Annotated in this window: 45 protein-coding genes and 1 tRNA gene (2 of these 46 running past the window's edge); 23 read left to right on the top strand and 23 right to left on the bottom strand. The window is 42.5% G+C overall.

The features are described from left to right. The 5 genes from tsaD to IE164_RS12065 form a co-directional block, all read left to right on the top strand. A protein-coding gene (gene tsaD / locus IE164_RS12045; RefSeq protein ID WP_189630480.1) for a tRNA (adenosine(37)-N6)-threonylcarbamoyltransferase complex transferase subunit TsaD crosses the window boundary here: on the top strand, positions 1–531 show its 3' portion. Its footprint begins 483 nt before the window's first position; the window shows 531 of its 1,014 coding nt (coding positions 484–1,014); the start codon falls outside the window, past its left edge; the stop codon is at positions 529–531. Positions 532–637: 106 nt separating this feature from the next. After that, the gene (locus IE164_RS12050) at positions 638–1,045 is read left to right on the top strand and encodes a thioesterase family protein (RefSeq protein ID WP_189630481.1); all 408 of its coding nucleotides are present in this window, start codon (positions 638–640) and stop codon (positions 1,043–1,045) included. After that, the gene (smpB, locus tag IE164_RS12055) at positions 1,032–1,499 is read left to right on the top strand and encodes an SsrA-binding protein SmpB (RefSeq protein WP_189630482.1); all 468 of its coding nucleotides are present in this window, start codon (positions 1,032–1,034) and stop codon (positions 1,497–1,499) included. The genes IE164_RS12050 and smpB overlap by 14 nt, the downstream gene beginning before the upstream one ends. Then, positions 1,499–2,284 carry a C40 family peptidase gene (locus IE164_RS12060; protein WP_189630483.1) on the top strand — a complete coding sequence of 262 codons (786 nt, stop codon included), beginning with the start codon at positions 1,499–1,501 and terminating at the stop codon, positions 2,282–2,284. The genes smpB and IE164_RS12060 overlap by 1 nt, the downstream gene beginning before the upstream one ends. A 1-nt stretch (position 2,285) precedes the next feature. Continuing rightward, complete coding sequence (locus IE164_RS12065; protein WP_189630484.1) at positions 2,286–2,783, top strand: HNH endonuclease; 498 nt, start codon at positions 2,286–2,288, stop codon at positions 2,781–2,783. Positions 2,784–2,908: 125 nt separating this feature from the next. Here the strand turns inward: IE164_RS12065 and IE164_RS12070 are convergent, their stop codons facing one another. Next, the gene (locus IE164_RS12070) at positions 2,909–4,501 is read right to left on the bottom strand and encodes an amidohydrolase (protein ID WP_189630485.1); all 1,593 of its coding nucleotides are present in this window, start codon (positions 4,499–4,501) and stop codon (positions 2,909–2,911) included. A 106-nt stretch (positions 4,502–4,607) separates the two neighbouring features. Then, complete coding sequence (locus IE164_RS12075) at positions 4,608–6,482, bottom strand: mucoidy inhibitor MuiA family protein (RefSeq protein ID WP_189630486.1); 1,875 nt, start codon at positions 6,480–6,482, stop codon at positions 4,608–4,610. Positions 6,483–6,734: 252 nt separating this feature from the next. Here IE164_RS12075 and IE164_RS12080 point away from each other — a divergent pair, with 252 nt between their 5' ends. Next, entirely contained in the window at positions 6,735–7,043 is a 309-nt protein-coding gene (locus IE164_RS12080; protein ID WP_189630487.1) for a hypothetical protein, read from the top strand. Positions 7,044–7,208: 165 nt separating this feature from the next. Here the strand turns inward: IE164_RS12080 and hutI are convergent, their stop codons facing one another. The 3 genes from hutI to hutH all read right to left on the bottom strand — a co-directional run bounded on the left by hutI (position 7,209) and on the right by hutH (position 12,211). Beyond that, positions 7,209–8,450: an imidazolonepropionase gene (hutI, locus tag IE164_RS12085; protein WP_189630488.1), complete on the bottom strand. Its 1,242-nt coding sequence runs from the start codon at positions 8,448–8,450 to the stop codon at positions 7,209–7,211. A gap of 175 nt (positions 8,451–8,625) precedes the next feature. Continuing rightward, on the bottom strand, positions 8,626–10,644 hold the full coding sequence (gene hutU, locus IE164_RS12090) for a urocanate hydratase (protein ID WP_189630489.1): 2,019 nt from the start codon (positions 10,642–10,644) through the stop codon (positions 8,626–8,628). A gap of 10 nt (positions 10,645–10,654) precedes the next feature. Continuing rightward, complete coding sequence (hutH, locus tag IE164_RS12095; RefSeq protein WP_189630490.1) at positions 10,655–12,211, bottom strand: histidine ammonia-lyase; 1,557 nt, start codon at positions 12,209–12,211, stop codon at positions 10,655–10,657. Positions 12,212–12,450: 239 nt separating this feature from the next. Between hutH and IE164_RS12100 the strand changes: the two genes are divergently transcribed. Both IE164_RS12100 and IE164_RS12105 read left to right on the top strand, forming a co-directional pair. Beyond that, positions 12,451–13,323 (top strand): LysR family transcriptional regulator, encoded by an 873-nt coding sequence (locus IE164_RS12100; RefSeq protein WP_189630491.1) that lies wholly within the window; start codon positions 12,451–12,453, stop codon positions 13,321–13,323. A 181-nt stretch (positions 13,324–13,504) separates the two neighbouring features. Further along, entirely contained in the window at positions 13,505–14,554 is a 1,050-nt protein-coding gene (locus tag IE164_RS12105) for a fatty acid desaturase (RefSeq protein ID WP_189630492.1), read from the top strand. Positions 14,555–14,687: 133 nt separating this feature from the next. On the opposite strand, the gene IE164_RS12110 is transcribed toward IE164_RS12105, so the two are convergent. Then, the gene (locus tag IE164_RS12110; protein ID WP_189630493.1) at positions 14,688–15,143 is read right to left on the bottom strand and encodes a RidA family protein; all 456 of its coding nucleotides are present in this window, start codon (positions 15,141–15,143) and stop codon (positions 14,688–14,690) included. 56 nt (positions 15,144–15,199) lie between these two features. Between IE164_RS12110 and glpK the strand changes: the two genes are divergently transcribed. Both glpK and IE164_RS12120 read left to right on the top strand, forming a co-directional pair. Continuing rightward, positions 15,200–16,687: a glycerol kinase GlpK gene (gene glpK / locus IE164_RS12115; RefSeq protein WP_189630494.1), complete on the top strand. Its 1,488-nt coding sequence runs from the start codon at positions 15,200–15,202 to the stop codon at positions 16,685–16,687. 123 nt (positions 16,688–16,810) lie between these two features. Further along, positions 16,811–18,382, top strand: a complete 1,572-nt coding sequence (locus tag IE164_RS12120) for a glycerol-3-phosphate dehydrogenase/oxidase (protein ID WP_189630495.1) — start codon at positions 16,811–16,813, stop codon at positions 18,380–18,382. A 22-nt stretch (positions 18,383–18,404) separates the two neighbouring features. On the opposite strand, the gene IE164_RS12125 is transcribed toward IE164_RS12120, so the two are convergent. Then, on the bottom strand, positions 18,405–18,857 hold the full coding sequence (locus IE164_RS12125; RefSeq protein WP_189630496.1) for a hypothetical protein: 453 nt from the start codon (positions 18,855–18,857) through the stop codon (positions 18,405–18,407). Between the two features lie 379 nt (positions 18,858–19,236). Between IE164_RS12125 and IE164_RS12130 the strand changes: the two genes are divergently transcribed. From IE164_RS12130 to IE164_RS12150, 5 genes are all read left to right on the top strand, one after another. Then, entirely contained in the window at positions 19,237–19,869 is a 633-nt protein-coding gene (locus IE164_RS12130; RefSeq protein WP_189630497.1) for a TetR/AcrR family transcriptional regulator, read from the top strand. After that, complete coding sequence (locus IE164_RS12135; RefSeq protein WP_189630498.1) at positions 19,853–21,199, top strand: TolC family protein; 1,347 nt, start codon at positions 19,853–19,855, stop codon at positions 21,197–21,199. The genes IE164_RS12130 and IE164_RS12135 overlap by 17 nt, the downstream gene beginning before the upstream one ends. A 24-nt stretch (positions 21,200–21,223) precedes the next feature. Next, complete coding sequence (locus IE164_RS12140) at positions 21,224–22,360, top strand: efflux RND transporter periplasmic adaptor subunit (RefSeq protein WP_189630499.1); 1,137 nt, start codon at positions 21,224–21,226, stop codon at positions 22,358–22,360. A gap of 22 nt (positions 22,361–22,382) precedes the next feature. Beyond that, positions 22,383–25,859 carry an efflux RND transporter permease subunit gene (locus IE164_RS12145; RefSeq protein ID WP_189630500.1) on the top strand — a complete coding sequence of 1,159 codons (3,477 nt, stop codon included), beginning with the start codon at positions 22,383–22,385 and terminating at the stop codon, positions 25,857–25,859. Positions 25,860–26,040: 181 nt separating this feature from the next. After that, positions 26,041–27,291, top strand: coding sequence for a metallophosphoesterase (locus IE164_RS12150; RefSeq protein ID WP_189630501.1), 1,251 nt, complete (start codon positions 26,041–26,043; stop codon positions 27,289–27,291). 338 nt (positions 27,292–27,629) lie between these two features. On the opposite strand, the gene IE164_RS12155 is transcribed toward IE164_RS12150, so the two are convergent. From IE164_RS12155 to purL, 15 genes are all read right to left on the bottom strand, one after another. Next, positions 27,630–28,136, bottom strand: a complete 507-nt coding sequence (locus IE164_RS12155) for a hypothetical protein (protein WP_189630502.1) — start codon at positions 28,134–28,136, stop codon at positions 27,630–27,632. A gap of 60 nt (positions 28,137–28,196) precedes the next feature. Next, entirely contained in the window at positions 28,197–28,763 is a 567-nt protein-coding gene (locus IE164_RS12160) for a hypothetical protein (protein WP_189630503.1), read from the bottom strand. A gap of 220 nt (positions 28,764–28,983) precedes the next feature. Further along, positions 28,984–30,489 carry a serine hydrolase domain-containing protein gene (locus IE164_RS12165; protein ID WP_189630504.1) on the bottom strand — a complete coding sequence of 502 codons (1,506 nt, stop codon included), beginning with the start codon at positions 30,487–30,489 and terminating at the stop codon, positions 28,984–28,986. Between the two features lie 380 nt (positions 30,490–30,869). Next, entirely contained in the window at positions 30,870–31,619 is a 750-nt protein-coding gene (locus tag IE164_RS12170) for a CPBP family intramembrane glutamic endopeptidase (RefSeq protein WP_189630505.1), read from the bottom strand. Between the two features lie 64 nt (positions 31,620–31,683). Next, on the bottom strand, positions 31,684–32,607 hold the full coding sequence (locus IE164_RS12175; RefSeq protein WP_189630506.1) for an alpha/beta fold hydrolase: 924 nt from the start codon (positions 32,605–32,607) through the stop codon (positions 31,684–31,686). 483 nt (positions 32,608–33,090) lie between these two features. Next, positions 33,091–33,897 (bottom strand): helix-turn-helix domain-containing protein, encoded by an 807-nt coding sequence (locus IE164_RS12180; RefSeq protein ID WP_189630507.1) that lies wholly within the window; start codon positions 33,895–33,897, stop codon positions 33,091–33,093. Further along, the gene (locus IE164_RS18575) at positions 33,897–34,031 is read right to left on the bottom strand and encodes a hypothetical protein (protein WP_262891753.1); all 135 of its coding nucleotides are present in this window, start codon (positions 34,029–34,031) and stop codon (positions 33,897–33,899) included. Before IE164_RS18575 ends, IE164_RS12180 begins: the two co-directional genes overlap by 1 nt. After that, positions 34,018–34,425 carry a putative signal transducing protein gene (locus IE164_RS12185; protein WP_189630508.1) on the bottom strand — a complete coding sequence of 136 codons (408 nt, stop codon included), beginning with the start codon at positions 34,423–34,425 and terminating at the stop codon, positions 34,018–34,020. The genes IE164_RS18575 and IE164_RS12185 overlap by 14 nt, the downstream gene beginning before the upstream one ends. A gap of 239 nt (positions 34,426–34,664) precedes the next feature. Further along, the gene (locus IE164_RS12190) at positions 34,665–35,294 is read right to left on the bottom strand and encodes a hypothetical protein (protein ID WP_189630509.1); all 630 of its coding nucleotides are present in this window, start codon (positions 35,292–35,294) and stop codon (positions 34,665–34,667) included. A gap of 93 nt (positions 35,295–35,387) precedes the next feature. After that, entirely contained in the window at positions 35,388–36,269 is an 882-nt protein-coding gene (locus tag IE164_RS12195; protein WP_189630510.1) for an NAD-dependent epimerase/dehydratase family protein, read from the bottom strand. A gap of 250 nt (positions 36,270–36,519) precedes the next feature. After that, positions 36,520–37,143 carry a DUF2290 domain-containing protein gene (locus IE164_RS12200; RefSeq protein WP_189630511.1) on the bottom strand — a complete coding sequence of 208 codons (624 nt, stop codon included), beginning with the start codon at positions 37,141–37,143 and terminating at the stop codon, positions 36,520–36,522. Between the two features lie 35 nt (positions 37,144–37,178). Beyond that, positions 37,179–39,275 carry a DEAD/DEAH box helicase gene (locus tag IE164_RS12205; RefSeq protein WP_189630512.1) on the bottom strand — a complete coding sequence of 699 codons (2,097 nt, stop codon included), beginning with the start codon at positions 39,273–39,275 and terminating at the stop codon, positions 37,179–37,181. A 279-nt stretch (positions 39,276–39,554) separates the two neighbouring features. After that, positions 39,555–40,091, bottom strand: a complete 537-nt coding sequence (locus tag IE164_RS12210; protein WP_189630513.1) for a hypothetical protein — start codon at positions 40,089–40,091, stop codon at positions 39,555–39,557. A 251-nt stretch (positions 40,092–40,342) separates the two neighbouring features. Next, positions 40,343–40,879 carry a hypothetical protein gene (locus IE164_RS12215; RefSeq protein ID WP_189630514.1) on the bottom strand — a complete coding sequence of 179 codons (537 nt, stop codon included), beginning with the start codon at positions 40,877–40,879 and terminating at the stop codon, positions 40,343–40,345. A 1,065-nt stretch (positions 40,880–41,944) separates the two neighbouring features. Further along, positions 41,945–45,640 carry a phosphoribosylformylglycinamidine synthase gene (gene purL / locus IE164_RS12220; protein WP_189630515.1) on the bottom strand — a complete coding sequence of 1,232 codons (3,696 nt, stop codon included), beginning with the start codon at positions 45,638–45,640 and terminating at the stop codon, positions 41,945–41,947. Between the two features lie 801 nt (positions 45,641–46,441). Between purL and IE164_RS12225 the strand changes: the two genes are divergently transcribed. Genes IE164_RS12225 through IE164_RS12240 form a run of 4 tightly spaced genes read left to right on the top strand, consistent with a single transcriptional unit; the run spans position 46,442 to position 49,272 of the window. After that, the gene (locus tag IE164_RS12225; protein ID WP_189630516.1) at positions 46,442–47,167 is read left to right on the top strand and encodes a hypothetical protein; all 726 of its coding nucleotides are present in this window, start codon (positions 46,442–46,444) and stop codon (positions 47,165–47,167) included. Positions 47,168–47,196: 29 nt separating this feature from the next. Beyond that, positions 47,197–47,856: a hypothetical protein gene (locus tag IE164_RS12230; RefSeq protein ID WP_189630517.1), complete on the top strand. Its 660-nt coding sequence runs from the start codon at positions 47,197–47,199 to the stop codon at positions 47,854–47,856. Continuing rightward, positions 47,835–48,620, top strand: a complete 786-nt coding sequence (locus tag IE164_RS12235; protein ID WP_189630518.1) for a sensor histidine kinase — start codon at positions 47,835–47,837, stop codon at positions 48,618–48,620. Before IE164_RS12230 ends, IE164_RS12235 begins: the two co-directional genes overlap by 22 nt. A 4-nt stretch (positions 48,621–48,624) precedes the next feature. Next, on the top strand, positions 48,625–49,272 hold the full coding sequence (locus IE164_RS12240) for a response regulator transcription factor (RefSeq protein ID WP_189630519.1): 648 nt from the start codon (positions 48,625–48,627) through the stop codon (positions 49,270–49,272). A gap of 4 nt (positions 49,273–49,276) precedes the next feature. Here the strand turns inward: IE164_RS12240 and IE164_RS12245 are convergent, their stop codons facing one another. Next, positions 49,277–49,741, bottom strand: coding sequence for a GNAT family N-acetyltransferase (locus IE164_RS12245; RefSeq protein ID WP_189630520.1), 465 nt, complete (start codon positions 49,739–49,741; stop codon positions 49,277–49,279). Between the two features lie 377 nt (positions 49,742–50,118). On the opposite strand from IE164_RS12245, the gene rpsA reads away from it, so the two are divergent. The 4 genes from rpsA to IE164_RS12265 all read left to right on the top strand — a co-directional run. After that, positions 50,119–52,122, top strand: a complete 2,004-nt coding sequence (gene rpsA / locus IE164_RS12250) for a 30S ribosomal protein S1 (RefSeq protein ID WP_189630521.1) — start codon at positions 50,119–50,121, stop codon at positions 52,120–52,122. Between the two features lie 215 nt (positions 52,123–52,337). Next, positions 52,338–52,408, top strand: a tRNA-Cys gene (locus IE164_RS12255). 1,354 nt (positions 52,409–53,762) lie between these two features. Next, the gene (locus IE164_RS12260) at positions 53,763–55,007 is read left to right on the top strand and encodes a cytochrome c3 family protein (protein ID WP_189630522.1); all 1,245 of its coding nucleotides are present in this window, start codon (positions 53,763–53,765) and stop codon (positions 55,005–55,007) included. A 33-nt stretch (positions 55,008–55,040) separates the two neighbouring features. Further along, positions 55,041–57,671: the 5' portion of a TAT-variant-translocated molybdopterin oxidoreductase gene (locus tag IE164_RS12265; protein WP_189630523.1), read on the top strand. 483 nt of this gene lie beyond the right edge of the window; the window shows 2,631 of its 3,114 coding nt (coding positions 1–2,631); it begins with the start codon at positions 55,041–55,043; its stop codon lies beyond the right edge, outside the window.

Consider the following 57,671-nt stretch of genomic DNA (forward strand, 5'->3'; position numbering starts at 1 on the left):
GATGATGCCGTTGGAGAGGCTTTCGATAAGGTGGCCAAGATGCTCGGTCTGGGCTATCCTGGCGGGCCAAAAGTCGATCAGTTGGCGCAGAAAGGGAATCCTAAGGCATTTCAGTTTCCTGAAACCGAAATGCCGGGTCTGGACTATTCATTTAGTGGTATAAAAACGGCTGTGCTTTACTTCTTGAGAGACCAGCTAAAGCAAAACGAAGGTTTTATTGAGGAAAATAAGGCCGATTTAGCAGCTAGCATTCAGAAAACATTGGTGGCTATGCTCTTGCAAAAACTGAGAAAAGCCGCCAGACAATATGGAATTCATCAGATAGCCATAGCCGGAGGCGTATCCGCCAACTCTGGCCTGAGGAATGGCTTGGAGCAAATGGCCGGTAAAGAAGGGTGGGAGGTGTATATTCCTGCTTTTGAGTATTGCACTGATAATGCCGGAATGATAGCTATGGCTGGACATTACAAGTTCCTGGCCAATGAGTTTGTCGACCAAGGTGTTAGTGCTTTACCGCGAATGAAGTTCTGATAGGCGTTTTATCAACCCGAGTTTGGATGATCCAGAGAAGGGTTCGTTTTAGTTTTTACAGTAGTCTATTGCTTGGTTAGGCCAGAATATTGATAAGTGTTGAATCATGAAGAATATTTTCAAACCCGGAGATATCAAAACACACACATACACAGTGAAGCCATCCGATGTGGCCGGTTTTGAATCGGGCGTAGTACATCCGGTTTGCTCTACTTTTGCTCTAGCCAGAGAAATGGAGTGGGTGGGTAGACTTTTTGTACTGGAGTTAAAAGAGGAAGATGAAGAAGGTATTGGTACGATGGTACACATTGAGCACAAAAGTCCGGCTCTTGTAGGGAACCAATTGACCCTTCAGGCAACTATCCATAAATTAGAAAAGAATGAATTGCTCTGTGGTGTTGTGGTAAAGTGTGGTGACAGAGTAATTGCCGAGGGGAGTACCGGACAAAAAGTACTGCCAAAACAAAAGATAAATAAGATTTTCAGTAGTTTAGAAGAGCATGGCAAAAGATAAGAACAGGTTTTCGAACAGTATTAATATAAAAAACAGGAGAGCCAGTTTTGAATATGAACTGATTGATAAATATGTGGCCGGAATGCAACTGATGGGCACGGAAATAAAATCGATCAGAGAGGGAAAGGCAACACTTAGCGATGCCTACTGCTATTTTAAAAAGGGAGAATTGTGGGTAAAGCAGATGCACATTTCGCCTTATGCCCAAGGGTCTCATTATAACCACGACCAAACCCGTGAGAGAAAACTGTTGCTCAATAAACGGGAGTTGGAAAAGCTACTTTCTAAAACGGAAGAGAAAGGGATGTCTATTGTGCCCACCCGACTTTTTATTAGTGAGAGGGGTTTTGCCAAATTAGAAATAGCCTTGGCCAAAGGTAAAAAATTGCACGACAAGCGTGACTCCATTAAGGAGCGCGATGTGAAACGAGATTTACAACGAATGAAATTCTGATGGAAGCATTAGGTTATGGTGTTACCCGGTTGAGTATGGTGCCTGTAAGGGGTGAGCCGGCAGATGCTGCTGAATTGACCTCTCAGTTGCTTTTTGGTGAGCACTATACCGTGTTGGAAGAATCGGAAGACCGCAAATGGCTTAAAGTGGTCAATGCCTTTGATAGTTATGAAGGGTGGATTGACAGAAAGCAGCATCATTCGATTTCCAAAGAATATTACCGTCAGATTAGTGAAACAGAATACAAGATATGCACCGATCTGGTTGCCAAGATTTTGTTCAAACAGCAAATCAATCATATCGTAGCAGGCTCCATTCTACCCCTTTTGAATAATCCTATATTTAAGGAAGAAGAAAATGTGGCGTTCAACGGTACAGCCAAAAGTATGCACCAAAAGTGGGGAGTAGCCACTTTGCTCAACCATGCGGAAAAATATTTAAACAGTCCTTATTTATGGGGAGGAAGGAGTCCGTTTGGTATAGACTGTTCCGGCTTTACTCAAGTGGTATTCAGAACAGCCGGTTACACCTTGCCGCGCGACTCTTCTCAACAGATAGCAAAGGGTAAGGAGGTAGATTTTGCCGATAGAAAAGCGGGCGATTTAGCCTTTTTCACGAATAGCAACGGTAAAATGAACCATGTAGGTTTACTTACCGAACCGGATAGAATCATTCACGCATCAGGAAAGGTTCGCATCGATGTATTCGACCAAAAGGGAATTAAAAACTTAGAACAAAATACTTATACACATCATTTCTTTAAGTTAAAACGGATTATAACCTAGTATGAGGAGAGTATTGGTATTGAATCAGGACTATTCGCCACTCTCAGTCTGTTCGGCCGAACGGGCGTTCCTGCTTCTTTACCTGGAAAAAGCCGAGTTGGTTCATGATGCTCCCGGACATAAGTTTCGCAGTGTCAATGCCGATTTTCCCATGCCATCTGTCATCCGTTTACAACGTTATATCTTTATGCCCTACAAAGGGGTGTTGCTCAACAGGCAGAATATATTTAAGCGCGATGGTCAACAGTGTCAGTATTGTGGAAGGAGCAAAGACCTTACGCTAGACCATGTGCTGCCCAAGTCTAGAGGAGGGAAGTCATCTTGGAGTAATTTGGTAACGGCATGCCAGCGTTGCAATTCGGTTAAAGGTGATAAGACCCCGGAAGAGGCCGGAATGCCCCTTTTTCAAAAGCCATTTAAGCCCTCCTATGTTATGTTTGTGCGCAACTTCAGTGGCTTCACTTCAGAGGAGTGGCTAAAGTATCTTGGGGTGAATTGATCGTGAAAGCTTTTATCTAGAGATGCAAAACTGCATGATTTCCATTGAAGTGTATCGTTTCAAAATGCGAAGCTCTTTAATAAATACATATTAAAGAGCTTCACGGCTTCAGACGATATAAAATCTTAATCCTTTTTTTGAATGGTAGGGTATGTTACCCCCAGTTGTTCGAGATAAGTATTGAATTGCTTTTCGTCATAGTAAAACTTTTCCAGTTGGGGTCTAAATTCATCCATGATTTTCTTGTTCAGATAAACAGGCGGAAGATCATCGGCCCCAATCATGGGTTTGTATTGAGTTTCTTTGCTTTGCACGTTGTTGAAGTAATCCCAGGCCTGATCGACCAGCTCCGGATTTAGCAGAAAGTCAATAATGGTCATGGCCTCTACCTTTGCTCCGGCAGTTGCTCCTTTGTGTGCAATCGGAGTGGCCATTGCTATGGCATTGCTCCAGTGGTGTCCTTGTAGGCCGGGAATATTAGAAGGAAAGCGAAGTGTTACGGTAGGTACTTTCCAGCTTACATCGCCAATATCGTCTGAGCCACCGCTTACGGGAGACTTTACCGGAAGCCCCAAATCAGACAACGTAGTGCTTAGGCCTCGCGGGTTTGAGCCAACCTCTCGCTGTACGGCTCTGGCCAGCGTTTGGTCTTTTTCGTCCCATACAGGAAGTCCCACCTGCTTAATGTTTTCGTACATGGTTTCGGCTATTACTTTGTTGAAGTGTCTAGGCCAGGCTGTTCCCAAGATTCTGGAGCTCATCTCGGTGTCGGTCATCAGTGCAGCTCCTTTGGCAATGTTGTTGGCGGCTTCATACATTTCCATAATACCTTCGTAGGTCACATCGCGAAAGTAGTACCAGATGGATGCTTTCGAGGGTACTACATTGGGCTGATCACCTCCATCGGTTATAATGGAGTGGGATCGTTTTAGAGGGTGTAAGTGCTCACGTTTGTAATTCCAACCTACATTCATTAATTCTACAGCATCGAGGGCCGATCGGCCTCTCCATGGTGCACCGGCTCCATGAGCGGCTTCTCCCTCAAAAGTATATTCTACTGAAATAAGTCCTGTACCAGAGGCTTGTCCGTAAGAAACGGAAAGGTTGCTGCTCACATGAGTGAATATGCACAGGTCGATGTTATCGAAGAGACCATCGCGGGTATACCAGGCTTTTGCGGCTACGAGTTCTTCGGCAATTCCTGGCCACAACACTAATGTTCCTCCAATATTTTCACGTTCCATAACCTGTTTTACAGCCAGAGCAGCAGTAATATTGAGAGGAATACCTGCATTGTGCCCTTCACCATGGCCGGGAGCTCCTTCTACCATGGGTTTGTGATAGGCCACGCCAGGGTATTGAGAGGCTTTGGGAATACAGTCTACATCGCTACCAAGAGCTATGGTAGGGCCTTCCCCGTTGCTCCATGTGGCAAACCAGGCCGTAGGGATTCCTGAAACTGACTCCACAATTTCAAACCCATTTTCTTTAAGAATACCGGTCAGATATCGGGACGATTCGAACTCCTGAAAGCCCAATTCAGCAAAGCTGAAGATTTTATCGATCATGACCTGGGTTTGTTTATGGTTTTGTTCTACCAACTGGGCCACTTCGTTTTTTAGTTTACTAATTTGCTTTGGGCTATATTTCTTTTGGCCAAAGGCTAGTACACTGTAGCAGGTTAGGGCTAGAAGGAGGGTGTATTTTCTTACAGACATTTTTTGTTGTGGTTGATATCAACCAAAATAAGAAAAAAACACTTGTTAAGTTATTGGAATGTGTTGGAGGGTTGTTCGGCTCATTTTTAACCGAACAACCCATTAATCAAAGATCGGTACTGAGCTTAATGTGACTTGGGCAGTCTATTTCGTAGGCAAATTCTATCTCGCGCTTTTCGCCCGGTTGAAGAGTGATCTTCCAACTTACCAAGCCTGTTTTTTCATTGTAAATTCCATCGGTTAAATTGGTAATTCTCACTTTTACTGAGCTTAGGGCAGAAAGCGGAATTTGATCGTAAATGCTAATCGAAACTATGCTTTGCTTAGTGTTAACCACTGTAATGAGATATTTTCTTTCTTCCCGCTTTCTATTTCCAAAGAGCTTGTGTTTTTCGAACTGCTTGAGACGCTGCCTGTTCACAATAATTCCTTCGTCTTTGCCGAGCGAAAGAGACAGGGTGTCAGAGCCAAGGTTGGTGTCAATAATGGATTTGCCAACAAAGCTGTTTTCAAAGTATAGATTTGATTCACCATCCAGCAGTTTAAGGTCTTGCCAATTGGCTACTTGGGCCACCAAATAGGCGTTGGCTCTTATTTTGGGGCTGGTAGAGTAGAGGTACTCTGCATCTATTTCTTTGGTTTGTATTTCTACAGTTTCAGGAATACCTGAAGTAGGTATATCGTATGGAAGTTCTATATCGTAAGCAAAGGTTGTTTCATAATTGATGACATTGATAGGTATGGGGTCCGATTTTTTAGTTAAACTGGAAGCGCCTCTCACTCTTATTCCTGCCACATTACCCTGAAGAGCCGCAGATGCTCCTGTTTTCATTTGTTTTTGTTCTGCCGCATAGCCAGTCACAACCACTTCATTAAGGCTTAATTCTTCCGGGTCCAACAGTATCTTAATTGGTGAATCGGATATTTGTACCTCACGGGTAGTAAAGCCCAAAAGCCTAACTATTAGAGTTGAGGAGCCGTTGGGTACCTGGAGCGAGAAGAAGCCGTTGCTGTCGGTTGTGGTTCCAATGGTTGTGCCCTTTACCATTACCAGAGCTTGAGGTAATGGGAGCCCGTCAGAAGCATCGAATACCTGGCCGGTTATGTCTCCGTTTGCCAAGCCTGATGGCACATGGTTTTGTCCACCAATGTAATAGGGAAAGAGTTGCGGAGCAGTTCCTGTAGACGCTATATCGCCTGAGCTCAGGGTAAGTTTAACGTTCTTCCAGTCTACGCCACTATTCTGAAATACCTTGGCTTTGTAGGTGATTTGGAGTGGGGAGTTTACACTTTTGGCTCGAATGTCATAAGAGGGTATCCAACCAGCCTCAAGTGTCGAATAGCTTATGGAAAGCCATGTTTTTTGAGCTTTTTCAGATTTAATGGTGAGTAGAATTTTGGAGGTAGGGCGCTCCTTAGTGCCACTATTTGCAGCTATTTGGTTGGTAATTGATTCCACTTCTCCGGTTAGGTTTTCAATGGCTTTTTGGGTTGAAAATATATGTTGGGCATTGGTTTTAAGTTTGGTTGAGAAGTATTCTATAGCGCTCTGATAGTCCCGGCCCGAGATGCCTTGACTACCAATGACTTTGGTGTTCTTGTTGAGGATTTCCGCTTCGTTTTTAAGTATTGCCAGTTGCATGTTAAGTACTTCTATAGAGTCGGACAGGCGGTGTCTTTTCTTCCATAAATTTTCTATTGCCTCAGGTGTCTTTTTGTCGAGAAAGTCCATTTCATGCCTCACTGAAAGTATGGTTATGCCTTCGGCTGATATCTGGATGGTGCTTGGGTCTAATTGTCCGCTCAATTGAGTGAGTTCAATTTTTTGCGTGCCTTTTACGAGGTTAACCTGAGCTTTTCTGTAAATCTCTGCTCCCTGAGTAAATACCTTAACCGACTCAATAGTGGAGGTTATTTGGGTTTGTGCCTGAACGGAGCAAGCCAATAGGCCCATGAGGGTTAAAAATGCAATGTGTCTCATAAATTTTGTCTTTAGTTAGGGGTTCCTGATAGTTGAGATGCACAAGCTTTAGTGTTTCCATAACTATCAGTAGAAAAAATATGAGACGGCCGTCTTACCGTTAAGACAATCTATTTGCCATATAACCCCTAATTGAGTCCGATTTTATAATGTAAAATGCTGTCTGGCTTTTGATTTGGGCTGGTTTGGGAAAGCACTAAAGAATACCTTAACTTATGAGAAATTTATGTTCAACGCGAAAACACCACAATTATGGCGATTAAGCAAAGTTTAATAGAAAATAAGAGTTTTATACTTGAAAGCTTACCTACCCAGGAACTGAAAGATGAGTTTTTAAAGAGCCTGGAAAATGCTCCAGATAAGGTTGCCTCCCCAAGTGTAGAAGATCAGTTGAAAGAAGCCCAGGCCCCTGAGCATGTAGGAGAAGAGTTATATGATTCAATTAAAAAGGAGTTGGAGAACTACAAGCCTGCCGCCCCAATGTCTAAAGAAGATGAAAAGAAGGCCATTGAAGAAGAACTCAAGCATGTGTCTAAATCTGATGCCAGCGAGGAGAAGTAGTTTGAGGTATTAAAGCTCTAAATTCCTGATTAGATTATTGGCTGTACCGGGTTTTAGTTATTGTGTACAGCATGGCTAGAAGAAGACCTCTTAAAAGCATTGCTTGCCCCGAACCAAAGTATTGAGTAACCGGGCATGGATTTTTGAGAGGTCTTTTCATTGGTGCTAGATTGTAGGTTTACTAAAAAGCTCCCCGTTAATATATACCCTGTCTATCCAGTCAACACCAAAATTATAGCTGATGGAGTTGAGATTTTTACCCGCTTTGGCCACTATAAAATTGGCTCTTTTTCCTTCAGTAATACTACCAACTTCGTTTTCCAATTCCAGAGCGTAGGCAGCATTGTAGGTTGTGGCATTGAAGGCCTCTTCGGGGAGAAGTCCCATGTTTACTGCGGCCAGGCTATTGGCCAGGCTTAGGTTGAAAGAGGGCGCGGAACCCGGATTAAAATCGGAAGCGATGACAAGTGGCAAACCGCTATCAATAATTTTGCGACCTGGCGTGTAGGGAATTCGGATAAAGAAGGAGCAGCCGGGCAAGGCAACCGGTATGGTGTCTGAATCTTTGAGTAGGTTGATTTCGCTTTCGCTCAAAACCTCCAGATGGTCTACTGTTAAGGCGTTGTATTCTATAGCCTTTTCTATACCTCCGATTGAATTGAATTGGTTGACATGAACCTTGGCTCTAAGGTCAAATTTTTCTCCTGCCTCCAGAATTCTGGACATTTGCTCTACAGTATAGTATCCTTCTTCGCAAAAACAATCAATATAGTCGGCCAATTGCTGGGAGTATATTTCGGGTAACATTTCTTGAATTAGGCTACTCATGTATTTTTCCTTGTCCTTATCGGGAAAGGCATGGGCGCCCAAAAAGGTGGCTTTAATGGGAATAGGGAACTGTTGTGCCAGTTGATTTACTACTTGCAGCATTTTAATTTCTGCTTCCATGCTTAGTCCATAGCCACTTTTTATTTCAATAGCCCCGGTTCCCGAACCAATAGCTTCTTGTAGCCTGAGAGAAGCCCGTTCTGTTAACTCAGAAAGGCTCATTTTCTGCAGTTTTCTGGCCGAGTTGAGTATGCCGCCACCTGCTTCAGCAATCGACTGGTAGTCCATGCCCTTGATTTTCATTACAAATTCTTCATCCCGGTCTTCGGCAAAAACAAGGTGAGTGTGCGAATCTACAAATGTGGGGCAAACCATTCTGCCATTCAGGTCTATGATTTCGGTAGCAGCCGATGCAGCAAAATCATCCATTGAACCGTATGAGGAAATAAGACCGTTTTCTACGGCCATCCAGGCATTTTCTATAGTAGGTACATCGGCCATCATGGCACCCCTTAATATGTTAGTGCCCGATTCTCTTACCTGAATAAGCCGGCCAATATTGATAAAGGTTTTTGTCATAAGCTTGGGTTTGGTTGCATACGAATTGCGTACAACTCAATGATTAGATGAAACCTGATTTTAATTTACAATTAATCGACTCTCTTATCTAAGAATGGCAGCAATTTGTAGTTATACTGCTTAAAGTCTAATGTCGGATTAAGGCGTTTTTCATCATTGACATACATTGCTGCAATTACTCAAAGAGTCCGTTTAGCAACTCCTTGTCTACTAAATTTGGTTGAGTAACTTTTAGTTTCGGTTCGGCCTTCATGGCTCTTTCAATGGTACTCATTGCGTGTGGATTTCTGGCCCAGTTTCTTCTGGCAATTCCGTTGTTTACATCCCAAAAAAGCATGCTTTTTAGTTTGTCATCGGCTTCTGAACTGCCATCGAGTAGCATGCCAAAACCTCCGTTGATTACTTCACCCCAGCCAACGCCACCGCCATTGTGTAGCGAAACCCAGGTGGCTCCTCTAAAGGCATCGCCCACAAAGTTGTGAACGGCCATATCGGCCGTAAACTGCGAGCCGTCATAAATATTGGAAGTCTCGCGGTATGGAGAGTCGGTACCCGATACATCGTGATGATCTCTTCCTAAGACCACAGGTCCAATTTCTCCTTTACGAATGGCCTCATTAAATGCTGAAGCTATGCGCATGCGCCCTTCTGCATCGGCATAGAGAATTCTGGCCTGAGAGCCTACAACGAGCTTATTTTTCTTGGCCTCTTTAACCCAGTGAAGGTTGTCAGAGAGTTGTGGTTTAATTTCTTCTGGTGCTTCATTGAGCATTTGTTGTAGCACCTTAGCGGCAATGGCATCGGTTTTGTCTAAATCTTCCGGTTTGCCAGAAGTACATACCCATCGGAAAGGCCCGAAGCCATAGTCGAAACAGAGCGGTCCCATAATGTCTTGTACATAACTTGGGTATTTATATCCTCCGCCTCCAACTCCTTCTCCGGCCGTTGATGTACTAAACACATCGGCCCCGGCTCTTCCGGCTTCTAGCAAGAAGGCATTGCCATAATCGAAGAAGTAAGTACCATTGGAGGTGTGTTTATTGATGGCAGCGGCATGTCTTCGCAAACTCGCGTATACGGCCTCTTTGAATTGTTCAGGGCCGCTGGCCATTAGGTTGTTGGCTTCTTCATAGTCCATGCCTACGGGATAATAGCCTCCGGCAAAGGGATTGTGCAAAGAGGTTTGATCAGACCCGATATCGATTTTTATACCGGCCTCATGAAATCCCTCCCAAACCTCAACTATGTTGCCCAGATAAGCAAATGAAGTGTTTTGGCCATTCTTTCTAGCTGTTTCTACCTGGGCAATTAGTTGGTCAATTCTATCAATAACCACATCTACCCAGCCTTGTTCCTGCCGTTTGTACGCAGCCTTTGGGTTAACTTCTGCCGTTACTGAAACGAGTCCGGCAATTTTGGCGGCTTTGGGCTGGGCTCCGCTCATTCCTCCTAAACCGGAAGTCACAAACAGTAATCCGCTAAAGTTGCCATCGGGACGTTTCATACGGGCTGCATTGAGCACCGTAATGGTTGTGCCGTGCACAATACCTTGCGGGCCAATGTACATGTACGATCCGGCTGTCATTTGTCCATACTGGGTTACGCCCAGTGCATTGAATTTTTCCCAGTCATCCGGTTTGGAGTAGTTGGGAATCATCATACCATTAGTTACTACCACTCGCGGGGCATTTTGGGAAGAGGGGAAAAGTCCCATGGGGTGACCGGAGTACATAACCAATGTCTGTTCATCGGTCATTTCGGCCAGGTATTGCATAGTGAGCCGGTATTGCGCCCAGTTTTGGAAAACTGCCCCATTGCCGCCATAGGTAATGAGTTCGTAAGGGTGTTGGGCAACCCGATGGTCCAGGTTGTTCTGAATCATGAGCATGATGGCCCGGGCCTGGTCCGATTTGCCCGGATACTCCTTTAGGCTTCTGGCTTTAATCTCATGTTTGGGCATAAACCGGTACATGTAAATACGGCCGAATTGGTTGAGCTCTTGCAGAAACTCAGTGGCCAGAGTTTTGTGCCATGCCTCAGGAAAATAGCGAAGGGCATTTTGCAGTGCCAGCTTTTTCTCCGGAGCGTTCAGTATTTCTTTTCTCTTAGGGGCTCGGTTTACAGAAGCGTCTAATGTCGGATTTTCAGGCAGCTGAGAAGGAATTCCCTGCAATATTTCTTCTTGAAAAGTCATGACGGATGGTTTAATAGTTTTCAAATTCAACATGGAATGGGCTTTCTTTCTGAGCCATTTCAGATTGCGTCAATGCAATTAGCTTGCGTTCTGTAATAATGGTACGAGCCTTCTGAATATCGTCTGCGAAGATGCGGTCTTTGTCGGCATGGTCTATTTTGGTTCTTACATAGGCGTGGCAGGCCTCTAAGGCAGGACCCGACCTGAGTGGTCTTCGGAAGTCGAAGGCCTGAGCGGCACAAAGTAATTCTATGGCCAGTATTTGTTCCAGGTTGCCTATAATCTGTAGTGCTTTTCTTCCACTAATGGAGCCCATGCTCACATGGTCTTCTTGGCCAAGAGAGGTTGGAATGGAGTCGGCACTGGCCGGAAAGCACAGGCTTTTATTTTCTGAAACCAAAGCAGCCGATGTGTATTGCGGAAGCATAAAACCGGAGTTTATGCCTGTGTCGTTCATAAGTAATTGAGGCAAGCCCTCTACTTTACCTTCCAGAGACAGATAAATTCTTCGATCTGAAATGTTGCCAATTTCAGCAGCCGCTAAAGCGGCATAGTCCAGCGGCAGGGCCATTGGCTGACCATGAAAGTTTCCCCCACTAATGGTTTCTTCAGCACTAAGTATAATAGGGTTGTCTGTTACCGCATTGAGTTCTACTTCCAACAGCTCTTTTAGGTGCAGCCAAGCGTTGCGTGAGGAACCATGCACCTGGGGTATACACCGCAAGGAGTAGGGGTCTTGTACACGGCCACAGTTTATATGAGCATTTAGAATTTCCGATCCTTCCAATAGCACTCTTATTCTATGCGCAACGTGCCGGTTGCCCTTAAAAGGTCTTATTTCATGAAGTCTGGGGCTAAACGGTTTTGCACTTCCCATTAGTGCTTCAATCATCATTGCACCTATGATATCGGCATGGCTCAGGCAGTTGTACAGCCGGTCTACCACCATTACGGCATGTGCAGCTATAAATTGGGTACCGTTAATGAGGGCCAAACCTTCTTTGGGACCTAGAGCTACGGGTTGGAGTCCGGTAATCTGAAAAAGACGCTCAGTGCTCATTCTTTCACCCTTAAAATATACCTCGCCCAGTCCAATTAAGGGGAGGAAAAGATGGGCAAGGGGAGCTAGATCGCCCGAAGCTCCTACCGAGCCTTGCTCAGGAACAACCGGGATGGCTTGATTGTCGATGTGCCAAATAATGCGCTCAATAGTGCTTAATTGGATACCTGAAAAGCCTTGAGCCAGGGAGTGGGCCTTAAGAATAAGCATGAGTTGGGCAATGGTGGGGTCAATTGGTTTGCCAACGCCTACACTATGACTTTTCAGAATGTTGTATTGAAGTTCCCTGGTGTCTTTGGCCGATATTTTAGTGGTGCACAGTGGGCCAAAGCCTGTATTGATGCCATACACGGTTCGTTCTCCGGAAACAATATCTTCTACGGCCTGAGCGCTCTTCTCAACCTGTTCGATCGATGATGCCGACAAGGTGCCTTTTGTTTCCCCTTTTGCTATTTGAAGTGCCTTTCCTACAGTGAGAAAGTCAATTCCGTAATTAAAATGTTCCATGTTTTTCCAGATTACTTTCGGTCATTCCGGAAATCTTCTTCTTGAAATTTCAAAAGAAGAAATTGCCCGGAATCTCAGTATCGATTGAGCTACCGTATGAAATAGGCCATTTGAAAAGATATGGTCTGTTTTTCCGGCATGACTTTCTAATACTTTTATCAAGTTTTAATCAAAATTACCTTCTTCACTTAATTCTTAAAAATGATTTATTTTTATGTTTTAATAACTAATAGTGATTAATGGAATTAAGGCATTTAAGGTATTTTCTCACACTGGGTAAGGAGTTGCATTTTGCCAAAGCTGCTGAGAAGCTGTACATCACTCAACCGGCTCTTACCAAGCAAATTCAGCAGTTGGAAGAGGAGTTAAAGGTGAAGCTTTTTGAGCGCACCAAACGAAGGGTTAAGCTTACGGTAGCCGGTGAATATTTACTTACCGAAGCGGAGTACATGCTTAATCATTTAGAGCAGGTAGTAGAGGCTACGCAACGGAAGGCGGAAGGTGAGGAGGGAGAAGTTCGGATTGGCTTTGTGGGGTCGGCTATGCAAAATATTATTCCCAACTTGCTTGAAAAACTTCACCAGAAGCACCCAGGAATTCATACTTCTTTGCAGGAATTGAACAATAGAGACCAGTTGGATGCCCTTAGGCATGATAAGCTCGATATTGCCTTTGTGCGCTTAGTTACTGTGCCGAAAGAGCTGGAAACCCAAGTGGTTTTTGAAGATTCCTTTTCGCTGGTAGTGTCGAAAACACATCCGGTGAGCAGAAGTAATTTTTCCAGCCTGACGCAATTCAGAAAAGAAAATTTCATTCTTTTTTCGAATGACTACAGTCAGGAGTATTACGACAACATCATGAGTATTTTCACCGATCATGGATTTGAGCCCAAGGTCTCCCATCGGTCAGTTCAGGCCAACAGCATTTTCCGTTTGGTAGAAAAGCGATTGGGTGTAGCTATTGTGCCCAGTGCTTTGCAAAGCGGTGTAAACCTGGATATTGAGTTTATTTCATTGGCCCACCTGAGGCAAAGAACGCAACTGATGGCGGTTTGGCATAAACAGAACCGAAATGAAGCTTTAGGCAAGTTTTTGGAGTTATTGTCTGACTAAGGTCTACTTCTTTGAAAGAGAGCACTCTTGGGGCATCGCATGCCATAAGTTATTGATCTAACTACCGTTTTTAGAATGGATAATAACCAGAAATGCATTTTAAACTACTGCATTTAAGGAACGAACTGATTAAATTTGTGTGTTACTAACTCATAGAATAATTTAGAATACCATCTGTTTCATGCAGCATTCACCTTCAGAAAGAATAGTACTAGCCAAAGAGAAGATTCTGGCTTTAAAAAAATACGCACAGGAACATAAAGCCAAGGCTACTATACAAATCATCAATTCGTTTTTACCTTTTCTTGGCCTTTGGACGTTGATGTACATTAGCCTAGATTACAGTTATTGGATTACCCTTGGGCTGGGAGTAGTTAATGCCTTTTTCCTGGTTCGAATTTTCATCATTCAGCACGACTGCGGTCATCAGTCTTTCCTGAGAAACCGAAAGGCTCAGAAAATCATTGGCTACATATGCAGTTATTTCTCCGCTATACCATTCAACTACTGGTCCAAGTCGCACAATGTGCACCACAAGCACAATGGTCAGTTAGAAATGAGAGATATAGGGGATGTGACCACCATGACTGTTGAAGAATTTAAGCAAATGAGTCGATGGGGCCGACTGAAGTACAGAATTTACAGATCGCCCATTGTAATGTTTTTGATTGGCCCGGTGTATTACCTTTTTATTCATAACCGCATTGCTTTTATTAAACTACCCATGTTTCAGAAAGCCAAAAAGTGGTTGGTGCTCAACAACTTTGTAATGCTGGCCATCTTTGTGTTTTTTGGGTTCTTACTGGGCTGGGAAAAATTCCTGCTGGTACACCTGACCATATTGGTGTTGTTTTCCATTATCGCCATCTGGTTTTTTTATGTGCAACATCAACATGAGTATACCTACAAACAGTGGATGAAAAATTGGGACTATGTGACCTCTGCACTCAAAGGCAGTACTTACTATAAGGTTCCCCGATTGTTCAATTGGCTAACGGGAAACATTGGTATACACCATGTGCATCATCTAAACCCGTTTATTCCCAACTACAATCTCAAGAAATGTATTGAGGAGAACCCATGGTTGAATAAGTACACCACCACTATCAACTTTAGGCAAAGTTTAACGCTCATTACCAACAAGCTTTGGGACGAAGCCGAGCAGCGCATGATTAGCTTCCGCGAGTTTTACCGTAAGGAAAAAATGCAGGCTATAAGGGTTAGATCTTAACCTGATTGAAAAGGGGGGCTGTAGTTGTTGACTTTATAGCTCAGCAATTTGGCTTAGGCTAGCGAACTTCTTTTTTTGATACCCCTCACTTTCTCTGCCTTATTGCTCACGTTTCGGGTGGGTTAACGCACAGTTAGTCCACAATGACCGCAATACACTCCACCTCAACAGAAGCGCCTAAGGCCAAACCTTCGGCTCCAAAGGCTGACCGGGCCGGTTTTTTACCGGGAAAGTACTCCACATAAACCTTGTTGAAGTCGCTCCAACGATTAATATCATCTATAAAAACTGTGAACTTAATGGCATGTTCCAGTGAGCTGCCATGTGCTTCCAGCACTTTTTTAATATTCTCCATGGTTTGTCGTGCTTCTGCCTCCAGCCCGCCTTCAACCAACTCCATTTTGCCCGGTTTCATACCAATAACTCCTGAAAGGTAAAGCATGTTATCTACCCGAACAGCATCGCTAAAGGGCAAGCCTAAAGCCGCCATTTCTTCCGACTGATAGTGTTCAATTATTGGGCTGCGACTGGCAGTGTTACAAGACATAAAGAAAATTAATACAAACGATAGGCTGAAGAGTGGTTTCATAGGTTTCTTGAGATCATTTAAAATCATAATTTAGGAATTGATCAATAAAACTTCCCATGTCTGACTATATCATTACCATTGATGCCGGTACAACCAGCGAAAGGGCCATACTTTTCGATAAAAGGGGGCAAGTTGTGAGCACCTCACAGCGTGAATTTCAACAGTTTTACCCAAAGCCCGGTTGGGTAGAACATAGCCCATTGGAGATATGGGAGACACAGAAGTTTACCATCAATGATGTACTGGAAAAACAAGGAGTATCGGCTCAGGATATTGCGGCAATTGGTATTACCAATCAGCGCGAAACCACCCTGGTGTGGGACCGGAAAACAGGCAAATCCATATATAAAGCCATAGTATGGCAAGACAGACGAACCGCAGGGTACTGCGAAGAGCTAAAGGCTGCAGGACATGCCGAGCTCATTCAGCAAAAAACGGGCTTGTTGATTGACGCCTATTTTTCTGCATCTAAAATTCGCTGGATTCTTGATCAGGTGGAGGGTGCCCTGGAACGAGCAGAAAACGGGGAGTTAGCCTTTGGTACGGTAGACTCCTGGTTGCTGTGGAAGTTGACCAACGGAAAGGTGCATGCTACCGATGTTAGTAACGCCAGCCGCACCATGTTGTTTAATATACATAATTTGACATGGGACGATGAACTACTCGACTTATTTGATATTCCTAAGGCCATGTTGCCGGAAGTGAAGCAGAGCAGCGACCTCTATGGGCATACCGCCAAAGAACACTTTGGAGCAGAAATACCCATTGCCGGTATTGCAGGAGACCAACAGTCTGCCCTTTTTGGGCAAATGTGTACTGAGCCGGGCATGGTAAAAAACACTTATGGTACAGGCTGTTTCTTAGTAATGAACACCGGAAAAAAAGCTATAACCTCTAAACATAAACTACTTACCACCATAGCCTGGCAGGTAAATGGAGAGGTAAGTTATGCTTTGGAAGGCAGTATTTTTATTGGAGGTGCCATTGTGCAGTGGCTCCGCGATAATGTGCATTTTGTGGAGTCTTCGGCTGAGATAGAATCTCTGGCGCGCAGTGTAGAAGACAACGGTGGAGTATATTTTGTACCCGGTTTTGTGGGGCTGGGTGCTCCCCATTGGGACCAATATTCTACGGGACTAATGATTGGGTTAACCAGGGGTACTCAAAAAGGGCATATAGCCCGAGCCGCTCTGGAAGCTCTGGCTCTTCAAAGTATGGAGGTGATCACTACAATGGCGCTAGATTCGGGGATTGACTTAAAGGAATTGCGGGTAGACGGAGGGGCATCGGCCAATGATTTATTAATGCAGATCCAGAGCGATGTGACCGGGCTGGATATTGTTAGGCCGGAGATTGTAGAGACCACCGCTCAGGGAGCGGCATTTTTGGCCGGATTGGCCGTTGGCTTTTGGGAGAATATGGATGAGATCAGAGCCATCTGGAAAGCCGATAAGCACTTTAGCCCTTCAGGAAAAGACGTAGAAAAATTAAAACACAACTGGACACGGGCAGTTGAAAGAGCAAAAGCGTGGGTGGAAGAGTGATAGTTGAAATGCCTCGATTTATGGTCAATAGCGGTATTCTTACCACCAGGCCGAATTTGATTAGCGGGGAATTTAATTCTTGACATTAGGTGTTAGATCGCTGGAATATAAAGTAGGGCAATTATGAAACGGGAGAAAATGGTAAAGCGGCTCAAGAAACAAAAGGAGCCCTGGGATATAGTAGTAATTGGCGGTGGAGCTACCGGCTTGGGTGTGGCGGTAGATGCGGCTTCTCGTGGGTATAAAACCCTACTACTGGAACAGCACGACTTCGCCAAGGGTACATCGAGCCGAAGTACAAAGTTGGTGCATGGAGGGGTTCGGTATTTGCAACAAGGTGATATTTCGTTGGTGCTTGAAGCCCTGAAAGAACGAGGACTCATGATCAAAAACGCTCCCCATCTGGTCAAAAATCAGGCGTTTGTTATTCCCAACTATGAGTGGTGGGACGGCCCCTTCTATCAGGTAGGTTTGAAGGTTTACGACCTGATGTCCGGCAAATTAGGCATTGGTTCTTCAAAAAAGCTTTCTAAAGAAGAAACTATAAAATACATACCCACTATTGGGCAGCATGGCCTCAAGGGAGGTGTGGTCTATTACGATGGCCAGTTCGATGATGCCCGAATGGCTCTTTCCCTGGCCAAAACAGCCCGTCAGTTCAATGGTGTAGTACTCAATTACTTTCCCGTGATAGACCTTATTAAAAATGAAGAAGGGATAATTTGCGGTGTAAAAGCCAAAGATCAGGAAACGGGTAAAGTTCACGCCATAAAGGCCCGGGCAGTTATTAATGCTACAGGTGTTTTTGCCGATAAGGTGAAAAAAATGGATGAGCCTGAAGTGAAAGACATGATTCAGCCCAGCCAGGGTATTCATTTGGTGGTGAGTAAGGAATTTTTGCCCGATAAGTATGCCATTATGGTTCCACAAACCAAAGATGGGAGGGTAATGTTTGCCGTGCCCTGGCACGATAAGGTGGTGTTGGGAACTACCGATACCATGCGCGAAAAGCCTGAGTTGGAGCCTAAGGCTCTGGATAGTGAAATAGACTTTATTTTGGAAACCGCAGGGCAGTATTTGTTAAAACAGCCTACCCGTGCCGATGTGTTGAGCGTGTTTTCCGGCCTGCGCCCACTCGCCAAACCCGAAGGGGAGGGCAAGTCGACCAAAGAGATTTCGAGGCATCACAAAGTCATGATTTCGCAGTCGGGGCTTATTACGATTATTGGGGGCAAGTGGACCACCTACAGAAAAATGGCCGAAGACACTGTAGACAATGCCATACTTATTGGAGCCCTGCCCGAGCGTAAATGTATAACCTATAACCTGCCTGTCTATGGTTACGATAAGAACCTGGATATTACCTCAGACCCTCTGGCTGTTTATGGCATAGAAAAATATTCGCTTTTAGAGATGGAGGAAGAAGACCCGACCCTGGCCGAAGTACTCAGTGAAGACTTGCCCCTGAGAAAATCGCAGGTGGTGTGGGCAGTGCGCAACGAAATGGCCAGAACACTGGAAGATATGCTGGCAAGACGAGTGAGAGGACTTTTTCTAAATGCCAGAGAGAGCTTAAGAGTGGCTCCTCAGGTAGCTGCTATTATGGCTGCCGAACTGGGGAAAGACGATGAATGGATTGATGATCAGTTGGAAGAGTTTTCGGAGGTTGCCCGCAACTATATGATCATGAGCTAATGGTTCATTACATAGCAGTGCTTCAATGAATCTCTACCAAGTTGCGCATATCAGTAGTGCCCAGTCGTTTCACAACAATTTCTCCATCTTTAAATTCTAAGAGAACGATGGCCGAAATTTTATCCGATTGACCCTTCCACTTCAGGTTTTCATTCACATTAGCTTCCAGATTCATTTTTTTAAGCTTCATATTGGTGTCGTTTCTAACACTCATTAGGCACGACCCACCCTTGCGGTCTACGAGAATTTGCAAGCCCAGAAAACCTTCTGCTTTTTTAAGCATTTTATAGTCCCAACCGGAGGTAATCACCGATTTGAGTTTTTCATTGTCTATTTCAGCAATTATTCTGGTTTCCTCATACTTAAACTCGTCCAGGTAGCAGTTTTCAAACCGCTCAGGATATACATACTGACCATAAAGGCCGGGAAGACATAAAAATGTAAATAGCATGCCGTAAAAAGCTGATCGTCTCATAAAATAAAGTTCGGAAGTTTCCGGCTTATGGCAAAACCACTTTCCAAATACCAAAAATTACGATCGGTTTTGTCCCCGAAGACGGGCACGCTTCGCTCGTCAAATGAAGATTTGTCCGGATGTCAGAAAAAAAAACATAACCCAATAAAATTTTTACAAAGGGGATTTTGGAGGTTGATGCCTATTGAAAAACTGTATTTGTGTAATCTGAATGACGATTTAGTAACCAGTTAAGAAGAATTTTATTTGGTGTAGTAAATCGTTTGCAAAGAAAAATTTTGAAAAAAAGTGAAAATCCCTTGAACCATTTACTGGTTATGTGCGTCTATCAGGAAGTTGGAAACTTTGGGTAACCTTAAAGTTTCCCTAGTATCAAACCATGGAAGTAAGAGATAAGATTGTAGAAAAGGCCGGAGAACTCATGTTAATGTACGGTATTCGTACGGTAACAATGGACGATATCTCCAGAGATCTCGGCATTTCGAAAAAGACCATTTACCAATATTTTAAGGATAAGAAAGACCTGGTAAATACCATAACAGCCCTGCATCTGGATATTGAGAAGTCTCGGTTCGAATCTACCGAACTAAGAAGCGAGAACAGTGTGCATGAACTTATACTTATTTCTCAATGCCTGCGCGAGTCTATCAAAGACATGCGTATGAACGTGCTCAACGACCTGCAGAAGTTTTATCCGGAAGCCTGGAAAATGTTTGAAAACTTTAAACGCAATACCATGCTTTGTTCCATTACCCGGGTAATTATAAAAGGTCAGGAAGAGGGGTATTTCAGGAAAGAGATAGACCCACACCTAATTTCTATAATGCGCATGGAGCAGGTACACACATTTATTATTAACCAGAATCTTTATCCAAAAGAGAAATACACCCTTGCAGAGGTGCAAATGCAGTTGTTCGATCATTTCGTGCACGGCCTGTTCACCCCTGCAGGTTATCAACTTTTTAACCAGTACACAACAGCAAAACTCAAATCAAATGAAACGCTCAGTTAAGAGAGTAAGCGCTTTACTACTGATGCTTCTTACGGCAGTTTCCGTAAGCGCTCAGGAATCATTTTCTCTTGAAGAGGCCATTCAATATGCGCTGCAAAACAATGAGAATTTGAAAATTGCGATGGTAAATACCAGCGATGCGGAGGCCCAGGTGGGTGAAACACGTGCCGATGGTCTGCCACAAATCAATGCCAATTTTGGCTATACGAACAATACGCAAATTCCGGTAAACATTGTACCGGCCAATGTGTTCGATCCCAATGCTCCTGAAGGTGCCACTGCAGCCATTCGCTTTGGTGTTCAACACCAGGGGCAGTTTGGAGTAAATGCCTCTCAGATGATCTGGGATGGCTCCTTTTTTATCGGCCTCAAAGCTGCTAAAACCCTTCGCGAGAAGGTTGTGGTAGACGAACTCAAGGTTCGGGAAGATGTAATTGAGCAGGTTACAAAAGCCTATTATCTGGTGCTGGTCAATCAGGTTCGAACCAACCTGATTGAAGCCAATATTGCCACGCTCGATTCTACCCTGAGAGAAACCAGAGCTTTGTATGAAAATGGGTTTGCTGAGAAAATTGATGTGAGCAGAATTCAGGTACAGCTCAATAACCTGAAGGCCGAACGCAGCGGAGTAGATCAGGCCATATTGGCAAGCAAAAATCTACTCAAGTTTGCCATGGGAATGCCGGTAGAAACTCCAATTACACTATCGGAAGAGCTCGATAATTTTGATTTTGAGTATTCGGCTTCTGAGGTAGATGCTTTCTCGGTAGGCGATCGGCTGGAACTACAGCAAGTAGAGTTTCTGAAACGTTTGGCAGAGCTAGACATTAAGAATACCTATTCTCAATACATTCCTAAAGTGAGTTTTACAGCCGCCTGGGGAAGAAATACCGGAAACGATCAGTTTGGCAACCTTTGGAACGAAAACCGACAATGGTTTACCAACTCCAATATTGGACTCAATATTAGTATTCCGGTGTTTGACGGACTCAGAAAGAAGTATACGGTGGAGCGCAAGAAGTATCAGCTAGAAACGCTCAACTATCAGCAGTCGCTGCTATCCAATAGTCTTAGACAGCAACTTATAAACTCAAAAATGGCTCTCGATGTAAACCTCGAAAGGCTGGCGGTTCAGGAAGATAATCTGGAACTAGCCCAGGAGGTAGTGGAAGTTACACGTGCAAAATATACTGCAGGTGTTGGTTCTAACCTTGAGCTCATAGATGCAGAACAATCTTACAAAGTGGCCGAGGTCAACTACCTCACCGCCTTATATGACGCCATTGTGGCAAAAATTGATTTAGACAAAGCCCTGGGCAAACTCAACTAACAACAACCAAGAAAAAATTAAGCAATGAAATCGTTAAGAATCTCTACACTTTTTATCATGGCCGCTGTATTAGTAGCGAGCTGTGGGCAGGGTGAAGGCACACTTGAAGATAAAAAAGAACGCCTCAATGCTGCCAAAGAAGAAATTAAGGCCTTACAAAATGAAGTAGCTACACTGGAAAAGGAGATAGCTGCTCAAGACCCTGAGTTTGGTAAGGTAAAAGAAAACGCTACCCTTATTACTACTGTGGTAGCCAACAAAGAAGACTTCAGTCATAAAATTGAAGTTAGAGGCAATGTGCAGTCAAGAACCAATGTGTTCATTAGTGCCGAAACCATGGGACAGCTTACCGCTGTAAATGTGGTTGAAGGACAGTATGTAAACAAAGGCCAGGTTTTGGCAACCATCGATTCTGAAACTCTTGAGAAGAACATTGAGGAGGTAAAGAATCAGTTGGAGTTTGCGACCACCGTTTTCGAAAAAAGAGACCGCTTGTGGAAGCAAAATATTGGTACCGAAATAGACTATTTGCAGGCCAAGAACAACAAAGAGTCGTTGGAGAAGTCTTTGGCTACTTTACAAACTCAGTTGGAAAAGACCAAAATTAAAGCACCGTTTTCAGGCACTATAGAGCAAGTTCCGGCCAGTGCAGGTCAGGTGGTGCAACCGGGCACTCCCATTGCTTTTTTGGTAAGCAACCAGAATATGTACATTACGGCTGAAGTATCTGAGGCCTACATTGGAAAGTTTAAGAGAGGAGATAAGGTCAAAGTAAGCCTTCCGGCTTTAGGAGCAGAGTTCGAAAGCACCATAAGCACAGTAGGTAGTGTAATCAACCAGGCCAGCAGAACTTTTACCGTAGAAGTAAAACTGCCTAACGTGGCCGAATACCTAAAAACTAACCTCGTAGCCATTGTTCAACTCACAGACTATCAAGTAGACGAAGCTGTGGTTATTCCATCCAGAATTATACAAGAAGACTTTGAAGGCAACTTTGTATACAAAGTCAATGGAAAGAAGGCCGAGAAAATTCATGTGACCTTAGGCAAAACCTATGATGGTAAGTCAGAAGTTTTGGCCGGACTAAATGGTGGAGAGACCATCGTAGACAAAGGCAACAGAAGTATTGCCGATGGCACCATTGTTAGTGTTCAAAACTAATCACACTTAAGAAATCACCATTATGGCAGATGATAAACAAAAAATTGTAGATAAAGAGTTTGGGCTCACCTCCCTCTCTCTGCGCAATAAGATCACCGTTTATGTGCTGACCTTACTAATTACTGTAGCAGGTATATATTCCTACATTACCCTACCCAAAGAGAATTTTCCGGAGGTAGAACAGCCAACAGTTTATGTAAGTACCGTACACCCCGGTAACTCTCCCGAAGATATGGAGAGCCTCATTACCCGTGAGTTGGAGAAGGAGATCAACACCATAGAAGGGGTTGATAACATTCAATCTACTTCTGTTCAAGACTACTCAGCTATTGTTATTGAGTTTCAGGTTGGAATAGATGTAGATGAGGCGGTAATTGATGTGAAAGACGCGGTAGACCGTGCCAAATCCGAATTGCCAAGCGATCTGAAAAGCGACCCGGAAGTAATTAAGTTTAGCTTTTCAGAGAACTTCCCCATACTTAATATTAACCTTACCGATCCCAGCAAAACTCTCGATGAGCTGAATGATATTGCTGAGTATCTGGAAGATGAAATCGAGAAATTTCCTGAAGTATCGAAAGTCAATATTGTTGGGGTAGATGAGAAGGAAGTTGAAATAAAAGTAGACCCGTTTAAACTAGAAGCCAGAAAGGTAACTTTTCAAGACATTGAGAATGCTATTTCGGCTGAGAACGTGACCCTTTCGGGAGGAAACGTGATTCAGGATGGCTTAAGAAGAAACGTACGGGTGGTGGGAGAGTTTGATGACCCCAGCCAGCTTGAAGAAGTTATCATTAGCAATGAAGATGGTAACATAGTCTATCTGAAAGATGTAGCCACCGTAGAGTTCGGTTACAAAGACAAGCAGAACTATGCTCGTTTGGATCTGAACCCGGTAGTGAAAATAGACGTGATGAAACGAAGTGGCGAAAACCTATTGGTGGCCACCGACAAAATCATGAACCTGATTCAGGAGAGCCGCGACAAAGGAGCCATACCTGAAAGTGTTAAAGTGACCATTACCAACGATCAGTCTAAAGACACTCGTGAGCAGGTAAGCTCTTTAGGTAACAACATTATTTTTGGAGTAATTCTCGTAGTTACGGTACTGCTGTTCTTCTTGGGTACCAGAAACTCTCTGTTTGTGGGTATGGCCATTCCGTTGTCTATGTTCATGGCGTTAATGATTCTTGGGCTTTCGGGCATCACCATTAACACTATGACTCTTTTTGCCCTCATTATGGCTTTGGGTATGCTCGTAGACAACGGTATTGTGGTGGTTGAAAACGTATACCGTCTGATGGAGGAGGGATTGAGCCCAATGGCTGCGACCAGACGTGGAGTTGGAGAAGTGGCCTTGCCTATTATTTCTTCAACAGCTACTACTCTTGCGGCCTTTGTGCCACTGGCTTTCTGGCCGGGCATAATCGGAGAGTTTATGCTCTACTTGCCGCTAACACTCATGATCACCCTGGGGTCTTCACTATTCGTGGCCCTGGTTATTAACCCTGTGTTCATTGCTTCATTTATGCGGGTGGATGGAACCAGAGTGATCGACAACAAAAAAGTGATTATAAGATCGACCATTGCTATTGTAGTGGGAGCAGTGTTTGCCCTTGGTTTGGAGCTCATAATGTTTGGCAACCTGCTCATGCTCATAGGAGTAATTACACTTCTCAATGTCTATGTGTTGGGGCCATTGTCCAGAAAGTTTCAGGCTACTGTGTTGCCGGCTTTGGAGAATCGCTATGAGAAAATATTGAAATCGGCCGTAAGACATCCGTTCCTCTACCTGGGTGGAGCCTTTGGTTTGCTGTTTCTCTCACTGGGCATTTTTGCCACCAACACGCCCAATGTTATTTTCTTCCCTGAGAACGAGCCGCGCTATGTCAATGTGTTTGTGGAGTTTCCGGTTGGTACTGACATTGAGAAAACCAACACATTTGCCCAAAACATAGAAGAGCAGGTGCTAGAAATTATTAAGCCCTACGAGTCTATTGTAGAGTCAGTTACCACCAACGTGTCGCAAGGAGCGGCCGACCCCAACGACCCAACGGCCGTAGGTCAGTCTGAAGAGCCTCACAAGGCACGGATTACGGTGAACTTTATTGAAAGTAAGCTGCGTGGCGACCTGAATACGAAAGATGTAATGGAGGCCATTCGCGAGCAGGTAAAACTGGAGCCTGGAGTAACCCTAACTGTAGACAAGGATGCTGCCGGTCCTCCAACGGGAAAGCCCATTAACCTGGAGATAATTGGTGAAGATTTGGAAACCCTGATTAGTCTTGGCGAGCGCGTTAAACAGCGCATCGATGAGTCCGGAATTGAGGGGATTGAGCAACTTAAGAGTTCTCTTGAGTTGGGTAAGCCCGAGTTGGTTATTGAAATAGACAGAGACAATGCTCGCAGGTTTGGACTCAGTACCTATTCTGTAGCCAATGAAATCCGTACGGCTCTTTTTGGTAAAGAGGTATCGAAATACAAAGAGGGAGAAGATAGCTACGAGATTAATGTTCGGTTGAATCAGGATTACAGATACGATATAGATGCTCTGCTTAACAAGAACATTACGTTTAGAGACCAGAGCAGTGGTCGTTTGGTGCAGGTGCCTATTTCTGCCGTAGCCGATGTGCGCTACAGCTCAACCTATGGTTCTATTAAGCGAAAAGATCTCGATAGGGTAGTAACGCTTAGTTCCAACGTGTTGGGAGGTTATAACCCCACAGAAATTAACAACCAATTGAAAGAACTCATGGCCGATTTTCCAATGCCCAATGGCTATAGCTATGCCTTTACCGGAGAGCAGGAAGAACAGGCCGAAAACATGGCTTTCCTTTCCAAGGCATTGTTGATTGCCGTGTTTATGATTTTCCTAATCATTGTTTCGCAGTTCAATAAAATTACGGCTCCGTTTATAATCATGATTTCCGTATTGCTAAGTACGGTGGGGGTATTCCTCGGCCTGGTAGCTTTTAATATGGACTTTGTGGTAATTATGACCATGGTGGGTATTATTGCCTTGGCAGGGGTTGTAGTGAACAATGCCATTGTATTGATCGACTTTATTGAGTTGACCAGAAAAAGAAAGAGACGTGAGTTGGGGCTTGATGAAGAAGATGGAAGGCTGCCTATGGAAGAGGTTGTCGACTCCATAATTATTGCCGGTAAAACAAGGCTGCGTCCGGTATTGCTCACGGCCATTACCACCATCTTAGGTCTGGTTCCGTTGGCTATAGGTTTAAACATTGATTTTATTGGCGCATTTGCAAACTACAATGCCGACTTCTACATAGGAGGAGATAACGTAGTCTTCTGGGGCCCAATGTCCTGGACGATTATATTCGGTCTTACGTTTGCTACTTTCTTTACCCTCATTATAGTGCCAACCGCCTACCTCATTGCCGATAAGGTAATGTACAGGATTGCTAAATGGAGGGGAGATGTTTCCGTTTTAGATATGAGTGATCATTCGGGCGATAAAAAAGAAGTTTTGGCCTGATGTTTGTTCTTAAAGATAACGTGGTGATTAGATTCCCAAGTTAGGGAGTCATTCATAGTTAAGGTTGATTTGGTGGCTCCCCCGAGAGGTCGGGGGAGTCTTTTTTTATTCCTTATTTTAATGTTTGATTTGATAGAATTTATCTGAACTATACCACTTCTTTGGCAGTTAGACAAAACGAATGCGACCAAACCCTTTAGCCCTTCTACTTTTAATTGTTTTTTTGGCCTGGCTGGATTTTTATGCCTATCAGGCTACCAAGACCCTTATTGACTCCTGGAAGCCCGCTGCCAAACGTGTGGTACGGTACATCTACCTGGCTCAGGCCATTGTTATGCTGGGGCTGGCGGTGTGTCTTTGGCTCATTCAAACAGGTGCCGTAAGCTTTATGTTCATGCTTTCGATTGTCTTTATGAGCTACATGGCCAAGCTGCTGGCCGTACTCTTTATTTTCTTCGATGACATAAGAAGGGTACTCCGCTGGTTTTTTGAAGGCCGCAAGAAGCGATATGAAAAACGTGTGGCTAGCGGACAAAAAATGCCCCGATCAAAATTTCTTGCTCGTTCGGCCGTGGTGGTGGCCACCCTGCCCGTAGTTACCATGAGTTTTGGCATAGTAAAAGGAGCTTACGACTACCGGGTGAGAAGAAGGAGGGTGTTCCTACCCAATTTACCCAAAGCTTTCGAAGGGATAAAGATTGGCCAGCTTTCTGATATTCATAGCGGAAGTTTCTTTGATAAAACAGCCGTAGAAGGTGGCATTGATTTACTGCTTAAGGAAAAACCCGATGCCATATTTTTTACCGGAGATCTGGTGAACAATGAAACTCGTGAGGTTGCTCAGTATGTAGACTTATTTTCCCGACTAAAAGCCGATTTGGGAGTGTTTTCTACCCTGGGTAATCATGACTATGGTGACTATAAGGCCTGGTCTTCGCCAATGGCTAAAGCCCGAAATTTGCAGGAGATGATTAAGGTACATGAGCGCATGGGGTGGAGGTTGTTAATGAACGAACACGAGGTGTTGAGGATGGGAACTGACCAGCTAGCTGTGATTGGCGTTGAGAACTGGGGAGCCGGCCGATTTGCCAAGTATGGTAACCTTGAAGAAGCTGCCCGCCACGCTGAAGGCGATGTAAAATTACTTCTTTCGCATGATCCAAGCCATTGGGACGCTCAGGTGAGAACTGAGCAACCCGATATTGACCTGATGTTTGCCGGCCATACACATGGCATGCAACTAGGGGTAGAAATAGGAGATTTTCGATGGAGCCCTTCGAAATACATTTATAAACAATGGGCCGATTTATACCAGGAGGGTAACCAATATTTGTATGTGAATCGGGGGTTTGGATTTCTGGGATTTCCCGGCCGAATTGGTATTTACCCTGAGATCACCATTCTTGAGCTTACTTCGCGTCCGTTGGTGTAGCGGTGAAATCTTCGCGAAGCTTTTTGCCGATTTTTGAATGCACTTGCATTTCCTCTCTTCAATGATACCCAACGTTTAAGTATCTAGCTTCAGTCGTTTGGGTGACTCTTAACCAAAGGGAAACAGAATGTCTGTGTCTATGCTCTTTAAATGAGTTATTTGTGAGGATATAAAATGGTGACATAGCGTAGAAGCATTGGCCAGGCGATTTAAGTAAGTAAGCCTTAAACTTTGTAAACTCAATGGCTCGTATAGGATCGGGGAGCTTTTAAAGGCTCTTTTCTGTCCGCCATAATTTGGTGACTCTGAGTTCTTGCTAGCGACTGTTACCCACCGTATTATTTACCATAGATTTCGTAAAGGGTGTTCCAGATTAGCCCGTTTGAATCGTGTTGCTCCCAAAGGTCGTTGATTAGAAAATTTTGTTCGTAGTTCGCCTTATATGGACCAAATTGGTAGTCAGTTAAAAAAAAGACTTTGCTTACGGGTGAGTTCCTTAGTGCAATATTCAGGAGTTGATCAATTTGATCTTTGAATTCAGGCAAGAACTGAAATCGCACCTGCTGGTTTGCTCCACGAAGTTGGTCTTCAACATGGGGTATGACAATATTCTTTGGTTCATAGTCCCAGTTGATCAGCTCACCTGCAAAGAATCCTCCTTTGGAGCCTTCAACAAATTCAGGATTACCCAAGTGTAGAATTGTTCCTTCGTTTTTCAGCAGAAAGTCGTAGAAGAGTCCACGATCACTTTCAAGTTTATGTTCTTCACGAATTGCGAGTTTGAAATTGAACTGATTGATGTTCAGTTGTTTAGAATTGATCGATACAATCTCAATAGTTGGCACAAAATTATCTTTAAACTCTTGTTGTGGACAATGACTAGTAATTGGCTAGTAGGGCATGGCTCAAGTTACCTCTATTCTTGTTGAATTCTCCTTTTTTAGTTTCATCAATAACCACAGTCCTATAACAACTCTTATTGCCGGTTGCAAGTAGCTGTAAACCTGTTGGTACAGCCAATCAACTACTTCGTTAATTTGTGTAAGCCCCAGGTAAAACCGAGCGAAAGAACCAAGGCTTAGAATTCCAATAAAAATCAGAGAGGCAGAAATCAATTTCCCCAAACCACTTTCACTATTGAAAGCAAATCCAAATAACAAGGAACCCAACCCAAAACTGTAAATCACCAAGAAATACTTGCTATCGGAGAGGGCACTGCTTCCTATAATCAATGACCTATACATTTCCTTATCAACAGAAGAAGTTGCTTCAAGATAACCCGGTCTCCAAAATTGATTGAGAGCATCAATTAATAGTGCCTGTTGCGACATTTCAGTATAAGCCCAAACAGATAAGCCCAGAGTTCCTAAAATGACCAATAACTGATGTTTTTTATATAACAAATAGGCCACTCCCAGAAAGGCAATAAAATTCACTTGCGGATGCACAAAAAGTACCCACAATTTTGACAAATAGAGCGTATTTGAATGGAGCATAGCCCCCGCCTCAAGACCTTGAGAATTGACGCTGGGGACAAATATTAGAAATGCAGTTGTCAATGCTCCAAGAAAGGAACAGATTGCTGTAAACGTAATGAATTTGGTAGTGCTTCGTTCCATGGTTGTTTGGTTTTAGTAATGCTCTGATTGGTGTATCTGGTAGGGAATACACCATACACCTTGTTCGTGGTAGTTATTTCTTCGATGCAGATAATTTGATTCCGTTTCCATAGTCGGCTTCATCGATCATCTCGAAGGTAGCGTTATCTCCATCGAAACGAATGGTCATTTGGTATTTGTGTGCATTTGAGAACTCGTTGTAATCTATGACAATGGTATTACTATCAATCCATTGTGCTTTTGCAGCCATAGGTGTTTTAAAACGAGTTGCATTAGAAATTTTATAAGTCCCTTTCAGTCCAATAGGGACTTTTCGGTCTCCAACCTCATTCGACTTTGTTATGTTCAATCCTAAAAGCACATAGGCTGTATCAGGATCTTTTGCACATAACCTAAAATGACTAAACCCAATGTTGTTATTGTCGAATACATAGGTTCTGGCACATAGCTCACTTGCCAAAGGCGGTATATAGACCGTATCGTCTTCTAAAGTAGGTTTTTTAGCCCTTGCCAATTCTTCTTTAAGGAGTTGATATCCCTGCTCATTTGCTGTTATTTGGGCGTCAGACTTTAATGCATTCACAATATATGATCCTAGTTGGCCAGGTTCGAATCCTGTTCCATACATTACAATGACAATTTGTTTTTCAGGTAAAATAATTAAGCGTTGACCACCTCTTCCCTGCGCTTCAATAAGGCCTCCTAAATCTTCTCGCAACCACCATAAATAGCCATAAGACTCCTCATTGCTTAGTGCCACTTTTGGTGTGATTGATTCTTCGATCCATTTCGTGCTGACAATTTGTTTTCCGTTGTAAGATCCCTTATTCAAAACAAGTTGCCCAATTTTTGCCAGATCAACCGCAGTTAAATATATATCTCCCGATGCATTGGTAAAACCACTTAAATCGGTTCCAAACTTGTAATTCTCAATTTCCAGTGGGCTGAATAAGTACTCTTTTGCCAGCTGCTCCATTGTCATTCCCGAAGTTTCTTCGATGATCATCGAAAGTAACTGAACACCTACCGAGCAATAGACAAATTTTTCTCCGGGTGGATTAGTTAGAGTTGATGCAAAAATGTCTTTAAGAGGGAAATCACTTGATTTAATGATGTCACGCATATTTTCACCCTGTGAAAAATTGGAGCAAATACCGGATGTCATTGTTAAAAGATGCGCTATTGTTATTTCCTTTTTGCGTTCTGAATCAAAAAGAGAGGGGTTGTTCGGAAAGAAATCAGCTACTGTTTGTTCAACACTTGTTATAAAGCCTTTGTCAATGGCAATTCCTACCAGTATGGAGGTAATACTTTTGGTAATGGAAGCTACATCATGCAAATATTCCGCTTTTTGAGGGTAGAAATGTGCATCTAAAACCGGGGCATTATTTCTTTGAATGTACACACTATTAACATTGAGATTTTCATCTCTAATGGTTTTCACTAGCTGGCTCAGTATTTCGGAATCAAACCCATAATTCTCAGGGTACTCATTCCGGATGGCTGTTTTATTTTTTTGTGATTGAGAATTTGAGCAGGAAGCCAATAGGATTAAAGCAAAGATTAAGTATTTATTCATTTTGTAAGTCTTTATTTACTTAAGTCGCAAGCAGTATATTTCTGAACCTTGCCTCCATTTGTGTCTTCACAAATGGCTGTTAATAGACGCTGTGAGGACACCGCTTGTGGCTAGTATACTGGATTTAACAAATGCGATCTAAATGAGTAACCCTATTATTCATTTTGTAAGCCCTTAGTACTGCCAATACTCTCGTAGATGGTCAGTAGTGGATTTTAAACCACTAAACTGTGTGTTAGCACCAATCTTTGATTTTTATGATTATGCTCTTATATCTAGTGCTCCTCCCACTATTGCACTTAAACAATGTCGAGTTTTTGTGCGTTTTTTGCCACTACTGGCATAGTTTCTATCCTTTTAAATTCATTTGTACGTCCATTTTATTGTATTCTACAAGTATGTGAGCCGGTAACCTCATGAATACCCACTAAAATTAGAACCAGCGGAACGTAGAAATACAGACTCTTAATGACAAATTCTCCGGGTTGATGAGATCCCAAAACATCAATAATCCCAAGGCTTACATTAAAGGTTAAATGAAGTATGACTATCGCTATAATGGAACCTTGTGAGTGATTATAAATAATGCCCATAAGCATGCTCAACAGGACAACATTTAAGGAAAAAGCCCAAAAAGGAATTTTGGATTGCGGAGAATCAAGAAGCCATAAGGGTGCATGCCATAGCGACCATATTGCTCCTACGATTAAAGCACTTGCCATCCACCCATAGTTGGTTTTGATTTCAGGATAAAGCAAGCCTCTCCAGCCTAATTCCTCTCCTAATGGTCCCAAAAACAAGTTTATAAGCAAGAGAGGAATTAGGAATTTCAGTTCAAAATTCGACCATTGGATGACGTGTCCTCTTTGTAACTCCAAGATTAGAATGGCTCCGGCAATTACAAGAGGAAGCAATGAAACACATTGCCACCATGAAAAATCAGGGATGGAAAAGGACGTTTGCAATTTTGAAAGCAGCTCCTTCTTTACCGACCAGATTATGATAGCAGCGATATTCGGACTCCAAATGGCAATGAGCCAAATGGGCAAACCAATGGAAGATTCAGGTGTGTGGGCACCTGAAACATTTAACATCAACACCAATGATATGAGTGAGATAATAAAGGTCAATAGGAGAAAGCCTGCAATAGGGTTATCTGCCAAAAGGAGATTTATTCTTCCCATAGCTATTACTTTATCTAATTGATGAATTTTTCAACCAGTTGTTTATTGTCTCAATTGTCTCTTCAGTTTTCTCTTCCTGAACAAAATGTCCCGCTTCAAATGCATAGGTCGAATCCTTTGAAAAGAAGCTTTTCCATTTCTCCAGGTTATCCTTTTTAATGAAGTCGTCTTTTTCACCCCAAAGAATTAATACAGGTTTGTCTTTTATTGCATCAGCTTGTTTCCAGAGTTGGCCATACCAATCTGAAGAGCCAATCAACGATTTGCCTATGTTGAGCAAACCATACCGGCTACCTTTATTGGGGAATGGTTTTTTGTATTGCTTATGAATGTTTTTACTCAAATGCTTTTTGTTGTAAAATGCTTTTTTGAGTAAAACTGAGGGTGAAAAGTTGGTATTTAGGTATAGATAATTGCCCAACCAACTGTGAAGAATTTTATTGATCTTTTGAGCGTCTTTATCATTTTCTGTTTCCCAAAGCCATGTATTGAACATCACTATTCTCTTCACATTTTCGGGATTAGCTATGGCGTAAGCCAACCCAATGGGGCCACCAAAATCATGAACGACCAACGTTATGTTCTTTAGGTTTAAATGCTCAATGAGCAGATTTAGGTTTTTAGCGTGTTCTTGTGGTGTGCCAGCAAAGTTTTTGGGCTTGTCTGATAAACCAAATCCAATATGGTCTAGTGCAATGCATCTATAAGTACCAGACAAAGCCTTGATGTAATTTCGGTATAAAAAAGACCAGGTTGGTGTTCCATGAACAAACAGAATGACCTCGCCTTTGCCTTCGTCAATAAAATGTAGTTTACCGTGTTCTGTGGTGAGGTAGTTAGAATGAAAAGGGTATTCTGTAGTATTCAGCCAATTCTGGGCATTTGAAGATTTATACATGACAATAAGAGCTAGTGTTAAGAGTATATGCTTCATTTTTTTATGCAAATCTCCATTCTATTGCCAGAATATAATTGTAGAAATACGACCACTTACCTGCTACACTGCGGTTTGAGCCAGAAATCATCTTCAACCATCTTTAGCAGATATCAGCTCATTAGAATTGTTCCGCCTGAATGACTAATACCGGAGCCGTTTTTCAATTACCGGTAATTTAGAATCGGACGAAATTGAACTCCTTTTGAATATTGACTGCTCCAACGAAACTCGTAAACAAAGGGGGCGTGTTGATTTCAACAGCATTGATGGTATCGAACGGAAGGCAGAAAGCCTACCTATTACCTGCCCAACCGTATTTCTAGGGTAGAAAGGTTATATGAGAATGGTATGGCCAGAAAAAATGCCAAGAACCTTAAACGAGTTTCCTGATGTGGTTGAACTGGAGTAAAGCATAATCGCTTCATTTTTCAGGTAAAAATCCGGCTAGGTTCTTACCTGAAACTGTAGAAATTCGACTTGTCATTCGTTGGTATATCGGTGGTATAATGTATCCCTGTAGCTTTGTAGCTTCTTGGGAGAGAGTTTGGCAATTGATTTTACTTCATTGATGAGGTGGGGCTGATCGTGGTAGTCATACTCAACTACCAATTCCATCCAATTAACCGACTCATCTTTAGACAGTATGAAATCGATGTAGTTGTTTACACGAATAATCTTACAGTAAACTTTTGGGGAAATTCCTATCCGTGTTTTGAATAGCCGTTGCAATTGCCTTTCTGAAACATAAACCTTCTTTGCAATATCACCTATGGTTATTTTGCCTTTTGTCTGATGGATGGCTTTAATAGCTTGTTGAAGGGGAGGGCTATTTAAATTTTGGTTTATGTTGTCCGTTAAGAACTTTTCTGCCACTATCGCTTTTTGAGGAAAGTCTAATCCATCAAGCTCTGAATGTAAGTTTTCATATTTCTGCCTTAGATCTTCCGTCAAGTGGTTTACCAGTTTAGTCATAGGCAGTCTCATTAATTTGTAAAGCCCATCACCTATAAATGAGATGCCAAATAAATCGATCTTACCTTTTTGGTTTATGATTCTACTCGTGGCAAATGCAGGAACAATAATGACCCTCGGGTTCAAATACATAAACTTTGTGGCTTCCATATATTCAATGTCTCTGCCGTAATTAAATATCAGTAAATTCTGTCCTTTGGGAAGGTACCTTGAATTAATACCTACGGCCTCATCAATATCTCCTTTCATTTGCCAGTAGCATAGAATGTCATCTTTTAAAGATTTCTCAGCTACTAGTTTTTCTGTATAGTTCATTACCCTATTTTATCTTCTTTAGCAAGAAGCACAATGGCCCCGGCTGTGCGTAGTACATGATTGATCTGGAGTACCCGGGACAAGCTAGCACGGGTGGTAGCCAAAGCTGTGGTGTAGTATTTACTTAAATTCATTACCGCATTTTTTACATTTATAAACAGTCTTGTAGTAAATCGGAAATACCATAAACAGAAAAGAAATAATTGCAGATAATACTCCCTTTGTCCCTTTCATCGATTTAAATGCGCTATAAATATCTTCTGACTCACATTTAGCACATTTGATCGTTTCATCCTGGTCATTTGTTAGAGCAGATTTTTCGATCTCTTCAATGACTTCTGTTGCTTTTTCGATATCTGATTTACTAATCTTTAATTTAATTCCGCCAACAGTTACATTGTAAAGAGGGTTGAGTCCAACGATGTTTTCGTCAAACAGAAAGCATATTATGTTTTCGCTTTCAAGTTTGGACTTTACCATATGAGCCTCAATCGAATTGTCAAATGTCTTAATAGTGATTAATTCCAAGCTTAATTTTTTATACGTCCCAACATTCTGGCTATTAGCAGTGCATGATTGATCCGGAGTACCCGGGACAAGCTAGCACGGGTGGTAGCCAAAGCTGTGGTTTGCCTGCCTGTTGGCAGAGAGGTGTTTAATTTATTTATTTTTTGAATAAGAAGAGCTCGTTTGGAGCAATAGAAACACAGAAGATTTGGCACCACCGGCCGCATTGCGTGTAGGGTGTGTTGCTGATAGTTCTTTGGTTAATTGATATACTTTGATATGGATATAACCTTTGTAAGTCCATCAACTCTGAATTCTATACCATTATAATAGACATTGTCATTCACATCGTTGTCGGGAATCTCATACCAGATACTTGACCCCTCATTTTTAATTCTGATTAAACGGCCCTCTTGAATCATATTTGAATAGTGATCCATACGATACCTGTTGGCAATTTCACTGGCTCTTGAAATTATTGTCGAAGAATCAGCTAAGGAGAGGTTATCATTATACATCCTTAATTCAACAAGGTAACCAAAATGATTACAGCCGCCTTTCGATATAAATATGGTATCCTTTTCGTTCGGAATTAACGCTCCGTTGAGTTCATCTTTCCAGATGTAATCTGAAATTGATAGATCTTCTAACCATTCAGAGGTAAGGCTTTTATAGTCATCATTAAAAATACAATCGCTGTTAACGAGCTCAGGTCCATCATTATTGGTTTGTTCTTTGCGCCCTGAATTTTCTTCATTTAGGAAGACAGTGTCAATAGCTAAACTTTCAGGTTCTGCTTCTGGAATCGATTCTTTGATTTCTTCAGAGGTATTCTTGCTCAAACTACAACTCAACAGGAATATTGAAAGTAATAAAATGTGGTGTTTCATAAGGATTAATTACTACTAACGGTTCTGCTAAACGCAGTATGGGCGTGTATCTCAAATTGCCGTTTTAGCCATTGTAATACCTCATTTCTTTTTTTATTCTAAATATGGAAGAGTCTCATAATCTTCTTTGTCAAATTGCTCAATTACATCAAGAGCTCCTTTTTTTGATTCCCAACCTATTTCTTTGGCGGAATATGATGAGTCATAAACTCGGTCGATTGATTTAGGAAATTTCCATTTTCTTTTATCGAATTCATTGGCCAGTTGTGGATGTCTTTCCCGAATAACAATTTCAGGATTCCTTGCCAATTCTTCAAGGTCAGATTTTAAGAATGGAGTCTTTCCCGATATCACATAAGTATCTATTTCTTTCGTTTTCTTTGATTCGCTTGCAAGTATATGTGCATCTGCCACATCTCTATAATCTACTCCTCTGTGCAGCCGATAAACTGCCATTTTCTGAACAGGTTCCGGAAAACATCTTGACATCCTAATTATGCTGACCTTTAGTTTGTCACCTGCATATTGATTGAATAATTTTTCAGCCTCTAATTTGGTTTTATGATAGATGGTTTTTGGTTCAGGAATTGTTTGTTCATTGACCCAAACGGCTTTTTCTTTTCCGTGACTCGCATATCCGTATAAAGCTGTGGTACTTGTAAAAATAATTTGTGAAACGCCACAAGCTAAGGCAGCTTTGCAAATATTTTCTGTCGCATGAACATTTATTTCATAGAATTTTTTTTCTGAACTATAGGCTACATGTGGAGCATGTAATGCTGCTGAATGAAAAACAGTTTCTACGTTTTCAAATGATTTTAAGAGATTTTCGTAATCGCAAATATCTCCAATTATTGATGTTGCCGATGAAGGAGATAAGTCAAGTCCTTCTGTTTTATATTTTTGGCTTAACTTCCAATGCAATGCTCTCCCAATTCTTCCACTGCTTCCTGTAATCAAGACTTTTTTTGTCATTGGATTTCGTCTTCTTTTTGATGTGGTATAACGTTCTGGCTGCTCGTAGTGTGTAATTAATCCGGAGTACTCGGGGCAAGCTAGCACCGGGGGTAGAGCTTAATTTTTACTTCTTATTTTTCCATTCTTTGCTTGCGTCCAACTAAAATGAGTATGCGCCCTCGCTGCTAGTTGCTCTGAAATGTCTTATTCGCATTGTCGTATCAAAGGGCTCTGTTCGCATATTCATTTTAGTATTTGTTGTGGAGCGTTATTCAAGATATAGCTCAATTTGATCTTTCTTATTATAGTATTTATTTTCAATCGCGGGCATTGCCGATTTTGCCTTCTCAATTCGTGAAATCTGCTTTGAATCTTGAAGAACTTTCTGCCAATACTCTGGATAGAGTTGACGTACAATAAAATAAATGAAGGCTTCAGGATCAATAAGTTTTTTAATTCCAATTCTTGTCGAGTTATTGATTCCTAAATGTAAGTGAGATACTGGATGGAGGCCTTCGTTATAACTTGTTTCGTCATAATCGTATCTAATTGCAAAAGGAAATTCCTTAATTGCACATTCTGATACATACTGCTCATAGTCTGGGCCGAGCACATATTTATCACTGTCATCCATATAACCATGTTCGTGTAAAAAGTCAGTGAAAGTCATGCAGTCAAATGGATTTCCAAAGTATGAAAACGACTGGCTTTCAACATTAAAGTTTATAAGAGCACCATCTAACAAATGAAAATGATAGCAATTCCCAGCAAAATGGGTTTTCCAAAGTTTTTCAAAACTCAACTTTCGAATCTCGGCTAGATTCAGGCCGAGTTTTTCTGGATTGGGATTAAACTCTTCGAGTAAATCCATTGATTTTAAAAACTTGGCCATATCATGGATTTGAGTTAAATACTTGGCTTTAGATTTCAACTCTTCTTTTTTTCTTCACTTAGTTGATCAACATATCTTTTTATTTCATCAGGTGATAGCGTAGACAAGGCATTTTCAATCATTTTTTTTGATTTACTTTTTCGAATTGCTTGATCCTTTATATCTCTTTTCATAACCTTCAAGTCTTTCGAACTCGGGTATTTGAATTTTAGATAAGGGAAATTATTCTTAGCATCTTTTACTTCATTTATGATAAAATCCATGTTGTCGCCAATACCAGTTATAGCAACCCATGCTTTCGATCGTGTTACTGCTGTGAAAAGTATGTTCCTTTCTTTTATTGTTGGATCTGTTGAGAAGAGAGCTTCTGAACCCACTATGTAAACGGAATATGCTTCATTTCCTTTAGCCTTGTGCACAGTACTAAGTGTGACTTTCCCATCCATCTGAAAATCCTTAACAGCATACTTATCTGCGTGGATGTTATTGGATCCTATTTTGTACTTAGTGCCAAGAATTTCCTGAATATCTCGGAGGTACTTAGATGCATTTCTATCATCCACAGTAATTACTAAAATATCCTCTGGAAGAAGACCTTCTTTTATGTCAGCATCAATCATACTGGCAACACTGTACAACTCCTTAGAATAATCTTTGTATTTATTGACTCTTATAAGTTCATCGATTGAATATCTTTTGGAAACCGATTCAAGAGAGTTTTCACTAGCTCTTTCAATCTCTAATTCTGATCCTTCTTTTAAGCTACCTTTCTTAATATCGTAACCAATGTCATTCCAGTATTCCTCGCTTTCGATCATCTGAACAATTCTTTCCCCATATATGCCAAATCCTAGTGCATGAGCAATGACTAATATTTCTCTTGGATTTCTGTAGCATTTGTAAAGAATTATATCTTCATCAAAATCGATTTTAGGCTCACCTTTTTCATTTTCTCCAAATATGTCACGTGCTGAAGGACTATTCGGTAGAAATATGGTTTGTAGTTCGTCATAAGCCCAAATGATTTTGCTCCCTTCACAAATTGCCAGGCAGAGTTTTAAGAATGAAGGAGGGAAATCTTGTCCTTCATCAATGAATACGTAATCATAAACTTTTTCAAAAGATTCTCGACTTTCAAGAAAGCTCTTACAGACATAGTCAAATGCATTAGAGGACTTTCCTGATGCAATCGAAAAAGACATTGTCGGAATTTCGTTAGCACGACAAGCATTGTAGTAAACCCCTGGATTGTATGAACTACCCCACGCGTGGATAATATCTAAATTGTCCCAATTGGGATCATTATCTTCAAACTGTCGATAAAATCGCGTTATCAACCTTTTTATATGTTGATGGAGGCTTTTGGTATGAAAAGTATAGACAAGCTTAGCATTCGGATGCTTCAAGTGTGTTAGGGCTGCTTTGATCGCTAATACAACGGTTTTTCCAGAGCCAGCCAATCCTCTAACTCTACTTACTCCGGTTATTGGACTTGTATAGGCACTTCTTTGATATTGGTCAAAACTAGAAATTTCTTTTTCTAGCTGATTAGCGGCATCCCCCTTCGAGTTTTCTACAACTTCACCTCGATTTTTGGTTTTTGAGATAGCTTTTGAGCCCTCGATTGTTGACTTAATTTCAGAATATAGTTCTTCATCTATTTGATCGGTAGTGTGACTAGTGAAGAAATTCTGTAAATCTTGTTCGCTAGTGCAAATTGAAAACTCCGAATCTGAATTCTGGTAATTTTCAATTAGCGGTGCGTATACAATGGAATTAATTGGAAAGTTGAGATCTCGTTTTGATTTTCTTAGTTTCTTATTTCTTAACGTTCGCGTAAACAGTATTGAAAAGAGGTTGTCAAGTTCTTCTTCAATTGATGACTCTTTTTCATTAAAATCATCTCGACTGGTAGAGTCATCAACGTGTATCAGAATTACTCCATGGCTTTTTGAAACTATCAGTATCTGAGCGATTACAATCTCTTCATCAAGATCTTTGTAAATCGGGAATTCATTAAAAAGTGATGCATAGTTAAGATTGTAAAGAGCTTCCTTACTCTTTAAATTTTTGATCAATGAGTTTACTAGATTCTCATGACTTAGCTTTTTATCTGTTATTCCTAATTCCATAGATTAAGTTCGCAACTCTATGCTCCACAACGTTAGCTATGCGCCACTGTGATGGCGGTTATATTTAATTTCTGTTGGAATAAGGTTTCGCATTATGCATATTTCACTTAATCGAACAAGTACGATAAAAATAAGAAGAAGTAAAACTTCTTATTTGAACGAATTTCATAAAATTAAGAAAATAGTTTGGCGTGTATACTGTTAGATTGACACCGATTAATCTTTTTGAATTAAGCCCAACGGTTTGGCTAACAAACGTGTCCCGTAGGGCATATTTTGTTAGCCTTTGTTGGCGAGTCGTTTTTTTATTTTTTCTAAATAGTTTTCACACTCAGACTTAAAAGTCTCTTCAATAGAGACTTGGTCGTCCTCAAACCGATTATGACCAAGACTAATTTGGTCGATTAAGTATCCTTCTCGGAAGATGTAAGTTCCATGGAATCCACCGTCAAATCGATCATAATCAAGGGTGCTTGTTTCCTCATTCCATGCGAATTGTTTGAATTTATCATCTATAAAGAATGGTGTTTCCTCTCTCAAGTAAAAGACATATTCCTGTACTCCGTGTGAGATAAATATGGTCACTTCAATTTTCCGAACAGTACCAGTGAAATCATAGAAACCTTTTAATTCGCCTCCGCCATCGGTCATATTTTCCAAAAACTCTTCGTTTTCCAACTTGATAATTTTCAGAGAGTCATTTTGGTCAATTTTCACTTTTGCGGTTTTAATCTCTGGATACTTATCAATCAGTCCTTGTCCCTGAATTTTCAAAGTCATTAGTAGAGTGAAGATGAAAATTGATATTTCTTTCATTTTTTTAGTGCACGCCAACGCCTAGCTAGCAGGAGTGCGCTCCGAGCTTGGCAAGTTCCGATAAAACTAATGAATCTGCCGGTGCTTTTAAAGTATTAGAATGGCACTGCGTCTAGAAAGATGAAAACTCCTGCGAGATGCACCTAGTAGAAAGTATTACACTTTCCCAGCGGCTGATTCATGGTGATGTAGCACTGAAGATAGTAAAATAGCAGTTGGCGCATTCGTGCTAGCGCTTGTTGTAGGGCGTATTAATTCTCTCCGGTCAGGAATGGTTGTTTGTTCAGTTGCTCTTCAAAGGCTGCCTTCGTTTTAAATGGCCAATATTCAAAGTCACCAGATTTCTTCATTCGTTCGTACTCCTGTTCTCTCGTAAGTTTCAATTCTCGATAATGTTCACCAAGAGTTAAAATGCTTTTAAGAATGTCTTTAAAGGAAAATCTAATAAGCGGGTGAGTTAAATCGACATAATCCCAATCGTATTCTTGATCAGATTGAAGGAACATAATGTATCTGGAAATTTCCTTAATTGCATATTCTGTTAGAGAATCTCGCCCATTAAGTTTATGATTTCTTGTGTCATCATAAAGTCCCCACGCCATTTCTAGTATTGGCCGGATAACAAGGTCATCGTTAGTTGACTGCTCAGACCTATAATATTGTTCGGGTAGCCAACCAAATGTCACATCGTTCATGACCGACTCCTCAAAGTCATCGTTGCTTATTTGACCGTTCGACAGTTGTCTCAGGTGATATGCGAGTTTCTTCCTTCGTTCAATGTCAATCATATGCGTTCTAGTAATGCCCTACAACGTTATATATCAGTCATAAATATGACTTTTATTTTTCTATAATGTAAGATTTATGACTTATAGCCATTAAATACAACTGCTATAAGTCACTAACATCATCTTTTAGGTTTAATGTATCGAGAGGTGATATCACTTGATCTATTCCACTATTTAAAATGTGTGTATACGTTTCTGTCGTCAGGCTAGGGCTGTGTCGCAGGAGCTCTTGTATATATCGTAAATTAACCTGAGTTCGATGTACGAAGGAATGTCATGCCGGAAAAACAGGCCTTAAACTCTCAAAAAGGGCTGTTTTGTCCGGTATCTCAACGGAGCCTAAATGAGATTGCGGATATTTTCCTTTGCGTATGTGAAGTTTTGAGAGGAAAATTCCGCAATGACGTCCTAAGAGGGGATATTTTACTACTTACATCGAACTCAGGTTAAATTAGTACCTCTATCCATAAGGTGAGTGGCAAAGCTATGTCTTAAGGAGTGTAGCGTAACCTTTTTTTCTGACCCCAGAATGAATTAAGGCACTTTCGTTTGCTCTTTAATTTGAGTATTTCTGATTATACATGTTCAATTTCTGGCTACTGGAATTTAAAAGAAAGAGAAGGTGTCAGAGATCATAGATTCTGTCATTCTTTACTAAAACCGCAGGGCCAGACACCTTGATAAGGTGACTTTTCGCTTAAGTCGCCAAGTGTAGATTTCTATGCCTTGCTAGCATTTGTGTCTTCACAAATGGCTCTTATAAAGGGTTGTTGAAGACACAGCTTGTGGAGAAAACGGAATATTTGCTCTTATATGACAGGGGTAAGCAATCCTAAACCATAGTTTAGGAATTATCGATTTGTTTCTCCTGGGAGTAGCGCTTGGAGAAGCCTTCATAAAAAAAAAGCTGTCTCAAAAGCTACTATTTTCGTCATTCCCAGCTTGACTGGGAATCTCTTTCGGCCTACAGAGTTAGTTTGGGGAGATTCCCGATCGCTGTCGGGAATGACAGTTAGCTTTTGAGACAGCCTCTTCTTTATATTTTTTTGATTTATTGTCTAAAATCTAAACTCTCTCGGCTACCCAATGCTTAGCATTGATAAATGCCTGAATCCATGGGCTTAGCACATCTGCTTTTTGCTCTGCCGGATAGTTTGCCCAGTTCCAGGGGAAGATGGAGCGTTCAAAGTGAGGCATAATGGCTAAGTGCCTGCCGTCTTTGCTGGCCAAACCAGCCACATGGTAATCGGAGCCATTGGGTGAAGCCGGGTAGGCCTCGTAGCTGTATTTAGCAATGACGTGGTATTCATTTTCTGCTTCAGGTAGTTTGAAACGACCTTCACCATGTGCTACCCAAATGCCCAGCCTTGTTCCGGCCAATGAGCCTAACATCACGGAGTTGTTTTCCGGAATGGTTACGTTTACAAAGCCCGATTCGAATTTGTGGGCTATGTTATGGTCCAATTTCGGATGAATTTTGTGCTCAGGATAAAGCAGTCCAAGTTCACCCATCAACTGGCAACCATTGCAGATGCCGAGTGAGATAGTGTCTTCTCTGGCATAGAAGTTATCGAGAGCAGCTTTGGCCTTTTCGTTATAGAGGAAGGCCCCGGCCCACCCTTTGGCTGAACCTAACACGTCTGAGTTGGAGAAGCCACCCACAAAGGCAATGAAATTGACATCCGTCAGGTCTTCTCTACCGGCTATAAGATCGGTCATGTGCACATCCTTTACATCGAAGCCGGCCAGGTGCATGGCATAGGCCATTTCTCTATCGCCATTAACTCCTTTTTCCCGAATGATGGCCGCTTTGATTCCCGTAGACTGCTTTCGGTTGGGGTCTAGCCCCAAAGCTTCATATTGCCCGCTAAAGCCCTCAGGGAACTTGAACTGAAGAGGCTGTTTTTTATAGTTTTCAAATCGGGCTTTGGCCAACTCCTTACCCGATTGTTTCTGGTCTAGAAGGTAAGAGGTTTTGTACCAGGTGTCTCTCAGCGATTCAATATCGAACAAATAGCTTTGAGTATTGCTTTGGATAGACAGAATTGGTTCCCCAATTGGTGCCCCCAACTCATAGTTCATAGTTCCAAGTGCAGTAAGGTTTCCTACAACCTCACCCAAGTGTTCATTGGCTATTTGAAGTACCAAGGCAGGTTTTTCGGAGAAGAAGATGGAAATATCGTCTGCTCCGGAGAAGGCCTTCAAGTTGGCAGAAATACCAAGGTCTACCTGAGAGAAAGTCATTTCTAATAGGGCGGTAATCAGACCTCCGGCAGACACATCGTGTCCGGCCAGTACTTTTCCTTCTTTGATGAGCTGCTGCACATAGTTGAATGTTGCCGCAAAGTTGGAAGCACTCTTAATGGTTGGTGCTGCAGTTCCTATTTTTCCAACTACCTGGGCAAAAGAGGAGCCACCAAGTTTAAAGCCATCGCCCGACATATCTACATAAAGCAATGTAGATTCAAAATTGGGCTGAAGTACTGGCTCTACTACTTGCTTGAGATCGCTTACCTCACCAACAGCCGATACAATGACTGTTCCGGGAGCATAGACTACATCGTCTTTATATTTTTGGGTCATGGACATGGAGTCTTTTCCGGTAGGCACGTTAATGCCCAGCTCGCAAACAAAATCGGAAAGACCTTTTACCCCGGCATACAGGCGTGCGTTTTCTCCTTCATTTTTTGCCGGCCACATCCAGTTAGCGGAAAGGGAAATGCCTTTGATGCCTTCTGAAATAGGTGCGAAAATAATATTGGTAAGCGCCTCGGCTACCGAGAGTTGAGAACCCGCCACCGGATCGATGAGAGCAGAAACGGGCGCATGACCAATGGAGGTGGCTATACCTTTTTCTCCTCTGTAGTCCATGGCCATAACTCCCACATTGTTGAGTGGCAATTGAATGGGGCCTGCCGTTTGTTGTTTGGCTACGCGCCCTGTAACACAACGGTCTACTTTGTTGGTGAGCCAGTCTTTACAGGCCACGGCTTCCAATTGCAATACCGCATTGAGGTAGTCTTGAAGCTTCTTTATATCATAAGTAACCTCAGCAAAGTTGGCCGGAACCGACTTGTCTTCCAGAATGGTCTTTGGAGAGGAGCCGAACATGTGGGCCAGGTCCCAGTTGATGGGGTGCTCATTGGTTTCTTTGTTTTCGAACTTGAATTTATGATCTCCTGTAATGTCTCCTACCACATAAATAGGGGCTCTTTCTCTTTCGGCTACTTTTTTGAGGTAGTCAATGTCTTGTTGCTTCATTACCAGCCCCATTCTTTCCTGAGATTCATTGCCAATGATCTCCTTGTCAGATAGGGTAGGGTCTCCCACAGGTAATTTCTTTACGTCAATTACTCCTCCGGTTTCTTCTACCAGTTCGGAAAGGCAGTTGAGGTGGCCACCGGCACCATGATCGTGAATGGAAACGATTGGGTTCTTATCCATTTCGGCCATGGCTCTAACGGCATTGTAAACCCTCTTTTGCATTTCCGGATTAGAACGCTGAATGGCGTTTAGTTCTATGCCTGAGGCAAACTCTCCGGTATCGACAGAAGAAACGGCTCCACCTCCCATTCCAATGCGGTAGTTGTCGCCACCCATCACCACAATTTTATCACCTACCTCAGGGGTATCTTTCAGAGCGTCTTCTTTCTTTCCATAGCCAATACCTCCGGCCAACATAATGACCTTATCAAAGCCATGTTTTTTGCCGTTTTCCTGATGCTCAAAGGTGAGTACCGATCCGGCTATTAGAGGCTGACCAAACTTGTTGCCGAAATCGGAAGCACCGTTAGAGGCCTTGATGAGGATATCCATTGGAGTCTGATAGAGCCACTTTCGCTCCGGCATGTTGGCTTCCCAGGCTCGTCCTTCCTCCAGTCGGGAGTAAGAAGTCATATACACGGCTGTTCCAGCCAGTGGCATGGAGCCTTTGCCTCCGGCCATGCGGTCTCTTATTTCTCCGCCAGAGCCTGTAGCTGCACCATTAAAAGGTTCAACAGTTGTTGGGAAGTTATGCGTTTCGGCCTTTAGCGAAATTACCGAGTTAAAGTCTTTGGTTTCAAACCAGTCGGCCTTGTCTTGTGTTTTTTGAGCAAACTGCTCTACCACAGGGCCTTCTATAAAGGCCACGTTGTCTTTGTAGGCCGAGACTAGCTTGTTGGGGTTTTGCTCAGATGTTTTCTTGATGAGTTTAAAGAGCGAGGTAGGCATTTCCTGCCCATCGATTATAAAGACTCCATTGAATATTTTGTGTCGGCAGTGTTCGGAGTTTACCTGAGAGAAGCCAAACACTTCGCCATCGGTTAGTTTGCGACCCAACTGCCGGCTCACATCGTTTAGGTAGTCAATTTCCTCATCGCTGAGCGCCAAACCCTCTTTTTGATTGTAGGTAGCAATGTCATCGATATAACGTACCGGTTCGGGTTCAATGTCTATGGTAAAAAGCGACTGATCCAGCGAGGTGTATAGTACCTGCAACATGGGGTCGAAGGCTACGTTGGCCGACTCTACCTGCTCGAATTCTTCGATACGGGAAACTCCTGAAATACCCATGTTTTGGGTAATTTCTACCGCATTGGTGCTCCACGGGGTAATCATTTCCTTGCGTGGCCCCACGTAGTATCCTTTTAATTCGGTGGCTTCTATTGTTTTGGCATTGCCAAAAAGCCAGAGGAGTTTAGGAAGGTCTTGTGGTGAGAGTGTTTCAGAAAGGCCTACAGCATAGATTTTGCCTTGTCCGGCATCAAAAAACTGAATCATTAGATCGATTGCGTTTGGGTACGAATTACCCGCGCAAAATTAGAAAAAGATTTGGGTTTAAGAACTATAAAACCGGTGGTCAACCTTTGGTTTTGCATAGAAAGGTGTTTAAAAATACTTGTACGCCATTAATGGGTGACGGGTGAAAATACCTGTTCTTCTTTTGGGGTATTCTCTACCTGTTTTTTCACTCACCAAAGGCAGAGTTTTGTCTGGCAATCAACATATGTCAGCAGAAGCCAAATTCCTGCAATACGAGTTAGCAGGGGCTTTTAAAAACGGTGTGGGTGTGATTAGATGTTTAGGTGAATTTTTCTGAATCAGACTCAATCATTGCCACTATTTTTTGCAATGACCAGCCAGCAGGGGTTATCGCCAGAGTTTCATAATTGTTTTGAGGTATGCAATGCCTCAGACAAGGACCGGACTTTGAAGGTGGCCCCTGTCTTTTTTTAAAAGGAGAGAAGATACGTAAAAATACGTGTTTAATCTTTCGGGTATTTCATCGCTTTTGATCCCTGCCTACTTCCCTCAAATTTGTATCAACAGTCAATTATTAGTCTTCTTTGGTGACTATGGAGATTTCTCTCTTCAATTATAAACACATGCCATTAAACACGCACGCTTAGGTTATTCTCTTAGACTAGCCGACACTGTTGAGAGAAATAAAAGCCCTGCTTCTAAAGAGCAGGGCTTTACCATAGAAATGATGTAGGTTTCAATAAAGAAGGCAATATATTTAGGCGGTTAATGTACAGTAGACTCACTCAGTTTTTTAAATGACACTTAAACTATCAGATCATGAAAAGAATATCTAAAGAAGCCGCCCAAAGGTTACAAGTGGGTTGGCAGCAGTTACGACAGGAGTCTATTATCTCCTCTTTTGAGGTGTTTTCCGAAGACGATGGAGAGTTTAATCGCATTACCGCCCGAGACTTTGGTCAAATTTCTAAGGAGTTTTTAGATCAATTGATGAGCCTCGATTTGGAAAGCTCTTCAGATGGTCTTTGTCTTTGCCTGGGGGTGGAAGATGATAAAGTTCAGGTGATTTGGGAAATGAGGATCAATGGCGAAAAGACATACTATCAGGGAGATGGAGATCATTTTCTGACCTACATTACTCCCAATACTACACCTACTATTCCTCGCCTGGGAGAGTCGGTTAATTATAAAAATGAGGTTTGCGCCAACTGGGCACACATTCCTTACTTCGAAATGAATGCTATCTTCTTCGTTAATCTACAAGACAAGGACAAGAGAAGCGATCTGTTTCTTGGCAGACCAAGAAGGGTTCTGAAGTTTGTGATTCCCGTAGACGATATTCTGGTGATGCGTGAGGTTTGTACGGCTGGTAAGAGTCTTCTGGTTCACTATGGTGTGAATTACGGTGACGCGGCCAGGCAAATGATTCCTTTTGTGCCTCTCGTTCAAATTTATACACCTAATAAGAATGGGTTCCTGCAAGATGACCCCGAAGCCACATACTTGGATTTTGTAGGGCCTTGTCCTCCTAATTGTCCGGATTAATTTTCTAAGTCTTTATTGCAACATAGGAAATGAGTGAGATTTTTAATGAGTCTACCCTTGATGTAATTGTAAGAGCTTACGCATGGTATTTATTTGCACCGGTAATACTGGGTTTGGTCTATAGAAATAGGCTCAACAGAACTCAGAAAATTATTTTCTATGTTGCTATTCTCAGCGCACTAAACTATTGGCTTGGCTACTTTATTGCCAAGATGTTCAAGAACAATTTGTGGGTGTACCATCTCTATGTGCCACTGCTGTTCTATTTCACCTGGAAAATTTACTCGCAAGAGCTCAAAAGCTTATTTTCTGTCACTTTTTTCAGAGTGATTTTAGTCATTGCCATAGGCTTTTTTGTGGTTAATACTGTGTTCTGGCAGCCGCTTGAACAACTGCCCACATACGCTATTTTCTCCATGTGTATGGTCTTTATTATATGGTGTGTGTCGTACTATTACTCTTTGCTTAAACAAACTCAATACAGGTCGCTGGAAAGGGAGCCTCTTTTTTGGTTCAATACCGGAGTGTTATTGTATTACTCCAGTACAATACTGCTCTTTCTTCTTGTTTTCAATATTTTGAAGGCGAATACTGAAGCAAATTTTATAGCTTCCATTATGAATGCTCTTTTTAACCTCGTTTTGGTAACGGCCTACTTGATATCATTATGGGTGAGACCTCCTCAATAAGTGCTGAGCAACTTCTCATTGGTTCAATGCTCGGCATGTTCTTATTGTCTTTGAGTATTGTCATTTTCTTTGTGGTATACCAGAGAAGATTACTCAGGCAGCAACAATTGCATCAAAGAAAGGAGGCCGACTATCAACAGCAACTGCTCAGGGCCAACTTTCAGAGTCAGGAGAAAGAAAGGAACCGCATTGGCAAAGACTTGCACGATGAGGTTGGAGCACTGCTCACAACTACTAAACTCTATTTTCAACACCTTGATCAGGCTAATCCGCCCGAGCGCTTCAATGAAGTAAAGAATAAGGCCTTCAGTCTGTTGGAAGAGAGCATGAGCACCGTAAGAAGGGTTTCACATGACCTTAGACCGGTGGTTCTGGAGCGTCTCGGATTGATCGAAGCCATTGCCAATGTGGTGGATAAAATAAACGAAAGCGATCAGGTTTATGTAAGCTTTCACCATGCCGTATCGGCCAGTATAGACGATGAGTATGCACTCAATTGGTATCGAATTGTTCAGGAGCTGATAAACAACACCCTAAAACATGCCGAGGCTTCTAATATTCGGATAGAGTTGGTAACGGAAAAGGATCAGTTGATTTTGAACTACAGCGATGATGGTAAAGGGCTGGGAGCGGAAAGCGACACGGCCAACGGATTGGGTATTCAGAATATGAGAAGCCGGTTGAGTCTTATGCAAGGAGAACTGGAAATGAAAGAAAGTGAGCCTGGTTTTCAGGTTGTTCTCAAGTCAAAATTAAAACCTTAAACCAATGATAAGAGTAGCTATTGCCGATGATCATAAGCTTTTTAGAGAAGGTCTGCGCTTTTTGATGGATCAAATGGATAACCTGGAGGTGGTCTTTGAAGCGTCTAATGGTCGAGAGTTGCTAGAAACTATTGCAGAGCACCAAACCGATGTGCTCTTATTGGATCTGGATATGCCAGAAGTAGATGGATTGGAGGCTTTAAAGCAGCTAAGACCCATTCAGCCTGATTTGGGTATAATTATACTCACCATGCACAGCGATGCCAAAATGGTGGCCTATCTAATGGAGCTTGGGGCCAACAGCTACTTATTAAAAGATACCAGCCCGGAGGAATTTCAAAAAGCCATAACCAGTGTGGTTGAGGAAGGATTCTATTTCAATAAAATGGTTTCCCAGGCCATGTTGGGAGGTTTGAAGGGACAGGTGAAAAAGAAACCAAGTTTGGGCTACAGGGAGAGCCTTACTTCCAGAGAAATAGAGGTGCTGGAATTAATTTGCCAGGAGTATACAGCCAAAGAAATAGCCGAAAAACTATTCATTAGTCACCGTACGGTAGAGGGGCATCGCAAGAATCTAATCGATAAGCTTGGGGTAAAGAATACAGCCGGATTAATCGTAAAGGCTATCAAAGAAGATTTGGTGCAAGTTTAACACATTATAAGGCTTCCCTGCTTTCTGCATGGAGTTGCTTCTCCATAAAAGTACTCAGAGGGTCGTCTTCGTAGTCGCCAAACTTACCTCGAATGGAATAGCCTAATTTTTCATATAAGGCAATTGCATCTTTAGAGAAAGGGCCTGTTTCAAGACGTACCGTATGAATATTCTTTTCAATGAGTAGAGTTTCCAGTTGATGGATAATCTTTTGAGCAAGACCTCTTCTTCTTTGCGAAGGGGGAACATAAATTCGCTTTAACTCGCCATAATCGGCAAAGACTTTGACGGATCCTATGGCCACAATTCGTTCATGCTCTATGGCCCCATAGAAATAGACATTCTCTTGTTGCAAAGTTTCAATACTGTCCAGATGGCAGCTGCCAGAAGGGTAGAGCCGGCTTTGGTACTCGTCAAGTTCAGCAATCAATGCTTCTGCATCTTTCGGGTTTATTCTTCTTATTTCCATAGAGAGTCGGGTGTTTGTTCTTAAACTGAACGTGGTGCCAAAAACCTGTTCAAACTAATGTATAAAACTCAATTTTATCTGTTTCAAATAAGTTCATTTTCGAAAGATAAACTTTTGATAATCTTGCTGTTGCATAGTCTTTTGGCAGTCCTTTTCGCTTTTATCTTCCGCTCTTGCCTGCAAGAGCTGTAATAGCAATTTCTAACACTATGCCACTTAATGCTTTACTCCAGACTGGGGTATCGTATTTTTAAATTATTTCCTTACCTTTGCAGTCCGTTTCGGGAGAGGCGGTCTCGAGTATTCGGGAATGTTCAACAAAAATCCTTCGTTGAGTGCCCTGGGCAGCGAAAGGAGTAATCACAGGGCAGATTATCATGTCTGAAGAAAAAAAAGCACCTGAGGCAGTAGAAGAGAAAGCTACTCCTCAAGTAGAGGCCGCAGAAGCCCAAGAAGTGGCAGTAGAAGAAGCGCCAGCTTCCGATGCCAAAAAAGAATCTGCAAAAAAATCATCTGCAAAATCTCAACAAAGCCCTGAAGATTTCAATTGGGAAGACTTTGAAACCAAAGGTTTCGGTGAAGGCTATTCCAAAAAGAAAAAAGAAGAGCTTTCTGCGATGTATGAAGATACATTGAACTCTATTGAGGAGAAACAAGTGATAAAAGCCACTGTAGTTTCTGTTGGAGAAAGAGATGTTGTATTGAACATTGGCTACAAGTCTGATGGATTGGTAAGTGCCTCTGAATTTAGAGATACACCAGACCTTAAGGTAGGTGACCAAATTGAAGTTTACATTGAAGAGCAAGAAAACGCACTAGGACAATTGGTGCTTTCCAGAAGAAAGGCCAAGATTGTAAGAGCCTGGGAGCTTATTCAAGATGCGCTCGACAATGATAAAGTAATTGAAGGCTATGTGAAGAGAAGAACCAAAGGAGGTCTTATTGTAGACATCTATGGCGTAGAATCATTCTTGCCGGGTTCTCAAATCGATGTGAAGCCTATCAGAGACTTCGATGTGTTCGTTGGTAAGAAAATGGAAGTGAAAGTTGTGAAAATCAACTACACCAACGACAACGTAGTAGTATCTCACAAAGTATTGATCGAAAAAGATCTTGAGCAGCAAAAAGCTGAAATCCTTGAAAACCTTGAGAAAGGCCAGGTACTGGAAGGTGTAATCAAGAACATGACCAACTTCGGTGTATTCATCGATTTGGGTGGTGTAGATGGTCTCCTTCACATTACCGATATTTCATGGGGTAGAATCAACGATCCGTCTGAGGTATTGAGTCTGGATGAGAAAGTGAACGTTGTTGTTCTCGACTTCGATGACGATAAGAAGAGAATCTCGTTGGGTATGAAGCAACTCACTGAGCACCCATGGGATAAACTCGATGCTTCTATTGAGGTAGGTTCTAAGGTGAAAGGTACAATTGTAAACGTAGCAGACTACGGTGCATTCCTTGAGCTTCTACCAGGAGTAGAAGGATTGATCCACGTTTCTGAAATGTCATGGTCTCAGCACCTGAGAAACCCACAAGACTTCATCAGCATTGGTGATGAACTTGAGGCTGTGGTGCTTACACTTGATAGAGAAGAGAGAAAGATGTCTTTGGGTATTAAGCAACTGACTGAAGATCCTTGGACTAAGTCGGATGTATTGACCAAGTATGCTGTTGGTACCAACCATACCGGTATTGTTAGAAACCTTACCAACTTCGGTCTGTTTATTGAGTTGGAAGAAGGAATCGATGGTCTTGTACACGTATCTGATCTTTCTTGGACTAAGAAAATCAAGCATCCGTCAGAGTTTGTAAAAGTTGGCGATGAGCTGGACGTTCAGGTATTGGAATTGGATATCGAGAACAGAAGATTGGCCTTGGGTCATAAGCAATTGGAAGAGAACCCTTGGGATACTTTCGAAACAGTATTCACTCCAGGGTCAACGCATAAGTGTACTGTTATTTCTAAGAATGACAAAGGTGCGACACTCGAATTGCCTTACGGCTTGGAAGGTGTGGCCACCAACAAGCATTTGAAGAAAGAAGACGGTTCGAACGTGGAGGTAGGAGAAACTTTAGACTTCTCAGTAATTGAGTTCTCTAAAGACGACAAGCGTATAGTTATGTCTCATACCAACATCCACAACCCTCAGGCTATTGAGAAGCCAGCCAAGAAAAAAGCAGGTTCAGGTGCCGGAAAAGTAAAGATGGCTCCTGTTGAACAAGCTACGCTTGGAGACCTCGATGCACTTTCTGCTCTTAAAGCTGAAATGGAAGACAATACCAAAAAAGCAAACGAGAAGAAAGCAGCTGAAGCTAAGAAAAAAGCAGCTAAGAAAGAGGATGCTGCCGAAGAGGCTGAGGAATCGACTGAAGAATAATCAGTTACAGAATAGATTAAAAGCATCCGCCAAAAGCGGATGCTTTTTTTATTGACATAGTTGCGCTTTTGTTGGGGCAATTGATGAATATCCCTAAATTTGCGCTTCCAAAATGTGGCACATAGGCCGAGTGATTCCGAGCAATCGGGAAGGTCTGCAAAGAGTACTTAATCTTAATGCAGCCGTACACTCAGAGCCCTTGACGATTATATAATGGCGCTGTGGCCGAGTGGCTAGGCAGAGGTCTGCAAAACCTTCTACAGCGGTTCGAATCCGCTCAGCGCCTCAACAAAAAAAGGTGACCCTTCAAGGTCACCTTTTTTTGTGGGCAGTGGGAAGGCTCGAAATCGCAGCGGAGATTCACGAGGGCCCCGAGACATCGGGGGTGCGGCATGCCCCGCGGGTACGAGCAATCCGCTCAGCGCCTCAATTTCAAAAGGCGGTCTCAAAAGCTACCATTTTCGTCATTCCCAGCTTGACTGGGAATCTCTTTCGGCCTACAGAGTTAGTTTGGGGAGATTCCCGATCGCTGTCGGGAATAACAGTTAGCTTTTGAGACAGCCTCTTTTTATTAAGGGTTTATTGAGTGCATGATAACCCTGCTTTTACCACCAGGTAGGCATGCGGTTCGAAACCTCAATTTACAGAGCCTCGCGAGCACCTTTGAAATATTATAATAGGGGTACTTACTTAAGTCACAAGAAGTATATTTCTGAACCTTACAGCCATTTGTGAAGACACAAATGGCTGTTAAAAGACGCTGTGAGGACACAGCTTGTGGCTAGTAAACTGGGTCTAACAAATGCCATCTAAATGAGTAACTCTATATTATAATCATAGCGAGCAATCCGCTCAGTGCCTCAATTCCAAAAGGCTGTCTCGAAAGCTACCATTTTCGTCATTCCCAGCTTGACTGGGAATCTCTTTCGGCCTACAGAGTTAGTTTGGGGAGATTCCCGATCGCTGTCGGGAATGACAGTTAGCTTTTGAGACAGCCTCTTTTTATTAAGGGTTTATTGAGTGCATGATAACCCTGCTTTTGCCGCCAGGTAGGCATGCGGTTCGAAACCTCAATTTACAGAGCTGCGCGAACAGCCTTGAAGTATAAATGGCATGGCGAGTCATGTGCCCAGCGTCTCAAGTGAATTGGCTAATCGCTTTGGCGGCCTTTAAAGGAGGGACTATTCCAAGGTTTGACCAGGAATTTTGGCGTCTAAATAAATGGCTTTCAATGGCTGTATTCTGGTAATGAGCAGAATACAGAAGCTCTTGTTATCAGTATTTTCAGGGCTCAATTTTTGGGAGGGGAGGCTGCAAAATCTTTTTCTGTATTTTACACCTGAGGTCGAATATTTTTCTAATTTCCTTTGATTTTATGGCTTTCCTAACAGTTCAATTTCGGTCATTTCCAAAGGTTTCATACATTCTTTGCGAAGTGGTTATTTATACTGATTCTAAATTAATTAAATGATCGTTGAGCCTTCTGTAAAATGCTGTGAATCAGGAATCTATAGAGTGGTTTTAAGGGGCTTTTTACTGGTTTTCAAGAATAAAATTTAGTTTGAAATAAGGCCTTCTGATACTACCTTTGCCACGAGTTTCAAGAATTGGGACAATCTGTGATCAAAAATAGACTTTACATGGTAGCTAGAAAAACCATTGTTCGTTATGCGACAGCATGCCTGCTAGTATGCTGTTTTGTTTTTTCTGGGCAGCAATCTTTTGCACAACGCGATGCTGTACCAACCGATGAAGCCATCATTGCTGAAGGAGAAAAACTCTTCAACGAATATCAGTGTAATTCCTGTCATAATGTGGTTGGAAAAAAAGTAGGGCCGGCATTGGCAGGTGTTTACGACCGCAGAGATTTGGACTGGATTTACAGCTGGGTAAAAAATTCTCAGGCAATGATTGCCGCAGGAGATCCACAGGCTACGGCACTCTGGAATGAGTACAAGCCTTCGGCCATGACCCCTTACGATCTGGAGAATGATCAGATTTTGGCCATTATGGCCTATGTAAGAAATGTAGAGGAGAACCCTCCGGCCGATAAGAATACTGTAACCGGTGGTGGTGAAGAAGGGCCTGCTGGAGGTTCAGGAGTGCCTGAATCTTACCTTAATATAATAGTAGCGGCTCTTATTGTGGTGCTGGTACTCATTCTTATTGTATTGGCCATCATTATTGGGGTGCTTAAAAAGTACCTTCAGGATAAAGAAAATATTTCTGAAGAAGACAAGGAGATTGTAAACGAGAAGTTTAGTCTGGTGGCTTTTGTAAAGAGCCCAACAGTTATCGGTATTGTCACTTTTCTTGTAATTGCTCTGGCAGCCAAAAATGTAATTGACGGCCTCTACACTATCGGTGTTCAGCAAGGCTATGCTCCAAAGCAGCCAATTGCTTTTTCTCACAAGCTGCATGCCGGTGAATATGAAATTGCTTGTCAATATTGCCATACCGGTGTGGAAATAGGTAAGTCTGCCAATATTCCTTCAGTGAATATCTGTATGAACTGCCATAGTTCAATCAAGACAGACTCTCCGGAAATTCAAAAACTTTATGCTGCTCAGGAGAGTGGCGAACCCATTGAATGGGTTAGAATTCACAACCTGCCTGATTTGGCTTACTTCAATCACTCACAGCACGTGAAGGTAGGTGGTGTAGAATGCCAGACCTGTCACGGAGAAATCCAGGAAATGGAAGTGGTGAAACAACACGCTCCATTAACTATGGGTTGGTGTATCGACTGTCACAGAAATACCAGTCTTAATACCCAAGGCAACGGTTACTATGATCGTTTGGTTGAACTGCATAATCAAAACTCTGCTACACCAATGAATGTAGCCGATATAGGTGGTTTGGAATGTGCCAAGTGTCACTATTAATTAATTGAATTCGCGATTTCTGATTGATATACAATGAAAGAAAATCAAAAAACATACTGGAAAGGTATCGAGCAGTTGACAAACGATGCTGAGTTTGTCAAGAAGAATGAATCAGAGTTTCCTGAGTACCTTCCTATCAGCGAACAAGGAGGAGAGACCAACAACAGGAGAGACTTCCTTAAGTTAATGGGCTTTGGCGTGGCGGCAGCCACCTTGGCGGCTTGTGAAGCCCCGGTAAGAAAGGCCATTCCTTATCTTAACAAGCCTGTAGATGTGGATCCATCGGTTCCCAACTACTACGCATCTACCTATGTGAATGGTGGAGATGCGGTGAGCGTTGTGGTTAAGACCCGTGAGGGAAGACCGATTAAGGTAGAAGGAAACAAATACAGCACCATCACCAAGGGTGGAACCAACGCCCAGGTTGAAGCTTCTGTTCTTTCATTATACGACAAGGAAAGACTAACCAACCCTCTTAAAGAAGGTGCTGAGATTGACTGGGAAACCCTCGACCGTGAAGTGACAGCCAAGCTGGCAGACATTGCGGCCAAAGGTGGCCAAATCAGAATCGTGAGCAATACTGTACTCAGCCCTACCACCAAAAAGGCAGTTGCAGAATTTGTGGCCAAATATCCAACAGCTCAGCATGTGTCTTACGACCCTGTTTCGGCTTATGGTATAACTGAAGGAAACAAGAGGTCTTTTGGTGAGGCTATGATACCCTCATACGATTTCAGCAAAGCCAAAACAATCGTAAGTGTTGGAGCCGACTTCCTGGGAACCTGGATTTCGCCAATTGAATTCTCTAAGCAATACGCTCAAACAAGAAAAATTAATGAGCACCATAGAGAGATGTCGAGACACTATCAGTTCGAGTCTAATCTTTCATTGACTGGTGCCAACGCAGATTACAGAACGCCTATTAAACCTTCTCAGGTTGGGCCTTTGGTAGCTGCCATGTACAATGCCATTGCGGCCAAGGCCGGACAGCCAAAGGTGAGTGGTGGTAGCGTTTCTGCAGATCACCTCAATGCCGCAGCCAATGAGCTTTGGGCCAACAGAGGCCAGTCGTTGCTGGTATGCGGATCTAACGACCCTGCAGTTCAGGTGCTGGTAAACGGCATCAACAGTATGTTGGGGAACTATGGCACTACTATTAATGCCAACGCCCCTGTGCATTACCGACAAGGTGATGATATGGCCATGGCCAATCTGGCAAAAGATCTGAATGCCGGAAGAATTGCAGGTCTTATCTTCTTTAACTGTAATCCGCTATATAATTCAGCAGAAGCTTCGGCTTTGGCAGCCGGGGTAGCCAAGGCTACATTGACTGTTTCAACTTCCGATAGGTTGGACGAAACAGCGTCTGCTGTACAGTATGTGGCTCCAGATCATCATTACCTGGAGCAGTGGAACGATGCGGAGTTGAGAAGTGGCTATATCAGCCTTACGCAGCCAACCATTTCACCACTATTCAAGACAAGACAAGCACCTGAGTCGTTCCTTAAGTGGGCCGGACAGGATGTAGAATACTATACCTACCTTCAGAATAACTGGAGAGAAACTTACTTCGCAAAGCAGAGCGACATCTCCAACTTCCAAATGTTCTGGGATAAGGCTCTTTATGATGGAGTAGTAGATTTTGGGACTACCGCAAAAAACCTGAACTATGATTTCGCTGCGGCTGCTACAGCGGCTACCAGTATAGGTCAGAATTACAAGTCGGCTGGTTCTGGATTGGAGTTAGCGCTCTATGAAAAAATTGGTATAGGAGACGGTAGCCTGGCCAATAACCCTTGGTTGCAAGAAATGCCCGATCCTGTAACCAAGGCTACCTGGGACAACTACCTGACCATTTCAATTGCTCAAGCCAACGAACTGGGTATTGAAATGAAAGAAGGAGAGACTCAGTTGGTAAGCCTAACAGTAGGAGGAAGTACCATTGAAGTACCTGCACTGGTTCAGCCAGGTCAGGCCGAAGGTACGGTAGGCTTGGCCATAGGTTATGGCCGAACAAAAGCCGGAAGAGTAGCCAATGGAGTGGGTGTAAATGCCTATCCGTTCATTACCAAACTAAATGGTGCCAATACCATGGACGTGCTGGCAGGAGTATCGGTGGCAGCTACCGGTAAACCCTACAGAATTGCCCAAACTCAAACTCATCAGACCTACATGGGACGTGAAAACGTGATCCAGGAATCGGTTTTGACGGAGTATAAGAAAGATACCAAAGCCGGACGAGTATATCCTAAAATATACAAAGACGGCAAATACTATAAGCCTTCTAAAATTACCCTTTGGAGTGGTCACGAGTACAACAACCACCACTGGGGAATGACCATAGACATGAACTCTTGTACAGGCTGTTCGGCATGTACAGTGGCTTGTCAGGCAGAGAATAACATTCCTGTAGTAGGTAAAGAAGAGGTGCTCAACCGTAGAGAAATGGCCTGGATAAGAATAGACAGGTATTACTCTGCTGCTAACCCGGCCGGTAATAAAAAAGAGCTGGAGCAGGCTGCGGCCAATCCGGAAGTAACCTTCCAGCCTATGATGTGTCAGCATTGTAACAACGCACCATGCGAAACGGTGTGTCCTGTGGCAGCTACCACTCATAGTACTGAAGGTCTTAACCAAATGACTTACAACAGATGTATTGGTACA

Source organism: Roseivirga thermotolerans, assembly GCF_014653175.1.
GTDB classification, from domain to species: Bacteria; Bacteroidota; Bacteroidia; order Cytophagales; family Cyclobacteriaceae; genus Roseivirga; species Roseivirga thermotolerans.

Excerpts from the sequence above, each read along its gene's own strand:
- hutH (WP_189630490.1), bottom strand. The coding sequence starts at position 12,211 with ATGGAACATTTTAATTACGGAATTGACTTTCTCACTGTAGGAAAGGCA.
- IE164_RS12205 (WP_189630512.1), bottom strand. The coding sequence starts at position 39,275 with ATGGAATTAGGAATAACAGATAAAAAGCTAAGTCATGAGAATCTAGTA.
- IE164_RS12260 (WP_189630522.1), top strand. The coding sequence starts at position 53,763 with ATGGTAGCTAGAAAAACCATTGTTCGTTATGCGACAGCATGCCTGCTA.
- IE164_RS12070 (WP_189630485.1), bottom strand. The coding sequence starts at position 4,501 with ATGTCTGTAAGAAAATACACCCTCCTTCTAGCCCTAACCTGCTACAGT.
- purL (WP_189630515.1), bottom strand. The coding sequence starts at position 45,640 with ATGATTCAGTTTTTTGATGCCGGACAAGGCAAAATCTATGCTGTAGGC.
- IE164_RS12230 (WP_189630517.1), top strand. The coding sequence starts at position 47,197 with ATGAGTGAGATTTTTAATGAGTCTACCCTTGATGTAATTGTAAGAGCT.
- IE164_RS12050 (WP_189630481.1), top strand. The coding sequence starts at position 638 with ATGAAGAATATTTTCAAACCCGGAGATATCAAAACACACACATACACA.
- IE164_RS12225 (WP_189630516.1), top strand. The coding sequence starts at position 46,442 with ATGAAAAGAATATCTAAAGAAGCCGCCCAAAGGTTACAAGTGGGTTGG.
- IE164_RS12150 (WP_189630501.1), top strand. The coding sequence starts at position 26,041 with ATGCGACCAAACCCTTTAGCCCTTCTACTTTTAATTGTTTTTTTGGCC.
- IE164_RS12135 (WP_189630498.1), top strand. The coding sequence starts at position 19,853 with ATGAAACGCTCAGTTAAGAGAGTAAGCGCTTTACTACTGATGCTTCTT.
- hutI (WP_189630488.1), bottom strand. The coding sequence starts at position 8,450 with ATGACAAAAACCTTTATCAATATTGGCCGGCTTATTCAGGTAAGAGAA.
- IE164_RS12240 (WP_189630519.1), top strand. The coding sequence starts at position 48,625 with ATGATAAGAGTAGCTATTGCCGATGATCATAAGCTTTTTAGAGAAGGT.
- IE164_RS12065 (WP_189630484.1), top strand. The coding sequence starts at position 2,286 with ATGAGGAGAGTATTGGTATTGAATCAGGACTATTCGCCACTCTCAGTC.
- IE164_RS12080 (WP_189630487.1), top strand. The coding sequence starts at position 6,735 with ATGGCGATTAAGCAAAGTTTAATAGAAAATAAGAGTTTTATACTTGAA.
- smpB (WP_189630482.1), top strand. The coding sequence starts at position 1,032 with ATGGCAAAAGATAAGAACAGGTTTTCGAACAGTATTAATATAAAAAAC.
- IE164_RS12105 (WP_189630492.1), top strand. The coding sequence starts at position 13,505 with ATGCAGCATTCACCTTCAGAAAGAATAGTACTAGCCAAAGAGAAGATT.
- IE164_RS12215 (WP_189630514.1), bottom strand. The coding sequence starts at position 40,879 with ATGATTGACATTGAACGAAGGAAGAAACTCGCATATCACCTGAGACAA.
- glpK (WP_189630494.1), top strand. The coding sequence starts at position 15,200 with ATGTCTGACTATATCATTACCATTGATGCCGGTACAACCAGCGAAAGG.
- IE164_RS18575 (WP_262891753.1), bottom strand. The coding sequence starts at position 34,031 with ATGAATTTAAGTAAATACTACACCACAGCTTTGGCTACCACCCGTGCT.
- IE164_RS12165 (WP_189630504.1), bottom strand. The coding sequence starts at position 30,489 with ATGAATAAATACTTAATCTTTGCTTTAATCCTATTGGCTTCCTGCTCA.
- IE164_RS12145 (WP_189630500.1), top strand. The coding sequence starts at position 22,383 with ATGGCAGATGATAAACAAAAAATTGTAGATAAAGAGTTTGGGCTCACC.
- IE164_RS12235 (WP_189630518.1), top strand. The coding sequence starts at position 47,835 with ATGGGTGAGACCTCCTCAATAAGTGCTGAGCAACTTCTCATTGGTTCA.
- IE164_RS12060 (WP_189630483.1), top strand. The coding sequence starts at position 1,499 with ATGGAAGCATTAGGTTATGGTGTTACCCGGTTGAGTATGGTGCCTGTA.
- IE164_RS12130 (WP_189630497.1), top strand. The coding sequence starts at position 19,237 with ATGGAAGTAAGAGATAAGATTGTAGAAAAGGCCGGAGAACTCATGTTA.
- IE164_RS12210 (WP_189630513.1), bottom strand. The coding sequence starts at position 40,091 with ATGAAAGAAATATCAATTTTCATCTTCACTCTACTAATGACTTTGAAA.
- hutU (WP_189630489.1), bottom strand. The coding sequence starts at position 10,644 with ATGACTTTTCAAGAAGAAATATTGCAGGGAATTCCTTCTCAGCTGCCT.
- IE164_RS12110 (WP_189630493.1), bottom strand. The coding sequence starts at position 15,143 with ATGAAACCACTCTTCAGCCTATCGTTTGTATTAATTTTCTTTATGTCT.
- IE164_RS12200 (WP_189630511.1), bottom strand. The coding sequence starts at position 37,143 with ATGGCCAAGTTTTTAAAATCAATGGATTTACTCGAAGAGTTTAATCCC.
- IE164_RS12180 (WP_189630507.1), bottom strand. The coding sequence starts at position 33,897 with ATGAACTATACAGAAAAACTAGTAGCTGAGAAATCTTTAAAAGATGAC.
- IE164_RS12175 (WP_189630506.1), bottom strand. The coding sequence starts at position 32,607 with ATGAAGCATATACTCTTAACACTAGCTCTTATTGTCATGTATAAATCT.
- IE164_RS12075 (WP_189630486.1), bottom strand. The coding sequence starts at position 6,482 with ATGAGACACATTGCATTTTTAACCCTCATGGGCCTATTGGCTTGCTCC.
- IE164_RS12190 (WP_189630509.1), bottom strand. The coding sequence starts at position 35,294 with ATGAAACACCACATTTTATTACTTTCAATATTCCTGTTGAGTTGTAGT.
- IE164_RS12100 (WP_189630491.1), top strand. The coding sequence starts at position 12,451 with ATGGAATTAAGGCATTTAAGGTATTTTCTCACACTGGGTAAGGAGTTG.
- IE164_RS12125 (WP_189630496.1), bottom strand. The coding sequence starts at position 18,857 with ATGAGACGATCAGCTTTTTACGGCATGCTATTTACATTTTTATGTCTT.
- IE164_RS12245 (WP_189630520.1), bottom strand. The coding sequence starts at position 49,741 with ATGGAAATAAGAAGAATAAACCCGAAAGATGCAGAAGCATTGATTGCT.
- IE164_RS12195 (WP_189630510.1), bottom strand. The coding sequence starts at position 36,269 with ATGACAAAAAAAGTCTTGATTACAGGAAGCAGTGGAAGAATTGGGAGA.
- IE164_RS12120 (WP_189630495.1), top strand. The coding sequence starts at position 16,811 with ATGAAACGGGAGAAAATGGTAAAGCGGCTCAAGAAACAAAAGGAGCCC.
- IE164_RS12140 (WP_189630499.1), top strand. The coding sequence starts at position 21,224 with ATGAAATCGTTAAGAATCTCTACACTTTTTATCATGGCCGCTGTATTA.
- rpsA (WP_189630521.1), top strand. The coding sequence starts at position 50,119 with ATGTCTGAAGAAAAAAAAGCACCTGAGGCAGTAGAAGAGAAAGCTACT.